Genomic DNA, 56,443 nt, shown 5'->3' on the forward strand with positions numbered 1-56,443 from the left:
CGCCTCGTGCCCCGCCCCCGCCCCCGCGCTCCGGCCTCGGCGCCCCGGTTCCGCCGCCCGGCCGCTGCGGCGGCACGACCGGCTTCCCGTACTCCTCGCCCGGATCCCGCACCGGCACCCGCAGCACCGCCCCGCACGCGCAGCCCACCTCGGGATGCGGCCAGTCGGAGCGGCGGGTGCAGTCGGGGCACTGGACGGTGACCCACTCGTCGGACCAGTTGCGGTGGGTGACGGGCACCGCCTCGGCGCCGGCGATCACCTGGGGCGCGAGCGGCCTGCCGCAGGAGCAGGGGAAGGCGGGCGCCGCGTACCGCAGCGCACGGAGGCATTCCGGACAGCGCACCTCTACCGACTCGGCCACGGACGTACCCCCTCTGCGACGTGCGCCCCCATCGTCCACCAATTCGGCCGTCCGGGGGAGCAACTTCGGCCATCGCGCGCCAGGACGTCTCTTGACGCCCCTCCACCCCCCGACCTACATTGCTTCCGTATAGCAGAACAGTACTTCCGCATTATGGAAACAAGCCGCTGGCGCTCCTGCCGGAGCCGCCGCGCCTGTGTCCCCTGGCCGAAGCAGGAGCACTCCCATGCCTCGTATGACCGCCGCCGCAGCGGCCGTTGAGATCCTCAAGCGCGAAGGCGTCACCAACGCGTTCGGCGTGCCCGGCGCGGCGATCAACCCCTTCTACCGCGAGCTCAAGAACGTCGGCGGGATCAGCCACACGCTGGCCCGCCACGTCGAGGGCGCCTCCCACATGGCCGAGGGCTACACCCGCGCCAAGGCCGGCAACATCGGTGTCTGCATCGGTACCTCCGGCCCCGCCGGCACCGACATGATCACCGGCCTGTACTCGGCGATCGCCGACTCCATCCCGATCCTGTGCATCACCGGCCAGGCCCCGGTCTCGAAGCTCCACAAGGAGGACTTCCAGGCCGTCGACATCGCCACGATCGCCAAGCCCGTCACCAAGGCCGCGACGACCGTCCTGGAGGCCGCGCAGGTCCCCGGCGTCTTCCAGCAGGCCTTCCACCTGATGCGCTCCGGCCGCCCCGGCCCGGTCCTCATCGACCTGCCGATCGACGTCCAGCTGACCGAGATCGAGTTCGACCCGGAGACGTACGAGCCGCTGCCGGTCTACAAGCCGTCCGCGACCCGCGCCCAGGCCGAGAAGGCGCTGACGTTCCTCCTGGAGTCCGAGCGCCCGCTGATCGTCGCCGGCGGCGGCATCATCAACGCCGACGCCACCGACCTGCTGGTCGAGTTCGCCGAGCTGACGAACATCCCGGTCATCTCCACCCTCATGGGCTGGGGCACCATCCCGGACGACCACGAGCTCGCGGCCGGCATGGTCGGCGTCCAGACCGCGCACCGCTACGGCAACACGACCTTCCTGGAGTCGGACCTCGTCCTCGGCATCGGCAACCGCTGGGCCAACCGCCACACCGGCTACAACCTCGACGCCTACACCAAGGGCCGGAAGTTCGTCCACGTCGACATCGAGCCCACCCAGCTGGGCAAGATCTTCGCCCCGGACTACGGCATCGCCTCCGACGCCAAGGTCGCCCTGGAGCTCTTCGTCGAGATCGCCAGGGAGTGGAAGGCCGCGGGCACCCTCCCGGACTTCTCCGCCTGGGCCGCCTCCGCGCAGGAGCGCAAGGCCACCCTGCAGCGCCGCACGCACTTCGACAACATCCCGATGAAGCCGCAGCGCGTCTACGAGGAGATGAACAAGGCCTTCGGCAAGGAGACGCGCTACGTCACCACCATCGGCCTCTCCCAGATCGCGGCCGCGCAGTTCCTGCACGTCTACAAGCCGCGCCACTGGATCAACTGCGGCCAGGCCGGCCCGCTCGGCTGGACCATCCCGGCCGCCATCGGCGCCGCCACCGCCGACCCGGAGACCCCGGTCGTCGCGCTCTCCGGCGACTACGACTTCCAGTTCATGATCGAGGAGCTGGCGGTCGCCGCCCAGCACAAGGTCCCCTACGTCCACGTCCTCGTGAACAACGCCTACCTCGGTCTGATCCGGCAGGCGCAGGGCGGCCTCGGCATCAACTTCGAGGTCAACCTCGAGTTCGAGAACATCAACACCCCGGAGATCGGCGTCTACGGCGTCGACCACGTCAAGGTCGCCGAGGGCCTGGGCGTCAAGGCCATCCGCGTCACCGACCCCGACAAGCTGGGCGAGGCGCTGGAGGAGGCCAAGAAGCTGGCCGTCGAGTTCCAGGTCCCGGTCGTCGTCGAGGCCATCCTGGAGCGCATCACCAACATCGCGATGAGCAAGACGGTCGACATGAGCGACGTCACCGAGTTCGAGGACCTGGCCACCGAGCCGGGCCACGCGCCCACCGCGATCAAGGCCCTGAAGGTCTGACCCTCAAGGTCCGACGCGAGGTCCGACCCTGAAGGTCCGACCGGGCTGCCGTGACAAGGCCCCCGTCCCGCTGAGCACCGGGACGGGGGCCTCACGGCGTCTGCGCCCGTACGAGGGCGGCGCCCGCTTCCGTCCAGTCGTAGAGCACCGAGCGGCCCGCCCGCCGCCGCCGTACCAGACCGGCGTCGAGCAGCACCTTCAGATGCCGCCCCACCGACCCCAGCCCCTGCCCGGTCAGCGCCACCAACTGCGTGGTGGACGCCGGGGATCCGAGGCGCACGAGGACCCCGGCGCGGGCCCGGCCGAGCAGGACGCCGAGGGCCTCCGGCACGGCCGGCCCGGACACGTCCGCCAGAGCGCCGGAGCACGCGTACGTCACCGCGTACCGCTCCGTGCCCTCCCACGACGACCAGCCCTTGGCCGGCGTCACCGGCACGAAGAGCAGCCGGGCCCCCTCCAGTGAACGCGGCGGATAGTCACGGGTGTTGATCTGCAGCCGCCCGTCGCCCAGCCAGCGCATCTTCCCCGGACACAGCTCGTTGAGCGCCGCCGCCCAGCCGCCCCGGCCCAACAGGGCCGTCCGCGCGACCACATCGGCCTCCAAGACCCGCCGGCGCCGCGGCCACTCCGGCAGCACCGTCTCGCGCCACACCCACTCCAGGATCCCCGCCATCCGCCGCGGCAGATCGGGCGCCCGGCGCAGCGGCTCCGGCACCGGTCCGCCCACTGCCACCGCCAACTGCGGTACGGCGTCGCCCGGTTCGGTGTCCCGGACGGCCGCGAGCTCCTCCTCGAAGGACGGCTCTCCCTCGCCCAGCGGCGTCGGCGTGAGGAAGTCCGCGTTCCAGGTGGGACCGATCGCGGCCCGGACGAGCAGCGCGTCCACCGGATCGGCGGCGAGCCGCGCGCGGTACGCCGGCAACCGGGCCGCCAGCCAGGCCCGCTCGCCCGGGTGCGCGCCCCCGCCGGAGTGCAGGGTCATCAGCGCCGCGACCGTCTCGGCCAGCGGAGACACCACGAACCGGCTGCTCGCGAGCGCGTCCGTACCGAGGTGCCACCAGCCCATGTTTCGCCTCCCCGCGAAACAATAACGGCGCCGCGCCGCACTCCCCGAGACTCCGCGGCATGCCCCGCTACCGCGACGTCTTCCGCGTTCCCGAGTTCACCCCGCTCTTCCTCAGCGGCTCCGCGCAGTCCGCCGCCCAGACCCTGGCCGGCCTCGGCCTCGCCACCCTCGTCTACCGGGCCACCGGCTCGCCGCTGCTCTCCGCCCTCGCCATGTTCGGCCCGGCGCTCGCCCAGCTCGTCGGCGCCACGACCCTGCTGTCCGCCGCCGACCGGCTGCCGCCGCGCGCGGCCCTGAGCGGCGTCGCCCTGCTCTTCGCGGCCGGCACCGCCGCCCAGGCGCTGCCCGGCCTGCCGGTCGCGGCCGCCTTCGCGCTGCTCTTCCTGCAGGGCCTGGCCGGCTCCGTCACCGGCGGCGTGCGCTACGGACTCCTGAACGAGATCCTGCCCCGGGACCGCTTCCTGCTCGGCCGGTCCGTCCTCAACATGTCCGTCGGCGTCTGCCAGATCGCCGGCTTCGCCACCGGCGGCGTCCTGCTCGCGCTGCTCTCGCCGCGCGGGGCGCTGCTTGCCGGCGCCGCGCTCTATCTGGCCGGGGCGCTGCTCGCCCATCGGGGCCTGTCCGCGCGGGCCCCGCGTGCCGCCGGGCGGCCCTCGCCGGGGGAGACCTGGCGGACCAACGCCCTGCTGTGGTCCTCGCCCGCCCGGCGGCGGATCTATCTCGCCCTGTGGGTGCCCAACGGGCTGATCGTCGGCTGCGAGTCGCTGTTCGTGCCGTACGCTCCCGAGCGCGCCGGACTCCTCTTCGTCTGCGCCGCCGTGGGCATGCTGGCCGGGGACACCGCCGTCGGCCGCTTCGTACCGCCGTCGTGGCGGGCCCGGCTCGCGGCGCCCCTGCAGATCCTGCTCGCCGCCCCGTACCTCGCCTTCGTCCTCCGGCCGGCGCTGCCGCTCGCGGTGCTCGCCGTCACGGTCTCGGCCGTCGGGTACGCGGCGAGCCTGCTGTACCAGGAGCGGCTCACGGCGCTCGTGCCGGACGAACTGAGCGGGCACGCCCTCGGGTTGCACGCCTCCGGGATGCTCGCCCTTCAGGGCCTGAGCGCGGCCCTGGCCGGCGGGCTCGCCCAACTCGCCTCGCCCGCGGCCGCGATGACGATGCTGGCGGCCGCCTCGCTCGCGGTGACGGCTGCCCTGTCCGTCCAGGCCTCACGGATGCGGAGGGCGGAGCAACGCAAGAGCGCGGAACCAGGGACCGTAAACCTGGTTCCGCGCTCTCGTTGGTGACCGCCCGACGGTGCGAGGCTGGCGCGACAGGACGTTCGCGCCGCCGGGCGGAGTCTGTGAAGTCTGACCCCCTTCTGTGCGAGAAGGGGGTGCGTCGGACCGCGGTGGTGCCGACGGGTGCTGCGGCCGGTCCCTTCCTTCAGGTCAGAAAGGGGAGGCGACAGTCCCTTACCACCGCACTGGCTCGGCGCCACCGCGGTCCTCACGCTGTCCGGTCCACCGACCACCCCTCATCCGGGCCGGTGATCCGGACCGCGTACGGCCCCTGACCTCCCGTCAGAAACCGTACGCAGCCTGGGTGTCGGAGGCTCAGTCCTCGCGCAGGGCGCGGACGGCCTCCTCGACGCGCCGGCCGTACTCGGCGTCGGCGGCGGCGAAGTGGGCGAGGTTCTTCTCGATGACGTCCTCGCGGGCGACCTGGGAGAGGCTGCCGGCGATGTTGGACACCAGACGGGACTTCTCGTCCTCGGACATCAGCCGGTAGAGCTCACCGGCCTGGAAGAAGTCGTCGTCCTTGACGTGCGCCGGGGCGGCGTGGGTGCCGGTCCAGCCGTGGATCGCGAGCGGCGCGGAGAGCGCGGCGTCGGTCTGCGCCGGGCCCTGGTGCGAGTTGGGCTCGTAGTTCTTGTCGTGGCGCGAGCCGTTGCGGGTGGCCATCAGGCCGTCACGGCCGTAGTTGTCGGCCGTGGTCGCCTTGGGGGCGTTGACCGGCAGCTGGGTGTGGTTGACGCCGAGGCGGTAGCGGTGGGCGTCCGCGTAGGCGAAGAGGCGGCCCTGGAGCATCTTGTCCGGCGAAGGACCGATGCCCGGCACGAAGTTGTTCGGGGAGAACGCGGCCTGCTCGACCTCGGCGAAGACGTTGTCCGGGTTGCGGTCGAGGACCAGCCGGCCCACGCGCTGCAGCGGGTAGTCGCTGTGCGGCCACACCTTGGTGAGGTCGAACGGGTTGAAGCGGTAGTCCGCGGCCTCGGCGGCCGGCATGACCTGCACGTAGAGGGTCCAGGACGGGCTCACGCCGCGCTCGATGGACTGCAGCAGGTCGGTCTGGTGCGAGTTGGCGTCCTTGCCGACCAGCTCGGCGGCCTGCTCGGCGGAGAGGCTGCGGACACCCTGGTTCGTCTTGAAGTGGTACTTGACGAAGAAGGCCTCGCCGGCCTCGTTGGTCCACTGGTAGGTGTGCGAGCCGTAGCCGTTCATGTGGCGGTACGAGGCAGGGATGCCGCGGTCGCCGAACAGCCAGGTCACCTGGTGGGTCGCCTCGGGGGCGTGGGCCCAGAAGTCCCAGACGTTGTCCGCCTCCTGCTTGCCCGTGAAGGGGTCGCGCTTCTGGGAGTGGATGAAGTCGGGGAACTTGATCGGGTCCTTGATGAAGAACACCGGGGTGTTGTTGCCGACGAGGTCGTAGTTGCCCTCCTCGGTGTAGAACTTCAGCGCGAAGCCGCGCGGGTCGCGGACCGCGTCCGCGCCGCCGAGCGAGTCGGCCACCGTGGAGAAGCGCAGGAACAGCTCGGTCTTCTTGCCGACCTCGGAGAGGAAGGCGGCCTTGGTCCAGGCGGTGACGTCGTCGGTCACCTCGAAGTAGCCGTACGCGCCGGAGCCGCGGGCGTGCACCACGCGCTCCGGGATCCGCTCACGGTTGAAGCGCGCGAGCTTCTCCAGGAGGTGCTGGTCCTGGAGGAGGATGGGGCCACCGACGCCGGCGGTGGCGGAGTTCTGGTTGTCGGCGACGGGGGCGCCGGACTCGGTCGTAAGCACGCGCTTCGACATGGTGACCTTCCGTACGGGAGCTGCACTGTTGAGTGGTCTGAGCAGACTGAAGTGCCTGGAGCGTAGGTACGCCCGGCAAAAAACGTCAACAGTTTGTTGAAAAAGAAGGGTGGTGTTCCGGACGGCGGCGGCGCCTGGGCGCGACAGGACAGGTTGTCAGCGCCGCCACCGCCCGGAAATCTGGGCCCCGTCGGAACGGGGGACCGGGTCAGACCTGCTGGCCGGAGAGGCGCTCGACGGCGCGCAGCAGGGCCGAGTGGTCCAGGCCGCCGTCGCCCTGCGCACGCAGGGAGGCGACGAGCTGGGCGACCACGGCGCCGACCGGGAGGGCCGCGCCGACGTTGCGGGCGGCGTCGGTGACGATGCCCATGTCCTTGTGGTGCAGGTCGATCCGGAAACCGGGCTTGAAGTCGCGGTTCAGGAAGTTGTCCTTCTTGCGGGTCAGGACCGTGGAGCCGGCCAGACCGCCGTTGAGGACGTCCAGCGCGGCGTTGAGGTCCACGCCGGACTTCTCCAGGAAGACCACGGCCTCGGCGCACGCCTGGATGTTGACGGCGACGATGAGCTGGTTGGCCGCCTTGACCGTCTGGCCGGAGCCGTGCGGGCCGCAGAGGACGATGGTCTTGCCGAGGGCCTCCAGGATCGGGAGGGCCGCGTCGAAGTCGGCCTGCTCGCCGCCCACCATGATCGACAGAACGGCCTCGATGGCGCCGGCCTCGCCGCCGGAGACGGGGGCGTCGATGACGCGGATGCCCTTCTCCTTGGCGTTCTTGGCCAGGTCGACCGAGGTCTGCGGAGTGATCGAGGACATGTCCACGATCAGGGCGCCCTGCCTGGCGTTCTCCAGGATGCCCTCGGGGCCGTAGGAGATGGCCTCGACCTGCGGGGAGGCGGGCACCATCGTGATGATCACGTCGGCGTCCTTGACCGCCTCGGCGATCGAGCCGGCCGCGGTGCCGCCGGCGGCGGCCAGGCGGTCAAGCTTGTCCTGCTCCAGGGTGAAGCCGGTGACGGAGTAGCCGGCCTTGATCAGGTTCTCGGACATGGGGGAGCCCATGATGCCGAGACCGATCCACGCGATCTTGGGGAGGTTGCTCATGAGGGTGCCTCTCGAAAACAAGGTGGTACGGGGAGGGGGACGCCGGGCTGCGGCGCCGGGCGTCAGCGGGCCGGGCGGGCCTCGGCCGGCAGCCACTCGAAGGACGCGGCGGCGTCGACGGCCTTGTACTCCAGGCCGACCCAGCCGTCGTAACCGGCCTTCTTCAGCTCGTCGAGCAGCTGCTCGAGCGGGAGCTCGCCGGTGCCCGGGGCGCCACGGCCCGGCATGTCGGCGATCTGTACGTGGCCGGTCTTGTCCGCGTAGGCGGCGATGACCGCGCTGACGTCCTCGCCGTTCATCGCCAGGTGGTAGATGTCGAGGAGGAACTTGGTGTTGCCGAGGCCGGTGGCCGCGTTCACCTTGTCGACGACCTCGATCGCGGCGGGGGCGCTCACCAGCGGGTAGAGCGGCGACTCCGGCTTGTTGAGGGTCTCGATCAGCAGGATCGCACCGACCCGGTCGGCCGCGCGGGCGGCCAGCACCAGGTTCTCCAGGGCGAGCTCGTCCTGGACGGCGGGGTCGACGCCCTCGACGCGGTTGCCGTACAGCGCGTTGAGCGCCTTGCAGCCGACCGAGGCCGCGAAGTCCGCGGCGATGTCGATGTTGGCCTTGAACCGGTCCGACTCCTGGCCGGGCACCGAGACCGCGCCGCGGTCCGGGCCGGGCAGCTGTCCGGCGTAGAAGTTCAGGCCCACCAGCTGGGTGCCGGCGTCGTCGAGCGCCTTCTTCAGGGCGTCGAGCTCACTCTGCTCGGGGGTGGCGGTGTCGATCCAGGGCCACCACAGCTCGACCGCCGTGAAGCCCGCCGCGGCGGCGGCCGCGGGGCGCTCCAGGAGCGGGAGTTCCGTGAAGAGGATCGACAGGTTCACATCGAAGCGCTGGTCCGGGTATCCCATGAGGGGTCGGCGCTCCTTCCGTATTGCGGAAGTAACTTTCTGTCTGGTGGAAGGTTGCAGGGCGGGCGCCCCACTTGTCAAGAGGTCCCCGCAGGTCCGGGACTCCCCGAGGGCCGGGGGCGGGCCTTAGCGTGGGGGCATGGTGCGTTTGAGAGTGGAGTTCACGACCGAGCCGTTCGACCTCGACGAGGCGCCGGCGCACGCGGTCGTGGCACGTGAGGTCATCCAGTCGGCCGAACTGGACGCGGTGGACGTGGGGCCCTTCGGCAACACGGCCGAGGGCGGCGCGGACGCCGTGCTCACCGCAGTGGACGCGCTGCTGCGCAAGTCCCTGGCGGCCGGTGCGACCCGTGTGTCGCTCCAGGTCAATGTGATCGACGGGGCCGCTGGGGCGGACGGGACGGGTGGGGGCGACAGATGAGCGAGCATCCCCTGGTGTCGGCGGTGAAGCCGCTGGTGGACGCGATGGGCGGCGAGCTGCTCGTGCCCGAGCAGGCGCAGCCGGACGACGTGGTCCTCGCCTGGGAGGGCGAGGACGTGCTCGCCGTACGGCTGCCGCAGCTGTCCGAATCCCTGGACCACATTCTCGCCGCCATGGAAAGAAGGCACGGGGTGCCGCTCTCCGAGCTCGACCGCAAGGCCAAGCAGGAGATCGTGCGGATCCTTGAGGCACGCGGTGCCTTCTCGGTGCGCCACGGTGTGGAGACGGTGGCCGGCGCCCTCGGCGTCAGCCGCTTCACCGTGTACAACTACCTGAACCGGGAGACCGCCCTGAACAGGGAAAAGGCGCCCAAGAACGGCTAGTTGATCATTCCGTACCGGAAGCCGTCGTCCAGATGTCGGGACGACGGCTTTTGTGTGGCCGAGTTTTCAACAAAGTGTTGACGTGGTGTTGCGGAGGGCGTTAGCTATCCGCAGCCCGTCCGACGCACAGCGAAAAACAGCCACGGAGGCATTCCCGTGACTTCTGGTACGACTCCGGGTCTCACCCGGTTCAACACTTCGGCGGAGGGCGACGCGCTCGCCGCGCTGCACGAGGTGTGCACGAGTTCGGCGTGGGCGAGCAAGCTCCTCGCCCAGCGCCCCTACGCCACGGTCGAAGCCCTCTTCCAGGCCAGCGACGCCGCCATGGCCGAGCTGACCGCCGAGGACCTCGCCGAGGCGATGGCGGGCCACCCGCCGATCGGTCGTCCCAAGGAAGGGGACCCGACCTCCTCCCGCGAGCAGAGCGGGATGGCCGGCGCCTCCGCGGACCTCAAGGCCGAGATGCTCGAACTGAACCTGGCCTACCAGGACACGTTCGGACATGTCTTCCTCATCTGCGCCACCGGGAAGACCGGCGAGCAGATGCGCGACGCGATCCGCGAACGGATCGGTAACTCGCCCGAGCGGGAGCGGGAGATCGTCCGCACCGAACTGGGCAAGATCAACCGCATCCGTCTGAACCGTCTCGCCGAGACCACCGAGGAAGAGAACCGATGAGCACCGACACCACCGCATCGGTGTCCACCCACATCCTGGACACCAGCATCGGCCGGCCGGCCGAGGGCGTGGCCATCACGCTCACGGCCCGGGCCGGCTCCGACGCCGCGTGGGTGGCCCTGGGCGGCTCCGCCACCGACGCGGACGGGCGCTGCAAGGACCTCCCGGCCCTGCCGGAGGGCACCACCCACGTGCGGCTCGATTTCCGGACCGAGTCGTACTTCCTGACACAGCAGAACAAGCAAGCCGAGGCGCAGCAGGACGCCCCCGCGAATCGGGACAGCGGTGCGACCGGTGTGTTCTTCCCGGAGGTGGCGATCACGTTCGCCGTCGTCCCGGGCGAGCACTACCACGTACCGCTGCTGCTCAACCCGTTCGGCTACTCCGTTTACCGAGGGAGCTAGCAGACATGCCCACGATTCTCGGCCAGAACCAGTACGGCAAAGCAGAGAACCGCGTCGTCAAGATCACGCGCGACGGCGGCACGCACCACATCAAGGACCTGAACGTCTCCGTCGCCCTCTCCGGCGACCTCGACGACGTCCACCTCACCGGCTCCAACGCCCACTGCCTCCCCACCGACACGACGAAGAACACCGTCTTCGCGTTCGCCAAGGAGTACGGCATCGAGTCCGCCGAGCAGTTCGGCATCCACCTCGCCCGCCACTTCGTGTCGAGCCAGGAGCCGATCAAGAAGGCCCGGATCCGGATCGAGGAGTACGCCTGGGAGCGGATCGCCAGCTCCGACGCCAACTCCAAGTTCATCGGCGCCGACGAGGTCAACCACTCCTTCGCCCGCAAGGGCCAGGAGACCCGCGTCACGCAGATCACCTACGACGGCGAGAAGTGGGAGGTCATCTCCGGCCTCAAGGACCTCGTCGTCATGAACTCCACCAACTCGGAGTTCTGGGGCTACATCAAGGACAAGTACACCACCCTCCAGGAGGCGTACGACCGGATCCTCGCCACCCAGGTGTCGGGCCGCTGGCGGTTCAACTGGACCGACGACGACCAGCGCATGCCCAACTGGGAGCGGTCCTACGAGCAGACCAGGAAGCACATGCTCGAGGCCTTCGCGGAGACCTACTCGTACTCCCTGCAGCAGACGCTGTACCAGATGGCCACGCGGATCATCAACAACCGCGCGGAGATCGACGAGGTGCGGTTCTCGCTCCCGAACAAGCACCACTTCCTGGTCGACCTCGAGCCCTTCGGCCTGAAGAACGACAACGAGGTCTACTACGCCGCCGACCGCATGTACGGCCTGATCGAGGCCACGGTCCTGCGGGACGGCGCCACGGCGCAGATCCCGGTCGACATGACCAATCTCTGAGCGGCCCTGAGTGACCCGGTCCCCGCCCGCCCGCAGTCGGGCGGGGACCGGCGCCAGACCGGAGGGAACCCAGCATGGCACTGCCCGCAAAGGGGCCGGCATCCGCCGAAGGCCCGTGTTCCACCCCGTCCACCCCGGCACCGTCGTCGGCCCCGTCCGCGGCCGGCTGCCACCCCGTGGACGAGAAGCTCCCCGCCTCGCGGCTCGTCCCCGCGGCTCTCCAGCACATCGCCGCCATGTACGCCGGCGTGGTCACCCCTCCGCTCATCATCGGCCAGGCCGTCGGCCTGGACGCCGCCGGAATGACCCGGCTCATCGCCGCCGGCCTGCTGATCGCCGGCTGCGCCACCATCCTGCAGACCATCGGCCTCGGCGGCTTCGCCGGAAACCGGCTCCCGTTCGTCAACGCGGCCTCCTCGGCCGGCATCGCCCCGATGCTCGCCATCGCCGAGACCAGCGCCAAGGGCCACCAACTCCCCGCCATCTACGGCGCGGTGATGGTCGCCGGAGTCTTCTGCCTCGCCGTCGGACCCTTCTTCGGCCGGCTGCTCCGCTTCTTCCCGCCCCTCGTCACGGGTGTCGTGATCACCCTCATCGGGGTCACCCTGATGCCCGTCCCGGTGGGCTGGGCCCAGGGCGGCGACAAGAACGCCGCCGACTTCGGCGCCATGAAGTACCTGGCGCTCGCCGCCTTCACGCTGGTCGTCATCCTGCTCTTCCAGCGCTTCGGCAAGGGCTTCGTCAAGCAGATCGCCCTGCTCCTCGGGCTCTTCATCGGCACCCTCGCCGCGATCCCCTTCGGCCTGGCGGACTTCACCGCCCTCCGCGAGGCGCCGGTCGCCGCACTGCCCTCGCCCTTCGCCTTCGGCACCCCCGAGTTCCAGCCCGCCGCGATCCTCTCGCTCTGCATCGTCATGCTGGTCCTGATGACCGAGTCCAGCGCCGGCATGCTCGCCCTCGGCGAGATCTGCGAGCGTCGCAGCGACGGGCGGACCATCACCCGGGGCCTGCGCACCGACGGCATCGCCACCCTGATCGGCCCGGTCTTCGGCTCCTTCCCCACCTCGGCCTTCGCACAGAACGTCGGCGTCGTCTCGCTGACCCGGGTGCGCAGCCGCTATGTGGTCGCCGTCGCCGGCGGCGCCCTGCTCGTCCTCGGCGCCTTCCCGGTGCTCGGCGCGGTGGTCTCGCTGGTCCCCATGCCGGTCCTCGGCGGCGCGGGCATCGTCCTCTTCGGCTCGATCGCGGTCAGCGGCATCCGTACGCTGTCCGAGGCCGGCCTGGACGACAGCTCCAACATCATCCTGGTGGCGGTCGCGCTCGGCGCGGGCATCATCCCGCTCGCCGCCCCCACCTTCTACGCCGGATTCCCCGCCTGGGCACAGACCGTGCTCGGCTCCGGCATCAGCGCCGGCGCGCTCGTCGCCGTCCTGCTGAACCTGTTCTTCCATCATCTCGGCACCCGGAGCCGTCACCCGGCCCCGGCACTCAAATCCTCCTAGGGTCCTGCCGTGCCCTCCCCCTACGACGTCGTCATGGGGGACCCCCACCCCCTGGAATGAAGGAAGCACCGCCATGGCAGCACCTTCGGCAGCCCCCCAGCGCATCGTCATCGAGAACGCGGCGATCGCGACCGTGGACGCGAACGACACCGAGTACGCCACCGGCTACCTCGTCGTCGCCGACAACAAGATCGAGTCCCTGGGAGCCGGCCGGGCCCCCGAGGGCCTGGAGAACGTGGTCCGGCGGATCGACGCCACCGGGCATCTGATCACGCCGGGTCTGATCAACACCCACCACCACTTCTACCAGTGGATCACCCGCGGCCTCGCGACCGACCACAACCTCTTCAACTGGCTGGTGGCGCTCTACCCGACGTGGGCGCGGATCGACGAGTCGATGGTCCGCACCGCCGCGCAGGGCTCGCTCGCCATGATGGCCCGCGGCGGTGTCACCACCGCGATGGACCACCACTACGTGTACCCGCAGGGCTCCGGCGACCTGTCCGGCGCCATCATCGGCGCCGCCGCCGACATGGGCGTCCGCTTCACCCTCGCCCGCGGCTCCATGGACCGCAGCGAGAAGGACGGCGGCCTGCCGCCGGACTTCGCCGTCGAGACCACCGAGGGCGCGCTCGCCGCGACCGAGGAGACGGTGAAGCAGTACCACGACGCCTCCTTCGACGCGATGACCCAGGTCGCCGTCGCCCCCTGTTCGCCCTTCTCCATCTCCACCGAGCTGCTGCGCGAGGGCGCGGCCCTCGGCCGCCGGCTCGGCGTGCGCATGCACACCCACGGCTCGGAGACCGTGGAGGAGGAGAAGTTCTGCCACGAGCTGTTCGGCATGGGCCCGACCGACTACTTCGAGTCCACCGGCTTCCTCGGCGAGGACGTGTGGATGGCGCACTGCGTCCACATGAACGACTCCGACATCGCCGCCTTCGCCCGCACGAAGACCGGTGTCGCCCACTGCCCGTCCTCCAACGCGCGGCTCGCCGCCGGCATCGCCCGCGTCCCCGACATGCTGAAGGCGGGCGTCCCGGTCGGCCTCGGCGTCGACGGCACCGCCTCCAACGAGTCGGGCGAACTGCACACCGAGCTGCGCAACGCGCTCCTCATCAACCGCCTCGGCGCCCACCGCGAGGCCGCGCTCAACGCCCGCCAGGCCCTGCGCCTCGGCACCTTCGGCGGCGCGCAGGTGCTCGGCCGCGCCGACAGCATCGGCTCCCTGGAGCCGGGCAAGCTCGCCGACTTCGTCCTCTGGAAGATCGACGGCCTCGGCCACTCGTCGATCGCCGACCCGGTCACCGCCATCGTCTTCGGCGCGGCGGCCCCGGTCACCGCCTCCTTCGTCAACGGCCGGCAGATCGTGGAGAACAACCGACTGCTCACCGCCGACGAGGACGCCATCGCGCGTGACGCGCGCGCGGAGGCGCAGCGCCTGGCCCGCATCGCGGCCCGGGCCTGACCCCTCCCCAAGGAGTCCGACCGAGGGGGACGGCCCTCGGTCGGTCACCGCGGACCCGAGCGGGGTCCGCGGCTGCCGGACCGGGGGGTGTGCGTACGCACCAGTCGTACCGCACCCCCCGGGTCGGTGAACCCGTGTCCGCACCCCCACCGGACGCCCGTCCCGCGCGGCAACCCCTCCGCCGGCGCACCGCACCACCTCGCAACGAGCCGCACCTCCTGCACCTCGCACCGCATCGCACCACCTCCCTGACACCCGCGTCACCGCCGACGTGTACCCGACCGGAGGAACCGCCGTGGCCGCCAAGCCCCAGGTTCGCAATGCACAAGACGCAGGCAGCGCCCTCGACGGCGACCGGAGCAAGCATCCGGTCGACGAGACCCTGCCCCCACTGAGAATGCTCACCAGCGGTCTGCAGCACGTGGCCGCCATGTACGCGGGCGTCGTCGCCCCGCCCCTGATCGTCGGAGCGGCCGTCGGCCTCTCCGGGACCGAACTGACCTTCCTCACCGGCGCCAGCCTCTTCACCGCCGGCCTCGCCACCTTCCTCCAGACCCTCGGCGTCTGGAAGATCGGTGCCAAGCTCCCGTTCGTCAACGGCGTCACCTTCGCCGGCGTCGCCCCGATGCTCGCCATCGTCGACACCACGAAGGACAAGGCCGACGCCCTCCCCGTGATCTTCGGCGCGATCATCGTCGCCGGACTCCTCGGCTTCATAGCCGCCCCCTGGTTCTCCCGCCTCGTGCGGTTCTTCCCGCCGGTCGTGACCGGCTCCGTCATCACCCTGATCGGCGTCTCGCTGCTGCCGGTCGCCTTCGGCTGGGCCCAGGGCCCCAACCCCGCGGCGCCCGACTACGGTTCGACCACCTATCTCTCGCTCGCCGGCATCACCCTGGCGATCGTGCTGCTGCTCCGCCGCTTCACCACCGGCTTCCTCAAGCAGATCGCCGTCCTGGTGGGTCTGGTGCTGGGCACGCTCGTCGCGATCCCGTTCGGCGCCACCGACTTCAGCCCGGTGACGGAGGCCGACGTCGTCGGCTTCCCGGCCCCCTTCCACTTCGGCGCCCCGCAGTTCGCGCTCGCCGCGATCATCTCGATGTGCGTCGTCATGCTGGTCTCCATGACCGAGTCGACCGCCGACATGCTCGCCCTCGGCGAGATCGTCGACCGGCCGGCCGACGAGAAGACCATCGCGGCCGGACTGCGCGCCGACACCCTCGGCTCGGCGCTCAGCCCCCTCTTCAACGGCTTCATGTGCAGCGCCTTCGCGCAGAACATCGGCCTGGTCGCGATGACCCGGATCCGCAGCCGCTTCGTGGTCGCCTGCGGCGGCGGCTTCCTGCTCCTGATGGGCCTCTCGCCGGTGGCCGCCTCGCTGATCTCGGTCGTGCCGCGGCCGGTGCTCGGCGGCGCGGGCGTCGTCCTCTTCGGCTCGGTCGCCGCGAGCGGCATCCAGACCCTGGTCAAGGCCGGCCTGGAGAAGGACAACAACGTGCTGATCGTCGCCGTCTCGCTGGCGGTCGGCATCATCCCGATCACCAAGCCGGAGTTCTACCACGCCTTCCCCGAGACGGCGCAGATCATCCTGGACTCCGGCATCTCCACCGGCTGTGTGGCCGCCGTGCTGCTCAACCTGGTCTTCAACCACCTCGGCAGGAGCCGGGACGCCGACACCGTGACCGCGCCGATGGAGCCGGGCGAGGAGATCTCCGAGACCGCCTCCGCGAAGGCGGCCCACGTCCACTGAACCGCCGCCCGCACCACCCCCACGCCGCCCCGGTCCCCGCGCACGCCGCGGGGCCCGGGGCGCCGGGCGTGCGCCCGCCCGCCGTGGTCCTGGTCAACCCCAACACCTCGGCGGCCACCACCCGGATGATGACCGGCATCGCCCGCCGCGCCCTCGCCGGCACGGGCCTCCGGGTCCGGGGCGTCACGGTCGCCGCGGGCCCGCCGATGCTCACCGACCCCGCCGCCCTGCGCGCCGCCGCCCCGCACGTCGTGGCGGCCGCGCACGAGGCCCTGGCCTCGGGCGACTGCGCGGCCCTGATCGTCGCGGCCTTCGGCGACCCGGGTGTGCCGGAACTCCGCGCGCTGCCGTGGCCCGTGACGGATGCCCCGACACCGCCGCACCGCCCCGGGCCAAGCCCCGGCCCCCTCGGACCGTGCGCCGCGCCCGGACTCGCGCCCGGACTCGCGCCGGCACCCGCACCCGTACCTCTGGTCGGCATCGGCGAGGCGGCCCTCGCCGAGGCCGCGGCGGGCGGGCGGCGCTTCGGCGTCGCGACGACCACACCGCTCCTGGCCGGCTCGATCGACGCCCAGGTCGCCCGACTCGGCCTCGCCCCCTCGTACACGGGCGCCCGCTTCACCACGGGCGACCCCGAACTGCTCGCCGCCCGCCCCGAGTCGCTGCTCGCCGCCCTGGAGACCGCCGCCCGCGCCTGCGCCGTACGGGACGGGGCCGAGGCGGTCGTCATCGGCGGCGGCCCGCTCGGCGAGGCCGCCGACGCCCTCAGCTCGCGTCTCGCGGTCCCGGTCGTCGCCCCGATCCCGGCCGCCTGCCGCCGGATCGCCCGCGCCCTGGGTGTCTCCGGTCCCTGACACCCCCTCACCGCTCCACCTCCATCCGCCGCCCGCACTCGCGGGCCAGATGCGGATAGGCCGCCGCGATCGCCTCGTACACCCGGCGGCGCAGCAGCCGCTCGGCCTCGGCGCGGCCGGTGTCGCCGTACAGGCCGTCGAGCAGGGTGTCGTAACGGGAGAGGGCGTGCCGCAAGTAGCCGACCTGCCAGCGGACCATCGCGCCCGCCGTCGCCCCGCCGGGACTGCGGGCGCCGAGCAGATGCCGGTGCCGCACCGCGCGCCGCTCCAGCTCGGCGGCGGGGAGCCGGGGGACCTCGATGGGTTCGGCGCGGATCGACGCGAGGACCGCGAGGCGCCGCCGCTCGGCGCCCGCGCCGGCCGCCGCCGAGCCGCGCCCCGCCACGGCGGAGGCGCCCAGGAACTCCGGGGTGCGCTCCACCGCCTCGACCCGCGCGAGGAGATAGAGCAGCACCGGGGCGAGCGACCACCGCCGCGGGTCGCGCCCCTGCACATCGGCCTGGCCGAGCAGCTCGCCGATCATCGCGTCGCTCCAGCCGCGCCCGCGCAGCCCGGCCAGCGTCACATACGTCGTACGGTCCGTCACGATTCCCCCAGATTCGACTACGGAGAGTGATGAATCCAGTGAAGCGCACCCCACTGACAACGCCCTCTTGTCCCCGCCCCGCCTGCCGTGGGATATAGGTCCAGACCTTTCACCGGACCCGCCGGACGGAGGCACCCCCCATGCGCCGCCCCTGCACCGCACTCGCCCTCACAGCCGCAGCCCTGACCGCCCTGACCGCCCTCACCGCCTGCTCCGGCGCCTCCGCGGCCCCCCAGGACACCCGCGCCCCCACCACCCCCACCGGCGTCACCGCCACCGCCGGCAGCGCCACCACCGTCCACGTCATGTGGAGCGCCGCCACCGACGACCGGGCCGTCACCGGCTACGCCGTCTACCGCCAGGGCCAGAAGGTCAAGGACCTGCCCGCCGGCACCCTGATGACCGACGTCACCGGCCTCGCCCCCGCCACCCCGTACACCTTCACCGTCCGCGCCCACGACGCCGCCGGCAACGTCTCCCCGGACAGCGCCGCCGTCACCGCCACCACCCCCGCCGCGAGCGCCGAGGACCGCACCGCCCCCACCCGCCCCACCGCCCTGCGCCTCACCCCCGCCGGACCCGAGGCCGCGACTCTCGCCTGGCGCCCCGCTCGCGACGACACCCGCGTCACCGCCTACGACGTCTACCAGTCCGGCTCCCGCGTCCACACCGTCCCCGGCACCGCCACCGAGGCCCGCGTCACCGGCCTGCGCCCCGCCACCGCCTACTCCTTCACCGTCCGCGCCCGGGACGCCGCCGAGAACTCCTCACCCGACAGCGACGCGGTCCCGCTCACCACCCCCGCCGTCCCCGGCCACCGCCCCGCCACCGCCCCCACCGGCGTCACCGTCCGCGCCGCCGAGGGCACCCTCACCGTCACCTGGACCCCGCCCCGCACCGCCACCCCCGTCAAGGAGCACCAGCTCCACCTGAACGGCCGCTTCGCCACCACCATCGTCTGGGGCGCCGACCCCGGCCCCGGCCCGGTCGCCTACACCCTCACCGTCCCCGCCACCCCGGGCGTCCGCTACGCCCTCACCCTGCGCGCCAAGCTCCCCGACGGCACCTGGGGCGACTTCTCGACGCCGGTCACGGTGGTGACGGTCTGACGGTCGCGGTGGTGACGTTCTTACGGACGTCGCCGACCCGGCACACCGCCCCGCCCCGAACTACGCTGGGAAGCGTGGCCGAGATCGTTCTCACCAACACCGGTCTTGACGCGTTCCTGGCAGCGCACCCCGAGTTCCGGGGACCCGGCGCGGCCCGGGCCGCCGACGCCGTCCTGGGCCTGCTCGCGCTGCGCGGGGCGGACCGGACGAGCGGGCTGCCGGAGCCCACGCCCGCGCTGGTCAGACGGCTCCTGGTGGAGGACCTGCCGGCCTTCGTGGGCGCCGCGCCCGCCGAGCTCGACGTCTACCCGGCCGTCCTGCGGGCCCTGGTCGCCGGGCTCGACGGAGACCGCCGCCGGCGCGTCGAAGGGGCCATCGGCGAGGCCGAGCCCGACTTCGCCCGCGCCATGGGCGACCCCGGCAACCTCACCTGGCCCCGCTGGTACGCCCAGCTGCTGCGCGCCGACGGCACCGACCCCGGCGACCCCGGAGCCGTACGCGACTGGCTCGCCCGGCTCGACGGGCCGCCGCTGCCCGACGGCATGCGCAGGGCCGACCTCATGGGCCGCACCGCGCTCGCCGACGTCCTCCTCGCCGAGGTCCTGACCAGGGCCTACGTCCGCGACGCCGAGCATCCGCCGGCCGCCGGGCCGCTGCTCGGCGACCACGACGTGGCCCAGGGCATCGGCACCGTCGCCGCCGCACTGCTCGACCGGTGGACCGCCGCCGGGCTCGCCGAGGAACTGGCCGGTCCCTACGCCCACCTCGCGCCCGGACCCGACGACTTCCCCCACCTCGTCCTCGCCGACGCGCTCCTCGACGAGCACCTGGACTACTACGGCGACCCCGCCGTGCCGCTCCCGCCGCCCGAGGGCGCGATCGGGGCCGGAGGCGGGGACGTCGAGGCCGACGCCGACCTCCTCGCCGGCGCCGTCGACGCCCTCCAAGGCGCGGACGGGGAGGACTCCGGGCCGTACGGCGGCGAGGCCGCGCACCTGCTCTACACGCTCTACCAGCGCGGCTGCTCCGCCGAGTCGGTCGCCCGCCGCGCCGCCGAGTTCGAGGACTGGACCGTCGACCCGGCCCTGGAGGACGCGCCGGTACCCGTACCGCCGCCCGCGTCCCCCGGCTACACCACCCCGACCGCCGGCGAACTCGCCCGACTGCTCGGCACGCCCGGTCTCACCGACACCGACCGCGCCCGGCTCGACAAACCCGCCCGCGAGCTCGCCGCCGTCGTCGACCGGCTCGCCGCCACCGGACTCGTCTTCCGCAACGGCGACGCCTTCGGGCTCACCCCGCGCGGCTGCGCCGCGGTCCGCTATCTGCTCGCCGTGCGCCGGGTCGAGGTCCCCGACGCCGCCGAGACGGCCGGCTGGGACGCCGCCCGGCTGGTGGCCGCCGCCGAGGGCTGGCCGCAGGCCGCCGCGAGCCCGGTTCTCGGCGCCTGGCTGACCGCCCGGGACGGCGCCGAACAGGCCTGGGGCGAACTCTTCGACGCGGTCGGCACGGTCAACGCCGGCACCCCCGACGCCGCCTCGACCCGCGCGCTGCTCGGCCTCCTCGACTGGTCCGCCGTGCCGTCGGGCGCCCTCCGTGCCGCCCTCGCCGACCCGGTGGCCGGCGCCCGTGCCGCGGCCGAACTGACCGTCCGCGGCGAGCCGGTCGACCCGGCCGCGGTGCCCGCCTCCGCCCGCGCGCTCGCCGTCCTGGACGCCCTCCCGGCGAAGAAGGGGCCCCTGGAGTTCCGCCGCACCGCCTTCGACACCGCCGCCGCCCACTGGCCCGGCGGATCGGCCGCCCTGGTCGCCACCATGACGGCCGCGGACCCGCACGAGACCGCGCGGGTCCTGAAGCCGCTGGGCGTCAGCGTGCCCTGAGCGGCCTGCGTCCGCCGGGCTCCCGGCGATCAGGTTCAGCCGGTGGTCAGGTACATCCCCGACGCGCCCGTGCCGGCCGTGTTGCGGCAGCCGAAGTTCCCGGTCGGCCGGGCGTTGATCAGGGCCAGGCAGCGGCCGAGCGCCAGCTGGCCGTAGTAGTTGGGGTGCATGTCCTCCTGGAGGGGGCCCTGGGTCTCGTTCTGGTCGATCCAGCGGGCCCATTCGCTGGTGGTCGCCGAGGCCGGAGTGGTCGACGTCACCTGCTTGCTGGCCTTCGCGCACACCTCGCGGCCCTGGAGCATGTCGCGGAGGTCGAGGAACTGCGCGCCCTTCGCCGTCGCCACCGCCTTCAGGCGGTTCGCGATCTGCGGGACGAGGGAGTCGCGGGCCCAGTCGGAGTCGAGGTTCCAGAAGGGACAGCCGCCCGTGTTCGTACGGGTCCAGCCGCTCTCGCCATAGCGGTTCTCGGCGGCCCGGGGGATGGGGGAGGGGTACGACTGGAGCACGATCCGGTAGTCGGAGGACGCGTAGCCGGCGCCGGACATCACGGCGCGGATCTCGTCGACCGCCTTGCCGACGTTCGCCATCACGCCGTCGATCTTCGCGTCGACGACTGCCTGCTGGTCGTCGTGGCAGTAGGAGTACCAGACGATGTAGTCGGTGGCGCAGGTGGTGATGATGTCGGCGAAGCCCAGGTCGTTGCCGCCGATGGAGAGCGCGATCAGCTTCACGTCACGGGTGGCGGCGACGGCCGCGAGCTGGTCGGCCTGCGGGGCCTCGCCCTTGTAGGACACGCCGCCGGAGACGGTCCGGAAGACGTTCTTCGTCGTGGCGCCGGAGCAGGCGAGATTGATCTGCTCGGTGGTGAGCGCGCCCGCGCTGTTCACCTCGGCCGAGTCGGAGCGGTGACAGCCGTTGGCCTCGGAGCTGCCGTAGACCCGGCTGGGGTCGTACGTGCTGCCGGTCCAGGCCCGGTCGGTGCCGGTGCGGCTGCCGCTGGTGGTCAGGCTGTTGCCCTGCCAGCGGCCGGCCTCGCCGGAGATGTAGCTGTCGCCCATGGTGACGACGGCGGTGGGACCGCTGCCGGGGGAGGCCAGGGCGGGGGTGGGCGCCAGGGTGACGAGGCCGGCGGCCAGGCACAGGGGGAGCAGTCCGCGCAGCGCGCGGTGGCGGAACGAAGGCATGGCTGTGCTCCTGCGGGATGCGGTGCGCAGTGAGTGGGGGACAGCCGCCGGCCGGTGGCATGGCGGAATTTCGCATGCGCCGGCTTGTTACCGCTAGGTAGTTGCATATTTCGGTTGCGTTACGTGACTTGTGAAACGCCATGGATCGAAAAACGTGCAAACGGCAAAAAGCCCCGCCCCCGGCGCTGCGTGCGCCGGGGGCGGGGTCGGTCCTACGGCCCGTCAGGGCGAGCTGTTCGGCCGCTGTGCGGTCAGCCGACCAGCTGGTCGTACGCGGGGAGGGTCAGGAAGTCCGCGTAGTCGGCGTCCAGCGAGACATGCAGCAGGAGGTCGTGCGCCTGCTGCCACTTTCCGGCCGCGAAGGCCTCCTCGCCGATCTCCTCGCGGATCGCGGCCAGCTCCTCGGCCGCCACCCGGCGGGCCAGCTCCGGCGTCGCCTTCACGGATTCCCCGCCGTGCTCGAACTCGACACCCGCGTTGATCCACTGCCAGATCTGCGAGCGCGAGATCTCGGCGGTGGCCGCGTCCTCCATCAGGTTGAAGATCGCGACGGCGCCCAGGCCGCGCAGCCAGGCCTCGATGTAGCGGATGCCGACCTGGACCGCGTTGCGCAGGCCCTCGTACGTCGGGTGGGCGTCCAGCGAGGCGATGTCGATCAGCTCGGGGCCGGCCACGTGCACGTCCTCGCGCAGCCGGTCCTTCTGGTTCGGCTTCTCGCCGAGGACCGCGTCGAAGGAGGCCATGGCGATCGGCACCAGGTCGGGGTGGGCGACCCAGGAGCCGTCGAAGCCGTCGCCGGCCTCGCGGTCCTTGTCGGCCTTGACCTTCTCGAAGGCGACCTTGTTGACCTCGGCGTCCCGGCGGGACGGGATGAAGGCCGCCATGCCGCCGATCGCGTGCGCGCCGCGCTTGTGGCAGGTGCGCACGAGCAGCTCGGTGTAGGCGCGCATGAACGGGGCGGTCATCGTCACGGCGTTGCGGTCCGGCAGGACGAACTTGGCGCCGCCGTCCCGGAAGTTCTTGACGATGGAGAAGAGGTAGTCCCAGCGACCGGCGTTCAGACCGGCGGCGTGGTCGCGGAGCTCATAGAGGATCTCCTCCATCTCGTACGCGGCCGTGATGGTCTCGATGAGGACCGTGGCGCGGACGGTGCCCTGCGGGATGCCGACGTAGTCCTGGGCGAAGACGAAGATCTCGTTCCAGAGGCGGGCCTCCAGGTGCGACTCCGTCTTCGGCAGGTAGAAGTACGGGCCCTTGCCGAGGTCGATGAGCCGCTGCGCGTTGTGGAAGAAGTAGAGGCCGAAGTCGACCAGCGCACCCGGGACCGGGCGGCCGTCGACCGTCAGGTGGCGCTCCTCCAGGTGCCAGCCGCGCGGGCGCATGACGACCGTGGCCAGCTCGCCGGCCGGCTTCAGGGCGTAGGACTTGCCCGACTTCGGGTCGGTGAAGTCGATGTTCCGGGTGTAGGCGTCGATCAGGTTGACCTGACCGAGGACCACGTTCTCCCAGGTCGGCGCCGAGGCGTCCTCGAAGTCCGCGAGCCAGACCTTCGCACCCGAGTTCAGCGCGTTGATCGTCATCTTGCGGTCGGTCGGGCCGGTGATCTCCACACGCCGGTCGTTCAGCGCCGCCGGGGCGGGCGCGACCTTCCACGAGTCGTCGGCGCGGATCGCCGCGGTCTCGGGCAGGAAGTCCAGGGAGGACGTACGGGCGATCTCGGCGCGGCGCTCGGCGCGGCGGGCGAGCAGCTCGTCCCGGCGCGGGGTGAACCGACGGTGCAGCTCGGCCACGAAGGCGAGGGCCGCGTCGGTGAGCACCTCCTCCTGGCGCAGCAGGGGCTCGGCTTCGACGACGACCAGGGAGGACGGCGCTGGTGCGGACATGAACTGTCACTTCCTTCAGCGGACTTCACGGGCGGTGCCAGCCCGGCCGCCGGGCGTCGTCGTGTGGCACGCGGTGCCACAGGCGCCGGGATACGGCCGGGAGCGCCGTCTCGGGGGATCAGGCGCTTCTGAACAGTGGATACTAGTTTCCTCATGGTGGAAGTTCAATGGTTTGTTGATGTCGAGATTCTTTGGGTCGACAGAACGTGGCGCTCGGTGCCACCGCCCTCACTCCCGGTGTCCCGGCCCGCCCGTGCCCCGCGCCCCTCGCTCCCGTCACCCCCTCACTCCAGGCGTGCCAGATCCGCCTCCGTGTCGATGTCGTACGGCTCGGCCACATCCGAACAGTCCACCAGGGTGATCGCATCCCGGTGCGCCGCCAGATAGTCCCGCGCCCCCCGGTCGCCCACCGCCCCCGCCGCGATCCCCGCCCAGCGGTCCGCGCCGAACAGCACCGGATGGCCCCGCTTCCCGTGGTATGAGGCGGCCGCCAGCGCGTCCCGCCCGCCGTACGCGCCGCGCACCCGGGCCACCGCCGCCGCGCCGATCCCCGGCTGGTCCACCAGCGACACCAGCGCCGCGTCCACCGGGACCGGCGCCGCCGCCCGCAGCGAGTCGAGCCCCACCCGCAGCGAGGACCCCATGCCCTCCGCCCACTCCGGGTTGTCCACGAGCACGCACCCCGGCAGCTCCGCCTCCGCCCGCACCCGTTCGGCCGCAGCCCCGAGCACCACGTGCACCACCTCGCAGCCGCCCTCGCGCAGCATCCGCACCGCGTGCTCCACCAGCGGACGGCCGCGATGCGGGAGCAGCGCCTTCGGCCGGCCGCCGAGCCGGCGCCCGCCGCCGGCGGCCAGCAGAAGCCCGGCGACCAGGGGTTCGTGTGTCTCATGCGTCATGAGGACTGCATACCGCATCGCACCTCGCCACACGGACGCCTGAAATCGCGTCATGCCGCTGGCGCGGCGGGCGCGCGGAGGTGTTGACTGACCGCGACCCCGGCGCCTGACCACCGCTCGACGGGTCGGTACGAAGTCGTGCGAGGGGGAGCATGTCGCGGAGCGTGGGGCAGAGGCGAGTGACCGGGCGAGTGACCGCGGACGGCGTGGACCCGAGAGTGGCCGAACTGCGCGCCGCCGTGTCCCGGCTCCGTCGCGAACTCGCCGGACATCGCCCGGAGTTCACCGACCGGGGGATCGCCGAGGACGAACTCGCCGCCCTCGACGCGATGGCCGCCGGCGGCGCCCCCGAGGTGTGGCGCCTGCGCCGCTCCCTGCTCCTCGTCGCCGGCGCCCTCGGCTCGGTCAGCGCGCTCGCCGAAGGCCTCACCGCCGTCCGCCGCGCCGTCGACCTCTTCGGCCCGCCGACCGTCCCCCCGGCCCGCGACGGCCACCACCACCCGGACGCCTGACTTGCCCCCCGATCCGCCCGCCCGGAACCGGCCGGCTGGGACCTTCGGGTACCCCGGAGGGGTTTGTCCGGCTCTGCCGGTACGCCCATACGCCGTCAGACTGAAGAGGACCAGGGCCCCGGGGCCCGTCCGACGGAAGGGCGGTGGCGAGCATGCCGGCAGCGCGCGGCACCCGTCCGCAGGGGGCGGCGGGTGCGCCCGGCGGACCGGCGGGGGCCGGGGAAGCGGCCGTACCCGGAGGCCCGGCCGCCTCCGGCGGCGGGCCGGCCGTTCCGGGCGGGCCCGTGGCGGCCAGGGGCCCGGCTGCGCCGGGTGACCCGGCCGTGCCTGATGGATCGGCGGCGGTCGGTGGACCGGCCGTTCCGGGCGGCCCCGCCCTGTCGGGCGGCCCCGCCCTGTCGGGCGGACCCGCCCTGTCGGGCGGACCCGCCCTGTCGGGCGGACCCGCCCTGTCGGGCGGACCCGCCCTGTCGGGCGGACCCGTCGTGTCGGGCGGACCCGTCGTGTCGGGCGCACCCGTCGTGTCCGGCGGGCCGGCGGGGGCCGGGGGATCGGCGAGGCCCGGAGGTTCCGCCCGGTCGGGCCGACCCGCCGTGCCCAGCTCACCCGCCGGGTCCGGCCCACCGGCCGGCCCCGGCGTCGACCCGCTCGGTGACCCCTTCCTCCGGACCCGGTTCGTGCCGCCGGCGATCCCCACCACCTTCCTGCGGCGGCCGCGCCTCGTGGAGCGGCTGGGCGGCGAGGGGCGGGTGCCGGGGACTCCGCTCACCGTGGTCGAGGGCTGCGCGGGGGCGGGGAAGACGCTGCTGGCCGCGGACTGGGCCGCGGGCCTGGACCGGCCGGTCGCCTGGCTCACGCTCGACCCGGCTATCCAGGGGCCCGGGATGTTCTGGGCGCACTTCCTGCAGGCGCTGCGCGCCGCCGGGACGCCGGTCGGGGCCGAGGCCGGGCCGGCCGCCGGGCCCGGGCGGGGGGATCCGGCGCTGCCGGCCCGGCTCGCCGCGGAGCTCGCCGGACTCGACCGGCCGGTGACGGTGGTCATCGACGAGTTCGACCGGATGACCGCGCCCGAGACGGCGCGGCAGCTGGAGTTCGTCCTGCACCACGCCGGCCCGGGACTGCGCCTCGTCCTGGTCACCCGTACCGAACCGCTGCTCCCGCTGCACCGCTACCGGGTGGCCGGGGAGATCACCGAGATCCGGGACGCCGACCTGGCCTTCACCACCGAGGAGGCCGTCACGCTGCTCGCGCGGCACGGGCTCGATCTGTCCGCCGCCGCGGCAGCGGCACTGGTGGAGCGCACCCGCGGCTGGGCGGCGGGCCTCCGGCTGAGCGCCCTGGCCGCCCGGCTCAGCCCGGACCCGGAGCTCTACCTCAAGGAGTTCGAGGCCGACCGCGGCACGATCGCCGACTTCCTGCTCGCCGAGGTGCTCGAACGGCAGCCGCAGCAGACCCAGGACCTGCTGCTCCGCGTCAGCGTCCTGGACCGCTTCCACCCGGAGCTCGCCGACGCCCTGACCGGCCGCCGCGACGCCGCGCCGATCCTCGCCGGACTGCTCCGCGACAACGCGTTCGTGGAGGACTTCGACCACGGCTGGTACGCGCTCCACCCGCTGTTCCGGGAGATCCTCCGGGCCCATCTGCGGCGCCGCTCGCCCGGACTGGAACGCCAACTGCACCGGCGCGCGGCCCGCTGGCTGCGCGGCTCCGGCGCACTGCCGGAGACCCTGGCCCAGGGGGCCGCCGCCGGGGACTGGACCTTCGCCGCCGGCGCCCTGGTCGACGACCTGGCGATCGGACAGCTCTTCACCGGCCCCCGCTCGGACGAACTGGAGGCGCTGTTCGCCGGCCTCGACGCCCGGACCCCCGGCCCGGCCGCGGACCTCGTCCGCGCCGCCCGTGCCCTGACCCGCCACGACCTCGATCGCGGCCTCGCCCACCTCCACCACGCCGAGGAACAGCTGACCGCCGGTGCCGATGCTGGTGACGCGGCGGCCCGGCTCGGCTGCGCCCTGCTCACCGCCCTCGCGGGCCGCCTCGCCGGCTCCGCGCGTACGGCGGAGCGGGCCGCCGCGACCGCCTCGGACCTGCTCCTTCAGGTGCCCGCCCGGCTGCTGGACGAGCACCCCGAGTTCCTCGCCCTGCTCCAGACCCATCTGGGCTCCTCCCTGCTCTGGGCCGGCCGCTTCGACGAGGCACGGGCCGCCCTCGCCGCCGTGACCGCCGGGCCCGGCGTCGCCGCCACGGCGCTGCCGCTGCGGGACTCCCTGGAGCACCTGGCCCTCATCGACTACCTCGACGGCTGGCCGGCCCGGGCGGAGCGCCGGATCCGCGCGGCGACCGCCGCCGCCGAGCGCTGCGGTGCCCCCGTACCGGCCGGCACCGGACTCGGCAGGCTCGTCCTCGCCGCGGTCGCCGTGGAGCGCGGCGACACCCGCCGGGCCGAGGCCCTGCTGCGGCGCCCGCCCGACGCCCCGGACCCGGACGCCGTCCCGTACCCCGGCGCGTACAAGGGCCGGTACCCCGGCGCGTACCCGGGCCCGCACCTCGGCCCGTACCCGGACGCGCGCCCGACCCCGGACCTGCCCTTCGGCCCGCACCTCGGCCCCTACCCCGACCCTGACACGCACCCGGCACCGGATCCGACCCTCGACCCGACCCCGTACCCGGACCGCGACCCGGATGACGTGCGCCCGACGCCGACCCTGACCCCGTACCCGACCCCGTACTCGCACCCCGACCCCGTGACGGCAGCGGGCCGTCGCCTCGCCACCACCCGGCTGCTCCTCGCCCGGGGGCACACCCGGGCCGCCCTCACCGCCGCGGCGCGGCGCATTCCCGCCGCCGAGGACTCCCCGTGGGACCGGGGCCACGCCGCCCTGACCGCCTCGGCCGCCCACCTGGCGGCAGGCAGCGCCGAAGCCGCCGCCGAGGTCCTGCGGGCGGTGGCCGACGACCAGCCGCTGTGCCGGATCGCCGCCGCCCGGGCGTACCTCGCGGCCGGCGACCGCGCCACCGCCCTCAGCCTCCTCGACGGCCTGCCCGGACCGGGGCGCAGCGGCCCGGCGGTGTCCGTGCGCGCCGCGCTGGTGCGCGCCCGGGTCGCCCGGCTGGAGGGCGACCTCGCCTCCGTGCACCGGCTGCTCGGCCGGGCCCTCCGGGAGGCCGGGCCGGAGGAACTGCGGCGCCCATTCCTGGAGGCCGGGCCCTGGATCGCCCCGTTTCTGACGGCTCCGTCCCTGCGCCCGCTCGCCGCGGGCTGGCTCGCCCCCGGCCCCGCCCCTGTGTCCGCGCCCGGCCCCGCGCCCGGCTCCGGCCCCGCCCCCACCCCCGTGCCCGAGGCACCCGTCGAGCCGCTGAGCGCCCGCGAGCGGGACGTCCTGAGCCGGCTCGCCCGGACGATGTCCACCGAGGAGATCGCCGCCGATCTGTACGTGTCGGTCAACACGGTCAAGACCCACCTCAAGAGCGTCTACCGGAAGCTGTCGGTCCACCGGCGCAACGAAGCCGTGCGCCGCGCCCGCGACCTCGGCCTCCTCTGACGCACCCGGCCCGCCTCACCCGCCGCGGGTGAGGCACCGGACCGGCGCGTCGGGTGTGATGGCAGCGTGGGGGCGCCCGACCCGGGTGGACACGAAGAGGTGGACACGGTGAGACAGTGGCGCGCGCTGATCGTCCTGGGCACGGCCCAGTTCCTGATGGTCCTGGACACCTCCGTCATGAACGTGTCCATCAGTCAGCTCGTCGAGGACTTCGACACCGAGGTGACCGCCATCCAGGCCGTCATCACCCTGTACGCCCTGGTCATGGCCGCCTTCATGATCATCGGTGGCCGGATCGGGGACATCCTGGGCCGCCGCCGGGTCTTCCTGATCGGCATGGCCGTGTACGGCGTGGGCTCGGCCCTGACCGCCGCCGCGCCCACCCTGTGGGTCCTGGCCGTCGGCTGGTCGGTCGTCGAGGGGCTCGGCGCCGCGCTGGTGCTGCCGTCGATGGCGGCCCTCGTCGCCGAGTCGTACCGCGGCAAGGACCGCTCCGTCGCGTACGGCGTCATCGGCGGCCTCGCCGGCGCCGGCATCGCGGTCGGGCCGCTGCTCGGCGGCTGGGTGACGACGTACCTCACCTGGCGGCTCGTCTTCGCCGGCGAGGTCGTGGTGGTCCTCGCCGTCCTGCTCTTCCGGCGGGCGATCGAGGAGCACCCCGCGCCGGGCCGGCGCCCCGGCCTGGACGTCGTCGGCGCCGTGCTGTCGGCGGCCGGCCTGGCCGTCGGCGTCCTCGGGGTGCTGCAGAGCACCACCTGGGGCTGGGTGGCGCCGCGCGATCCGCCCTTCACGGTGTTCGGCTTCGCCCCCACCCTGTTCGTGATCGCGGCCGGGGTGGCGCTCCTCGCCCTGTTCCGGGCCTGGGAGCGACGGCGGGAGGAGGGTGGCCGCGACCCCCTGGTCCACCTCACCCTGCTCCGCAGACCCGTCCTGCGGTCCGGCCTGATGACCCTGCTGAGCCAGAACCTGATCCTGCTCGGCCTGTTCTTCACCATTCCGCTGTATCTGCAGGTCGTGCAGGGCTTCGACGCCTTCGAGACCGGACTGCGGCTGCTGCCGGTCTCCGTGACCATGCTCGTCGCCTCCCTCGGCGGCGCCCGGCTCGGGCGCCGGGCGGGCCCGCGCCGGGTCGTGCGGGTGGCCCTGGTGCTGCTCGTGGCGGCCATCGTCTGGCTCCTCGCCACCATCGACCCGGTCATCGACGACGCCCAGTTCTTCGGGGCGATGGCGCTCCTCGGCCTGGGCATGGGGATGCTGGCCTCGCAGCTGGGCAACGTCGTCCAGTCCAGCGCGGGGGAGGAGGAGCGCAGCGAGGTCGGCGGCCTGCAGTTCACCGCGCAGAACCTCGGATCGGCGCTCGGCACGGCCCTGATCGGCTCGATCCTGATCGGCGCCCTGGTCCAGGCGTTCACCACGAAGGTCGAGGACAACCCGCGCCTGTCGGAGGAGGCCCGGCAGCAGACGAGCATCGCCCTGGAGTCCGGGGTCAGCTTCGTCTCGACCGACCAGGTGCGCACCGCCGCCGAGCAGGCCGGGCTGCCCCCGCGCGAGGTGGACGCCGTCACGGAGTCCTACGCCTCCGCGCAGCTGAACGGCCTGAAGGCGGCGATCTTCGCGACCGGCGGCATCACGCTCGCGAGCTTCCTGGTGACCCGCGGACTCCCCACCGGGAGCCGGACCACGAGGACCCGGGACTCCGGCCGGGACTCCCAGGTCACCCCTGAAGGGTGAGGCGGATGACACCTCCCACGGCGCACGATCGCCGTATGCAGTACGAGATCCGCGTCGACGGGCACATGTCGGAGCCGCTGATCAGCGCGTTCCCCGAACTGGAGCACGTGGTGATCTCGCACGAGTCGGTGCTGTACGGCCCCGTCCTGGACGAGGCGCACCTCTACGGACTGCTGGCCCGCTTCCAGTCGCTCGGACTGCACGTGGTGGAACTGCGCCGCCTGCCCGAGTGACGGGGAGACGATTCGGAACGGAGCAAGAGATGGGCACGTATCTCGCCTACGACTATCCGCTGCTGGGCGCCTTCTGGACCATGCTGTGGCTCTTCCTGTGGATCCTCTGGTTCATCCTGCTCTTCCGGATCATCGTCGACATCTTCCGCGACGACGACATGGGCGGCTGGGGCAAGGCCGGCTGGCTGGCGTTCGTGATCCTGCTGCCCTTCCTGGGCGTGCTCGTGTACGTCATCGCCCGCGGCAAGTCCATGGGCGGCCGGGAGCTCCGGCACGCCCGCGCGCAGCAGAAGGCGTTCGACGACTACGTCCGTGAGACCGCCTCCGGTGGTGGCGCCGGCGGAGGCGCCGGCCGCAGCCACGCCGACGAACTCGCCAGGCTCTCCGAACTCCGGACCCGCGGCGACATCACCGAAGAGGAGTTCCGCCGGGCCAAGGCACTGGTCCTGGGCGACGACGCCCCGTCGGGGTCCGCGTCCACGACCGCGGCAGACACCGGCGGCGCCTCCCGTAGCTGAGTCACGGGAGGACGGAAAGGAGAACCGAGATGGCCACCGCACACGCCTCCACCCACACGTCACGGAAGAGTTCGGCCAGCTACGCCTGGGCCGAGGGGCTGACGGCCTTCGCCGCCGTCATGCTCGGCCTGGCAGGGCTGCTCGCCATCTTCCGCGGCATCATGGCGATCGCCGAGGACGAGGTCTTCGTCACCACACCCAACTACGTCTTCCAGTTCGACCTGACCGGGTGGGGCTGGGTCCATCTCGGGCTCGGCATCGTCGCCGTGCTCGTGAGCGCCGGACTGTTCATGACCCAGACCTGGGCACGCGTCCTCGGCGTGGCCATCGCCGGGCTCGTCATCATCGCCAACTTCCTCTCGCTGCCGTACTACCCGGTGTGGTCCGTCATCATGATCGCGATGTCCGGATTCGTCATCTGGGCCCTGTGCGTCAGCCGCAAGGACGACACCGGCGCCGCCTCCGGCGGGAGCACGTCGTGAACGACCTGAAGTTCGAGCAGAAGCGTTCGCTGAGCCACGAGGAGGCGGCGGACCTGCTGGCCTCGCTCGCCAAGGCGTTCAGGAAGGGCGAGGAGGCCGAGCTGGCCTTCGGCGGGGGAACGCTGAGCCTCAAGGTCCCCGACGGTTTCCGCACCGAGGTGGAGATCGAGGTCGACGGCGACGAGATCGAGATGGAGCTCGAACTGAAATGGCGTACGGGCGGCGAACCCGCCGCCCCCGCGCCCCCGCCGGCCGAGCCGAAGGCCGCGGCGAAGGCCGAGGCCGCCAAGCCGGACAAGCCGGCGAAGCCCGCCAAGCCCGCCAAGCCCAAGGACAAGGCCCCGAAGCCGAAGGCCACGTCCGCCAGGCCCAAGAGCAGCTCCGCGAAACCGAGGGGCAAGCGCGCCAAGCGCCGGGCCAGGCGCGCCCGCGCCAAGCAGTGACCCCGCGGGCCCACGGCCCGGCGGCCCGATCCGGAAGGCGCGTGCGCTAGCGCCGGATCAGCCGCCGGGCCGTCGCCGTCGCCACCGCCGCCGTGCGCGAGTCCACGCCCAGCTTGGCGAAGATGTGCACCAGATGGGACTTCACCGTCGCCTGGCTCAGGAACAGCGCCTTGCTGATCTGCTGGTTCGACAGGCCCTCGCCGACCAGCTGGAGCACCTCCAGCTCGCGCCGGGTCAGCGCCTCCGCCGGGGTGCGCATCCGGTCCATCAGCCGGTGCGCCACCGCCGGGGCGAGCGCCGACTGGCCGGCCGCCGCCGTCCGTACCGCCGCCGCCAGCTCCTCCGGCGGGGCGTCCTTCAGGAGATAGCCCGAGGCCCCCGCCTCCACCGCCGCCAGGATGTCCGCGTCCGAGTCGTACGTGGTGAGCACCAGGACCCGCGGCCCGCCCGGTACGGCGGTGATCGCCGCCGTCGCCTCCGAGCCGTGCATCCCCGCGCCGAACTGCAGGTCCATCAGGACCACGTCCACACCCCCGGCGGCGGCCAGCTCGACCGCACGCTCGGCGGTCGCCGCCTCCGCGACCACGGCGAAGTCGGGCTCCGTGTCGAGGACGGCGCGCAGCCCGGCCCGTACCACCGGGTGGTCGTCGGCGAGCAGCAGTCGGACGGTCATGCGTCGGCTCCAGCGGGGAGGGTGAGGGGCAGGGGGAGGGAGACGGCAACGGCGGCGCCCTGGCCGGGGGCGGACTCGACGGTGAAGGACCCGCCGAGCGACTCCGCCCGCGAGCGCATCGCCGGCAGCCCGAAGCCGCCCTCGGAGGAGGGGCACACGGCCCGCAGCGCGCCCGGATCGAACCCCTTGCCGTCGTCCACCACGTCCAGGGTCACCGACCCGCCCATGAAGGACAGCGTGATCTCCGCCCGCGAGGCGGCGGCGTGCCGGACGGTGTTCGCGAGCGCCGACTGCGCGATCCGCAGCAGCGCCACCTCGTACGGGGTGGGCAGCTCCACCGGCGTGCCGCTCACGGAGAACCGCACGCGCGGACCGTCCGGACCGGCCGTCCCGCACAGCCGCTCAAGCGCCCCGGCCAGCGAACCGTGCTCCAGATCGGGCGGGGCGAGCGCGCGGACGAACCGGCGCGCCTCCGCCAGGTTGTCCTGGGCGGCCCGCCGCGCCGCCTCGATGTGCCCGGCGGCCGGCGAGCCCTCCGGCAGCGCCCGCTCGGCGGCCCGCAGCAGCAGCTGGATCGAGGACAGGCCCTGGGCCAGGGTGTCGTGGATCTCCCGGGCGAGCCGCTCCCGCTCGGCGAGGGTTCCCGCGTGCCGCTCGGCCGCCGCGAGCTCGGCCCGGGTGGCGATCAGCTCCTCGACCATCCGCCGGCGCCGTTCGCTCTCCCGGTACAGGGCCTGGTAGCCGAGCACCGTCGCCACCGCGACCGCCGCGCCGAGCAGCGGCCCGATGAAGACGCCCGGGTTCAGCGCGGCGCCGTGCCGCACGTACGAGAGGATCGCGGCGCCCGCCGTCAGGCCGACGGCCGGCAGCGACCAGCGCACCGGCAGCAGGTGCAGCTGGAGGAAGTACAGCGGGAAGGCGATCCACAGCCCCTCCGGTGTCACCCAGAGCAGCACCAGCCACGCCAGGCACAGCGTGCCCAGCCACACCGCGGCGGCCCGCTGCGATTCCCGTACGGCGGGCAGGAACGATCCGGCCGCGTACACGACGCCGGTGACGACGGCCGCCGCCACTCCGGCGGCGGTGTGCGCGCGCAGCGCGGCGAGCACGAGCAGGCCCGCCATCAGCAGGTGGAGGCAGAGCCGCAGGGCGCGGAGGGCGGGGGTGAGGTGACGCGGATCCATGACCCGTCCAGCGTAGGCGGGCCGGGGAGCCGGTCCGGACAATCCAGACTCAACCGAAAGTTTGATTACGGAGCCATCCGTGGCGCGATGCCCGCGGCGGCCCCCGCCGAGCAGTCTGGGTCCCATGTTCGTGGCATGGAGAGACCTGAGATTCGCCAAGGGGCGTTTCACCCTGATGGGCACCGTGATCGTGCTGATCACGCTGCTCGTCGGACTTCTTTCGGGACTGACCGCCGGGCTCGCTCGCGAGAACATCTCGGCGATCACCGGCCTCCCGGCGGACCGGCTGGCCTTCGCCGCCCCGCCCGCCGGCCAGTCGGTCTCCTTCACCAATTCGACCGTCACCGAGTCCCAGTGGCGTGCCTGGGCCGCCCGCCCCGGCGTCGACGCCGCCGCGCCGCTCGGCATCCGCACCCTCAACGCGGCGGCCGGCGACCGCACCGCCGCCCTCTCCGCCTTCGGTACGGAGCCGGGCTCGGGCCTCGCGCCGGAGACCGGCGCCGGGGCGAAGCTCGGCCCGGGCCGGGTGATCCTTTCCGAGTCGGCGGCCGAGGAGCTGGGCGTCGGGGCCGGGGACGCGGTGCGGCTCGGCACCCTGGACGCCACCGTCGCGGCGGTCGCCGGAGACGCCTCGTACAGCCACACCCCCGTCGTCTGGACCTCCCTCACCGACTGGCAGAAGCTCGGCCACAGCGGCACGACGCCCGAGGAACAGGCCACCGTCATCGCCCTGACCGCTTCCGGCACTGCCGTGGATTGGGCGGCCGGGGACACGGCCCTGAAGACCTCGGCGAAGACGCCCGACGAGGCCCTCGGCGCCATAGGGTCCTACCAGGCCGAGAACGGCTCGCTCCAGCTCATGCGCGGCTTCCTCTTCGTGATCTCCGCGCTCGTCATAGGAGCCTTCTTCACCGTCTGGACCATCCAGCGCAGCGCCGACGTGGCCGTCCTCAAGGCGCTCGGCGCCTCCACCCCGTACCTCCTGAAGGACGCCCTCGGGCAGGCCCTGGTCATGCTCACCGCCGGCACCCTGCTCGGTACCGGGCTCGCCGTCGGCATCGGCGCGCTCATCAGCGGCGGCGACGTGCCCTTCGTGCTCCAGCCGCTGACCGTGCTCGGCCCGGCCGCCGTGATGATCGTGCTCGGTGCGCTCGGCGCGGCCCTGTCCATCCGGCGGATCACCGCCGTCGACCCCCTGACCGCCCTCGGGAGTGCCCGATGAGCCTGCTGCTCGCAGACGTGACCCTGACCTATCCCGACGGCGACGGGCGGCTCACCGCCCTCGACGCGGTCTCCCTCGACGTGCCGGCCGGCACCCTGACCGCCGTCGTCGGCCCCTCCGGCTCCGGCAAGTCCAGCCTGCTCGCCGTGGCCGCCACCCTGGTCACCCCGGACAGCGGCCGGGTCGTCGTGGCCGGCACCGAGACCGGCCCGCTCGGCCCGGCGGCCCGCGCCGAGCTGCGCCGCGACCGCATCGGCATCGTCTTCCAGCAGCCCAATCTGCTGCCCTCGCTCACCGCGCTCGAACAGCTCCAGGTCATGGGGCACCTGTCCGGCCGGACGAGCCGGGCGGTACGGGACCGGGCCGCCGGGCTCCTCGACGCCGTGGGCCTCGCCGAGCAGGCGCACCGGCGCCCGCACCAGCTCTCCGGCGGCCAGCGCCAGCGCGTCAACATCGCCCGGGCGCTGATGAACGAGCCCTCCGTGCTCCTCGTCGACGAGCCCACCAGCGCCCTGGACCACGAGCGGGGCGCGGCCGTCATGGAGCTCCTCGCCGGTCTGACGGCGGAGCGCGGCACCGCCACGGTGCTCGTCACCCACGACCGGGCGCACCTGGGGCGCGCGGACCGGGTGGTGACGGTGCAGGACGGGCGGCTGACGGAGGAGACGGCGCCCGCGGCCGTGTGACCGAGCCGCGGTACGAAGAAGGGCGCCCGGAGCAGAGATGCTCCGGGCGCCCTTCTTCGTGCCCCCTAGGCCTGGCCGTTGCCCGCCGTGTTCACCAGTGCCGCCGACAGCTCCTGGGCGACCTGCTGCAGGATCGGGACGATCTTCTCGGTGGCGGCCTCGGTGACGCGGCCCGCCGGGCCCGAGATGGAGATGGCCGCCGCGGTGGGGGAGTTGGGCACCGGCACCGCGAGGCAGCGGACTCCTATCTCCTGCTCGTTGTCGTCGACCGCGTAGCCCGTCTCGCGGACCGCCGCCAGGGCCTCCAGGAAGCCCTCGGGCGTGGTGATGGTCTTCTCGGTGGCGGCGGGCATGCCGGTACGGGCGAGCAGCGCGCGCACCTCGTCGGCCGGGGTGTCGGCGAGCAGCGCCTTGCCCACGCCGGTGGAGTGCGGCAGCACCCGGCGGCCGACCTCGGTGAACATGCGCATCGAGTGCTTGGAGGGCACCTGGGCGACGTAGACGATCTCGTCGCCGTCGAGCAGCGCCATGTTCGCCGTCTCGCCGGTCTCCTCCACGAGCCGCGCCAGGTACGGGCGGGCCCAGGTGCCGAGCAGCCGGGAGGCGGACTCACCGAGCCGGATCAGGCGCGGGCCCAGGGCGTACCGGCGGTTGGGCTGCTGGCGGACGTAGCCGCAGGCGACCAGGGTGCGCATGAGGCGGTGGATGGTGGGCAGCGGCAGGCCGCTGCTGGCGGAGAGCTCGCTGAGCCCGACCTCGCCGCCGGCGTCGGCCATCCGCTCGAGGAGATCGAAGGCACGCTCGAGGGACTGGACGCCACCGCTCGCGGCGGCGGGTTTCGCGGCGTCGGTGGTGCTGGCGCTGGACGTCGGCACGGCAACGGTCCTTTCGGGGCAGGCGGGCAAGGCAGCAGCCTACCGGGCCGCCGAGCCGGACACACGGCACAGGTCTCGGCGTCCGGGCCGGTCAGGGGGGTGTTTGTCCCAGGTCGGCGGCCGCCTCGCGGGCTCCTGGTGCGCCCCGCATGTACGGAGCTACGTTCTACTGTACGAAATTTCCATTCCACTTCATGGAAACGTCCAATCGGCCCTCGCGGGGGCGGGTCGCGCCGGGCGATCCTGGAAACGTGCTCTTGACGGCATGTCGTCACGCACGCAGACTCCTTCAACAGTTCGTTGAATTTTCGGTTCCGCGGAAGCGGATGCGAGGAGAAGGGGTACGGGTGGACGTCAATCTGGTCCTGCGTTCGACGCGGGTGATCACGCCCGAGGGGACGCGCGCGGCGTCGATCGCCGTCGCGGGCGGGACGATCGCGGCCGTGTGGCCCCACGACGCCGAGGTCCCGGCCGGCGCCCGGCTGGAGGACGTCGGCGACGACGTGATCCTGCCCGGCCTGGTCGACACCCACGTCCACGTCAACGACCCCGGGCGGACGGAGTGGGAGGGCTTCCACACCGCGACGCGTGCCGCCGCGGCCGGCGGCATCACCACCCTCCTCGACATGCCCCTCAACTCCCTCCCGCCGACCACGACCGTCGAGCACCTGCGGATCAAGCGGGAGGTCGCGGCGCCGAAGGCCCACGTCGACACCGGGTTCTGGGGCGGGGCGGTGCCGGACAACGTCAAGGACCTGCGGCCCCTGCACGACGCCGGCGTCTTCGGCTTCAAGTGCTTCCTGTCCCCCTCCGGGGTGGAGGAGTTCCCGCAGCTCGACCAGGAACAGCTCGCCGCCTCGCTGGCCGAGATCGCCGGGTTCGACGGGCTGATGATCGTCCACGCCGAGGACCCCCACGAGCTGGACGCCGCCCCGCAGAAGCCCGGCCCCGCCTACGCCGACTTCCTCGCCTCCCGGCCCCGTATCGCGGAGAACACCGCGATCCAGAACCTCATCGACCAGGCCCGCCGCCTGGCCGCCCGCGTCCACGTCCTGCATCTGTCGTCCTCGGACGCGCTGCCGCTGATCGCCGCCGCCAAGGCCGAGGGCGTGAAGATCACCGTCGAGTCCTGCCCGCACTTCCTCACCCTGACCGCCGAGGAGATCCCCGACGGCGCGACCGAGTTCAAGTGCTGCCCGCCCATCCGCGAGGCGGTCAACCAGGACGCCCTCTGGGAGGGGCTCGCGGACGGCACGATCGACTGCATCGTCTCCGACCACTCCCCCTCCACGGCCGATCTGAAGACCGGGGACTTCGCCTCCGCCTGGGGCGGGATCTCCTCGCTCCAGCTCGGGCTGCCCGCGATCTGGACCGAGGCCCGCCGCCGCGGCCACGACCTCACCGACCTCGCCCGCTGGATGTCCACCAACCCCGCCCGCCTCGCCGGCCTGGACCGGAAGGGCGCGATCGAGCCCGGCCGGGACGCCGACTTCGCCGTCCTCGACCCCGACGCCACCTTCACCGTCGACCCCGCCCGGCTCCAGCACCGCAACCGCGTCACCGCCTACGCCGGCAAGACCCTCCACGGCGTCGTCACCTCCACCTGGCTCCACGGCGAACGCATCAACCACCGCGGCACCCTCACCGACCCCGCCGGCCGCCTCCTCGAAAGGACCAACTGACGTGTCCGCCATACCCTCCTTCACCGGCGACGCCAGCCCCTACGGCGGCGGTGACCCCTACGCCGACTACCGCACGGCCGACTTCCCCTTCACGCAGTACGCCGACCTCGCCGACCGGCGCCTCGGTGCCGGCGTCGTCGCCGCGAACGACGAGTTCTTCGCCGAGCGCGAGAACCTGCTCAAGCCCGAGGCCGCCGAGTTCGACCCCGAGCACTTCGGCCACAAGGGCAAGATCATGGACGGCTGGGAGACCCGCCGCCGTCGCGGCGTCTCCGCCGCGCAGCCCCACCCCACCGAGGACGACCACGACTGGGCGCTCGTGCGCCTCGGCGCCCCTGGCGTCATCCGCGGCCTCGTCGTCGACACCGCCCACTTCCGCGGCAACTACCCGCAGGCCGTGTCGGTCGAGGCCGCCTCCGTCGCCGGCTCGCCCTCGCCCGAGGAGCTGCTCGCCGACGACGTCAAGTGGACGACCCTCGTGCCGCGCACCGCCATCGGCGGCCACGCCGCCAACGGCTTCGCCGTCGACGTCGAGCAGCGCTTCACCCACCTCCGCGTCAACCAGCACCCCGACGGCGGCATCGCCCGCCTCCGCGTGTACGGCGAGGTCGCCCCCGACCCCGAGTGGCTCGGCGTGCTCGGCACCTTCGACCTCGCGGCCCTGGAGAACGGCGGCCAGGTCGAGGACGCCTCCGACCGCTTCTACTCCCCGGCCACCAACACCATCCAGCCCGGCCGCTCCCGCAAGATGGACGACGGCTGGGAGACCCGCCGCCGCCGCGACAAGGGCAACGACTGGATCCGCTACAGCCTCGCCGCCGAGGCCGAGATCCGCGCCGTCGAGATCGACACCGCGTACCTCAAGGGCAACAGCGCCGGCTGGGCCGCGCTCTCCGTCGCCGCCGAGGGCTCCGAGGACTGGACCGAGATCCTGCCCAGGACCCGCCTCCAGCCCGACACCAACCACCGCTTCGTCCTCGGCGTGCCGGCCGTCGGCTCCCGGGTCCGGATCGACATCTACCCCGACGGCGGCATCTCCCGCCTCCGTCTCTTCGGCTCGCTCACCGATGCGGGCACGGCGCGGCTGACCGCCCGCCACCAGGAACTGGGCGGCTGACGCCACCCGGTCACACGATCTGGGCGGGCACGACACCCCGCCCGGCACGAGGGCGCACCGACCCGACAGCACCGGTGCGCCCTCGCGCGCCCTCCTTTTTTACGGCTCGGGTCGCCTCCGGGCGCTTTGAGCCGGGCTCACAGCCCCGACCGTGCTCGACTTCTCGTTCCTCGCAGCCTCCGCGCGCTCGCGACTGTTCCCCCGGCGCGCCCTTCGGCTCACTCGCCGGTCCATGGGGTGCCGGGTCAGGCCGCGTGGCCGCCGTCCACCGAGAACTCGGCGCCCGTCACGTACGCCGCGCCCGGGCCGGCCAGGAAGGCGACCGTCGCCGCGACCTCGGCGGGCGTGCCGAAGCGGCCCAGGGCCGTCATCGCCGCCTGGCCCGCCGCGTACGGGCCGTCCGCCGGGTTCATGTCGGTGTCGACCGGGCCCGGGTGGACCAGGTTCGCCGTGATGCCCCGGTCGCCGAGCTCGCGCGCCAGCGCCTTCGTCAGGCCGACGAGGGCCGACTTGCTGGTCGCGTACAGCGTGCCGCCTGGCCCCGGCACCCGCTGCGTCATGCAGGTGCCGATGGTGATGATCCGGCCGCCGTCCGTCATCCGCGCGGCCGCCGCCTGGGAGGCCAGGAAGGTCGCGCGGACGTTCACCGCGAGGACCCGGTCCACCTCGGCGAGCGACAGCGACTCCAGCGGGCCGAGGACCCCGACGCCCACGTTGTTCACCAGCACGTCGAGCCGGCCGAGCGCGTCCGCCGCCCATTCCACCGCCCCCGCCGCGTCCCCGGCGTCGGCCGCGTCCGCGCGCAGCGGCAGCGCCTTGCCGCCCGCCGCCTCGATCCGGGCCGCGACCGCCCGCGCCCGCTCCTCCTCCCGTACGTACGTGAAGGCGACGTGCGCGCCCTCCTCGGCCAGCCGGACGGCGGTCGCCGCGCCGATGCCCCGGCTGCCGCCGGTGACCAGGACCGCCTTGCCGTTCAACGTGGACATCTCGAACTCCTCGTACCTCGGTGACGCGGTGTCGTACCGCATCTCGTTGCGAGTTCAATCAAAGATGGGCGGGGGCGGAGGTGCTGGCGGGAATCGGACGCCGAGCCGAGGGGGGAGCGGTCGGGGGAAACGTGTAGCCACCACCGGCCGCGCGCCGGTACGGTGATCCCCCCCGCCCCGTGTGCGAGCCGCCGAAGTCTCCACCGCACCCCCTGAGTTGGAGACCGGATGTCGTCCCTCGCCGCCCCGCTGCCCCTCGGCGCCCCGCGCCGCGCCTGGCTCACCGACCTGCCCGTCCTGCTCGTCGCGGTGGTCTGGGGCGCCAGCTATCTCGCGGCGAAGGGCATCACCACCGCCCACACCGTGCTCGCCGTGCTCGTGCTGCGCTTCGCCGTGGTGCTGCCGGTGCTGGTCGCGGCGGGTTGGCGCCGGCTGCGGGCGCTGAACGCCGCGCAGTGGCGCGGGGCCGGCGTGCTCGGCCTGATCCTCGCCGGGATCTTCCTCCTGGAGACCTACGGAGTCGTCCACACCTCCGCCACCAACGCGGGCCTGATCATCAGCCTCACCATGATCCTCACACCGCTCGCCGAGGCGGCCGTCACCCGCACCCGGCCGTCCCGCGCCTTCCTGGCCGCCGCCGCGCTCTCGGTGACCGGCGTGATCCTGCTGACCCAGGGCGGAGGCTTCACCGCACCCAGCACCGGCGACCTGCTGATGCTGCTCGCGGCCCTCGCCCGTACCGTGCACGTGCTCGCGATGTCCCGGATCAAGGCCGTACGCAGCGCCGACTCGCTCTCCCTCACCACGGTCCAACTGGGTGCCGCCGTCGCCGTCTTCGCGCTCCTCGCCGCCGCGCCCGGCACCGGAGCCTCGCCGTGGGCGGCCGCCGCGGACTTCGGCTCCGGCGAGTGGGCGGGCCTGCTCTTCCTCTCCGTCTTCTGCACGCTCTTCGCCTTCTTCGTGCAGATGTGGGCCGTCCGCCGCACCTCCCCGTCCCGGGTCAGCCTGCTCCTGGGCACCGAACCCCTGTGGGCCGCGGCCGCCGGCATCGCGCTCGCGGGCGACCGGCCCGGCGTGGTGGGCCTGCTGGGCGCCGTCCTCGTCCTGGCCGGAACGGCGTGGGGCCGCCGGGCCGCCGACGGCGCCGCCCACTAGGCGACGGTCAGCTTCTGACCCGGTCCGACATCACCATCAGCGCGAAGCCCAGCGCCGCTATCACGATGTTCGCGAACAGCGCGTGGTCCGCCAGGAACCACACGTTGTCGGTCAGGAAACGGGTCACCCCCAACAGCCGGAACCAGCCGTCGGTCAGCTCGCGGAGCACCCCGCAGACGCCGAAGACCGTCAACAGAAAGCCCGTGATCTCCAGAAACCTCTTCATGTCCCGAGCATGATCCACCGGCGGCCCCGCTCGCGTCGGCCGTCGGTATCGGACCCGGGACCCGCCGTACCGCCTTTCGTACGACCGAAGTCCCGAGCCGTGCGACTTTGGTATCGCGCGGCGGCTTCCGTGCCGCGCCCCGGCCCCCACCTGCGTACATTTCCGGTATGACACGCACGGCCCGCCCGGAGCGGCACACCTGGCTGCTCCCCTCCCATCTGGTCCAGGCCGCCCGCGACGGCGGCGACCGGCCGGAGGGGCCGCGGCCGCGCCGCACCGTGCGCGACTGGATCGTCGACACCATCCTGTTCCTGCTCGCCGCGCTCGTCGGACTGCTCGCCGCCGAGACCAGCGCGCAGTACAACAGCGCGGCCGTCGCCCTCGCCGACCAGGTCGTCGGCGGTCTCGCCTGCGTCGCGCTCTGGCTGCGCCGCCGCTGGCCGGTCGGCCTCGCCGTCGCGCTGTCCCTGGTCAGCGTCGTCGCGCCGACCGCGGGCGGCGCGCTGCTCGCGAGCCTGTTCAGCGTCGCCGTGCGCCGCCCGTTCCGGCAGGTCGCCTGGATCGGGCTGCTCGCCATGGCCGCCTCCACCGCGCAGGTCTTCGCCCGCCCCGACCCCGGCACCGCCACCCTCCTCAACATCGGCGTCGGCGTCGTCCTGGTGCTGCTCGTCACCGCCTGGGGCATGCTGGTGCGCTCCCGCCGCCTGCTCGTCGAGGCGCTGCGCGACCGCGCCGTACGGGCCGAGGCCGAGGCCGAACTGCGCGCCCAGCAGGCCCAGCAGCTGGCCCGCGAGGCCATCGCCCGCGAGATGCACGACGTGCTCGCGCACCGGCTCACCCTGCTCAGCGTGCACGCCGGCGCCCTGGAGTTCCGGCCCGACGCCCCGCCCGAGCAGGTCGCCCGCGCCGCCGGCGTCATCCGGGACAGCGCCCACGAGGCCCTGCAGGACCTGCGCGAGATCATCGGCGTGCTCCGCTCCCCGGACGAGGGCGCCGAGGACCGGCCGCAGCCCACCCTCGCCACCCTCGACACCCTGGTCGACGAGGTCCGCGAGGCCGGCATGAAGGTCGTCCTCGACTCCACCGTCACCGACCCGGACCGGGTGCCCGCCGCCACCGGCCGCACCGTCTACCGGATCGCCCAGGAAGCCCTCACCAACGCCCGCAAGCACGCCCCCGGCACCGAGGTCACCCTCACCCTGCGCGGCCGCCCCGGCGACGGACTCACCGTCGAGGTCCGCAACCCCGCCCCCACCGGACCCGTCCCGCCCGTCCCCGGCTCGGGCCAGGGCCTCATCGGCCTCACCGAACGCGCCACCCTCGCCGGTGGCCGGATGGAGCACGGACCCGCCCCCGACGGCGGCTTCGCGCTGCACGCCTGGCTACCGTGGCCCGCATGACCTCCACCCCGCCGCCCGCCGGGCCGGCCGACCCGCCGTCCGAGCCGACCCCGGTCCGACTGCTCGTCGTCGACGACGACCCCCTCGTCCGCGCCGGCCTCGCCCTCATGCTCGGCGGCGCCGACGACGTCGAGATCGTCGGCGAGGGCGCCGACGGCGCCGAGGTGCCCGAGCTCGTCGACCGGCTCGCACCCGACGTCGTCCTCATGGACATCCGCATGCCCGGCGTCGACGGCCTCACCGCCACCGAGCGGCTGCGCGCCCGGCCCGGCGCGCCCGAGGTCGTCGTGCTCACCACCTTCCACGCCGACGAGCAGGTGCTGCGCGCCCTGCGGGCCGGCGCCGCCGGGTTCCTCCTCAAGGACACCCCGCCCGGCGAGATCGTCACCGCCGTTCGCCGGGTCGCCGCCGGCGACCCCGTCCTGTCCCCGGCCGTCACCCGTCAGCTGATGAGCCAGGTCGCCCGACGCACACCGGCCCCTGCACCGGACGCCCCCGCCCCGGAAACCCCCGCCGCCGAGCGGCCGCCGTCCCGCCGCGCCCTCGCCCGCGAGCGCCTCGCCACGCTCGCCGAGCGCGAACGCGAGGTCGCCGTCTGCGTCGGCCAGGGACGCTCCAACGCCGAGATCGCCGGCACCCTGTACATGAGCGTGCCGACCGTCAAGACCCACGTCTCACGCATTCTGGCCAAACTCGGCCTCAACAACCGTGTCCAGATCGCGCTGTTGGTCCACGACGCAGGCCTGCTCGACCTCCCCGACGGCGAGCAAGCGGACTAGCCTGACCCGATGTCGGTCACCGATCTGCGGGAGTACGGCGCGGAGTTCACCGCGAACCCGTACCCCTACTACGCGAAGCTCCGCGCCTCAGGCCCGGTCCACGAGATCCTCACCCCCGAGGGCATCCCCGCCTGGCTGATCGTCGGCTACGACGAGGCCCGCGCCGCCCTCGCCGACCAGAGACTCATCAAGGACCCCTCCGTCGTCATGGACTTCGTGCCGCTGGAGTTCGAGGTCATCGGCCCCAACCTGCTCGGCATCGACCCGCCCGACCACACGCGGCTGCGCAAGCTCGTCGCGGGCGAGTTCACCGGCCGCCGGGTGGAGGCCCTGCGCCCCAGGATCCAGCAGCTCACCGACGAACTCCTCGACGCGATGGCCCCGGCGGGCCGCGCAGACCTCGTCGACTCCTTCGCCTTCCCGCTGCCCATCACCGTCATCTGCGAACTCCTCGGCGTCCCCGCCGCCGACCGCGACTCCTTCCGCGCCTGGTCGAACGAGCTCGTCGCCCCCACCGGCGCGATGACCGAACGCGAGGCCGTCGAGGGCTTCGGCGGCTACCTCGACGAACTCATCGAGGACAAGCGCGCCGCCGGCCCCCGGGACGACCTGCTCTCCGCGCTCATCGCCACCCGCGCCGAGGACGGCGACCGACTCTCGCTGCCCGAACTGCGCGCCCTCGCCTATCTGTTGCTGATCGCGGGCCACGAGACCACGGTCAACCTCATCGCCGGCACCGTACGGCTGCTGCTCACCCACCCCGACCAGCTGGCCGCGCTGCGCGCCGACCCCGGACTCGTCGACGCGGCGATCGAGGAGGGCCTGCGCTTCGACGGACCGGTCGAGGCCGCCACGTACCGCTTCTCCAGCGAGGACGTGGAGATCGCCGGGACGGTGATACCCGCCGGTTCCGTGGTCCTCGTCGGTCTCGCCGCGAGCGCCCGCGACGCCGCCCGCTTCCCGGACCCGGACCGCTTCGACGTCCACCGCGACCCGCGCGGCCACCTCGCCTTCGGCCACGGCATCCACTACTGCCTGGGCGCCCCGCTGGCCCGCCTGGAGGGCAAGATCGCCATCCGGTCGCTTCTGGAGCGCTTCCCGCGGCTGGAACTCGACCCCGACGCGGGCTCGTTGGAGTGGCTGCCGGGTCTGCTGATCCGCGGCACCCGCCGGCTCCCGGTCGTATGGTGACGCCCATGACCTCCCTGCCCTCCGAACTCGACGCCGACCTCGCCCGCAAGGTCCTGGACGCCCAGCCCTTCAGCCGTCTCCTCGGCGCCCGGATCGCCGCCTTCGGCGACGGTGCGGCGACGCTGGAGCTCGACATCCGCGACGAGCACCGCCAGCAGAACGGCTTCGTGCACGGCGGCGTGCTCTCCTACGCGGCCGACAACGCGATCACCTTCGCGGCGGGCTCGGCCCTCGGCCCCGCGGTGCTGACCGCCGGCTTCTCCATCCAGTACATGCGCCCGGCCGTCGGCACGGTGCTGCGCGCCCGCGCGACCGTGGTGCACGCCGGGCGCCGGCAGGCGGTGGTGCGCTGCGACCTGTTCTGCGTGGACACGGAGGGCACGGACGGCACGGAGGGCACGGAGACCCTGTGCGCGGTCGCGCAGGGGACCGTACTGAACTCCGCCTGAGGCCCGGTCAGGACCCCCGGTCAGCGCCTGGTCAGGACGCCGGGATCTCCGCCAGGCGCACCGGCCGGTGCTCGCGGCGGGACAGCTCGCAGGTCTCGGCGATGCGCAGGGCCTTCAGGGCCTCCGCGCCGTCGCACGGGTTGTCCCGCTCGCCGCGCACCAGGCGTACGAAGGCGTCCAGCTCCGCCTCGTACGCCGGGGCGAACCGCTCCAGGAAGCCGGGCCAGGGCTTGCCGGGCGGCGGCGGGCCCATCGGCTCGACCGACTCGAGCGGGGTGCGCTCGTCCAGGCCCACCGCGAGCTGCGCCAACTCCCCGGCCAGCTCCATCCGTACGTCGTAACCGGCGCCGTTGCAGCGGGTCGCGGTCGCCGTCACCAGCGTGCCGTCGTCCAGGGTGAGCAGCGCCGCCGCCGTGTCCACGTCGTGCGCCGCGCGGAACATCGCGGGTCCGGCGTCCGAGCCCCGCGCGTACACCTCCACGACCTCCCGACCGGTCACCCAGCGCACCATGTCGAAGTCGTGCACCATGCAGTCCCGGAAGAGACCGCCGGACAGCGGCAGATACGCGGCGGGCGGCGGCGCCGGGTCGGAGGACGCCGTCCGTACGGTGTGCAGCCGGCCGAGCCGGCCCTCCGCGACGGCCTCCCGGGCCGCCCCGTACCCGGCGTCGAAGCGCCGCATGAAGCCCAGCTGCAGCTCGGTCCCGGCCTCCGCGACGGCCCGCAGCGCCCCGAGCGTCCCCGGTATCCCCAGCGCGATCGGCTTCTCGCAGAACGCCGGAAGCCCGGCCGCCGCGGCCCGCCCGATCAGCTCCGCGTGCGCCGCCGTCGCCGAGGCGATCACCACCGCGTCCAGCGCGTGATGCCCGAACAGCGCCTCGACGTCCGGGGCCGCCTCGGCCCCGAGCGCCCCGGCCACCCGCGCGGCCCGCGCCGGGTCGGCGTCCGCGAGGACCAGACCGTCGACCTCCGGGTGCCGCGCGAGCACTCCCGCGTGGAATCCGCCGATCCGTCCCGTCCCGACCAGTCCGATCCGCATGGCCCCAAGGTCGTTCGGATCGCGGCGGGTGTCAAGGAAGGGTCAGGACAACCGGACCGGCGCGCCCCTTCGCGTTCGGATCGCTCGTCCGTGGGTAGGCCGTCTGTTTCGGATCAGGTGCGGATCGGGTGCGGATCAGGCCCCGCTGAAGATCGGCGCGACCCCCATGACCGATACTGCAATGCACGCAGAAGGACACAAAGGAGGGCACGGTCTCGTGACCAGGGTTCGCACAGGAGGGGTACGCGCGGCGGTCGGCGCCGTGCTCGCGGTGGCGCTGACCGCCGCGCTCGCCGGATGCAGCAGCACCGGCGGCAAGCGCGCGGAGGACGCCCGCAAGGCGGCCGCGGCCCAGGGCAGGGCGGCCGTGAACACCCCCCGCTGGACCTTCGCCATGGTCACCCACTCGGGCGACGGCGACACCTTCTGGGACATCGTCCAGAACGGCGCCAAGCAGGCCGCCGTCAAGGACAACATCAACTTCCTCTACGCCCACAGCGACGAGGCGCAGCAGCAGGCCCAGCTCATCGACTCGTACGTGGCGAAGAAGGTCGACGGCATCATCGTCACCCTCGCCAAGCCCGACGCGATGAAGGCCTCCGTCGAGAAGGCCGTGAAGGCCGGCATCCCGGTGATCACGGTGAACTCCGGCGCCGACCAGTCCAAGGCCTTCGGCGCCCTCACCCACATCGGCCAGGACGAGACCGTGGCCGGCGAGGCCGTCGGCGACGAGCTGGATCAGAGGGGCCGCAAGAAGGCCCTGTGCGTCCTGCACGAGCAGGGCAACGTCGGACACGAGCAGCGCTGCGCCGGCGCGAAGAAGACCTTCGGCGGCGAGCTGCAGAACCTGTACGTGGACGGCACCAACATGCCCGACGTCCAGGCCTCCATCCTCGCCAAGCTCCAGTCCGACCCGTCGATCGACGCCGTCGTGACCCTCGGCGCGCCGTTCGCGGACGCCGCCGTGCAGGCGAAGAAGAGCGCGGGCAGCAAGGCCGAGGTCGACACCTTCGACCTCAACGCCAAGGTCGCCACGGCCCTGGAGGCCGGCACCCTCGGCTTCGCCGTCGACCAGCAGCCCTACCTCCAGGGCTACGAGGCCGTCGACCTGCTCTGGCTCTACCGCTACAACGCCGACGTCCTCGGCGGCGGCAAGCCGGTCCTCACCGGCCCGCAGATCATCACCAAGGACCAGGCGGGCGCGCTGAAGGAGTACACCGAGCGGGGCACCCGATGAGCGCCGCCTCCCCGCCCTCGGACGGCCTCGACCACGTCGACGAACGCCTGATCCGCACCTCCCCGCTGAAGAAGCTGCTCGCCCGGCCCGAGCTCGGCTCGGTGGTCGGCGCCGTCGCCGTCTTCGCCTTCTTCTCGATCGTCGCGGACAGCTTCCTGCGCGCCTCCAGCCTCGGCACGGTGCTGTACGCGGCCTCCACCATCGGCATCATGGCCGTGCCGGTCGCGCTGCTCATGATCGGCGGCGAGTTCGACCTGTCGGCGGGCGTCATGGTCACCAGCTCGGCGCTGATCTCCTCGATGTTCAGCTACCAGATGACCGCCAACGTCTGGGTCGGCGTCGGCGTCTCGCTGCTCGCCACCCTCGCCATCGGCGCGTTCAACGGCTTCATGCTGACCCGCACCAAACTGCCGAGCTTCATCATCACGCTCGGCACCTTCCTGATGCTGACCGGTCTGAACCTCGGCTTCACCAAGCTGATCAGCGGCACCGTCTCCACCAAGTCGATCGCCGACATGGAGGGCTTCCCCTCCGCCCGCAAGCTCTTCGCCTCCACCTGGACGGTCGGCGGGGTCGAGCTGAAGGTCACCATCCTGTGGTGGTTCGCGCTCGTCGCCCTGGCCACCTGGATCCTGCTGCGCACCCGCTTCGGCAACTGGATCTTCGCGGTCGGCGGCGGCGCCGACGCCGCCCGCGCGGTCGGCGTCCCGGTCTACAAGACCAAGATCGGCCTCTACATGGGCGTGGCCTTCTGCGCCTGGATCTCCGGCCAGCACCTGCTGTTCTCGTTCGACGTCGTCCAGTCCGGCGAGGGCGTCGGCAACGAGCTGATCTACATCATCGCGGCCGTCATCGGCGGCTGTCTGATCACCGGCGGCTACGGCTCCGCCATCGGCTCGGCGGTCGGCGCCTTCATCTTCGGCATGACCGGCAAGGGCATCGTCTACGCCGAGTGGAACCCGGACTGGTTCAAGTTCTTCCTGGGCGCGATGCTGCTGCTCGCGACGCTCCTGAACGCCTGGATCCGCAAGCGCGTGGAGGCGACCAAGTGACGACGACAGCCAACCCGCCCACCGCCACCCCGCTCGTCGAGCTCGACGACGTCAGCAAGTACTACGGCAACATCCGCGCCCTCGAAGGGGTCTCCCTGGAGGTGAAGGCGGGGGAGATCTCCTGCGTCCTCGGCGACAACGGAGCCGGCAAGTCCACCCTCATCAAGATCGTCGCCGGTCTGCACCGGCACGACGCCGGCAGCTTCCGCATCGAGGGCGAGGAGGTCACCCTCGCCAACCCGCGCGACGCCCTGGACCGCGGCATCGCCACCGTCTACCAGGACCTCGCCGTCGTCCCCCTGATGCCCGTCTGGCGCAACTTCTTCCTCGGCTCCGAGCCCACCCGCGGCAAGGGCCCGTTCAAGCGCCTCGACGTCGCCACGATGCGGGAGACCACCCGTACGGCGCTGCTGCGCATGGGCATCGACCTGCGCGACGTCGACCAGCCCATCGGCACCCTGTCCGGCGGCGAGCGCCAGTGCGTGGCCATCGCCCGCGCCGTGCACTTCGGCGCCAAGGTCCTCGTCCTCGACGAGCCGACCGCCGCGCTCGGCGTCAAGCAGTCCGGGGTCGTCCTGAAGTATGTGGCGGCCGCACGTGACCAGGGCCTCGGCGTGGTTCTCATCACCCACAACCCGCACCACGCCTATCTCGTCGGCGACCGATTCGTGCTCCTGAAGCGCGGTGTCATGGCCGGCAGCCACACCAAGGGCTCCATCACCCTGGACGAGTTGACCCGCCAGATGGCCGGCGGCAGCGAGCTGGAGGACCTCCGCCACGAACTGGAACGCCCCTCCGGAACGTAATCCCTTCATCACGCGGACCTCACATCCCACCTGGCAGAATCGAGCCGATGAGTACCTACCGTGACCTCACCCACCGCGGCTCGGCTCGCGGCACGGTCCTGCGGACCGTCGGCACCCGGGAGCGGCGCTCGCATCTGACCGCGCCCCGCGTGCCGACCGTCGGCATCGACATCGGCGGTACGAAGGTGATGGCCGGGGTCGTCGACGCCGACGGCAACATCCTGGAGAAGGTCCGCACCGAGACCCCCGACAAGTCCAAGAGCCCCAAGGTCGTCGAGGACACCATCGTCGAACTGGTCCTGGACCTCTCCGACCGGCACGACGTGCACGCCGTCGGCATCGGCGCGGCCGGCTGGGTCGACGCCGACCGGGCCCGGGTGCTCTTCGCCCCCCACCTCGCCTGGCGCAACGAGCCGCTGCGGGACGCGCTCCAGGACCGGCTCGCCGTCCCCGTCATGGTGGACAACGACGCCAACACCGCCGCCTGGGCCGAGTGGCGCTTCGGCGCCGGCCGCGGCGAGGACCACCTCGTCATGATCACCCTCGGCACCGGCATCGGCGGCGCCATCCTGGAGGACGGCCAGGTCAAGCGCGGCAAGTACGGGGTGGCCGGCGAGTTCGGCCACATGCAGGTCGTCCCCGGCGGCCACCGCTGCCCCTGCGGCAACCGCGGCTGCTGGGAGCAGTACAGCTCCGGCAACGCGCTGGTCCGCGAGGCCCGCGAGCTGGCCGCCGCCGACTCCCCGGTCGCGTACAACATCATCGAGCGGGTCAAGGGCAGCGTGCCCGACATCACCGGCCCGCTCATCACCGAGCTCGCCCGCGAGGGCGACGCCATGTGCGTCGAGCTGCTCCAGGACATCGGCCAGTGGCTCGGCGTCGGCCTCGCCAACCTGGCCGCCGCGCTCGACCCCTCCTGCTTCGTCATCGGCGGCGGCGTCTCCGCCGCCGACGACCTGCTCATCGGCCCCGCCCGGGACGCCTTCCGGCGCCACCTCACCGGCCGCGGCTACCGCCCCGAGGCGCGGATCGCCCGCGCCCAGCTCGGCCCCGAGGCCGGCATGGTCGGCGCCGCCGACCTCGCCCGGCTCGTCGCCCGCCGGTTCCGCCGCGCCAACCGCCGGCGGGTCGAGCGCTACGAGCGGTACGGCCGCTACGCGCAGGTGCTGCGCGGCGCGACCACCGAACGCGGCTCCCGCCCCACCCAGGACCCCCAGCCATGACCGTGCCCCACCCGACCCTGCCGCCCGAGCACTCCGAGCGTCCGCCCGAGCCGCCCGAGGGCCGGCTCCCCGAGGACCGCGGCCACATGCTGCGCCGGCGCGTGCTCACACTGCTGATCATCGTGCTGCTCATCGGCGTGCCGGCCGGCTATCTGGCGATCTCCGCCGGGCAGAGCCGCGACAGCGGCCGCGACAAGGAACGCGAGTCCTCCGCCGTCGGCCTCCAGGACAACTGGCCCTCGCTGATGAAGCGCCGGGTCTTCGAGATCCCGGTCCCGTCCGACGCCTGGCACGTCGCCTACTACGAGACCAGCAACTGGAAGACCAGCCGCCTCTACGTCCAGTTCACGACCTCCGCCGCCGGTCTTGACGCCTTCCTCGCGGACAGCGGCGCCGGCCGCGCCGCCCTGAAGCCGGGCGAGGTGACGGTCAGCACCCGCGACGCCGACATCGTCGGCTGGCGGTTCACCCCCGACCGGGCCTGGTCCGGTGCCACGATCACCCGCGAGCAGCCCCGCCCGCACACCACCATCACGGCCGACCTGACGGATCCGGCCTTCCCGCGCGTGTACGTGGTGTCGGCGACCTCTCCCTGATGGGTACGGTGCGGGGCGCGGCTGAGTAGCGCGACTCAGGACGCCCAAGCCCGCCCCGGCCGAGCATGGCGTCAGGAACGTCGCCGACCTCGGGGGGACCCCATGCTGAGCCGCCTTTCCGGACACCTGCTGCCGACCGTGGCCCGCCTGGGCGTCACCGCCGACCCGCGGGCGGCCCTCGCGCCCGGCAGCATCCTGGTCGCCAACCACACCTCGCTCGCCGACCCGGCGGTCGTCCTCGCCGCCCTGCGCCGGCTCGGCGTCGAACCCGTCGTCGCCGCCACCGCCGGTCTCTGGCGCGTGCCCGGGCTGGGCCATGCGCTGGCCCGCGAGGGCCACATCCCGGTGCACCGGGGCAGCGCCCGCGCCGCCGAGGCCCTCGACCTCGCCGCCGAGGCACTCGCCGCGGGACGCCTGGTCCTGCTCTACCCGGAGGGCGGACTGCCGCGCCGCAAGGACGCCGCCGAGGCGCCCCCGGAGGCCTTCCGCAGCGGCATCGCCCGGCTCTCCCTGAGCACCGGAGCCCCGCTCGTCCCCATCGGCCAGGCCGGCGCCCGCCGGCTGCTCTCCGGCGGTACGGCGAAGCAGCTCGCCGGCCTCGCGACCGCACCGCTGCGCCGCCCGGACCTCCACGTCCACATAGGCCGCCCGCTCGTGCTCACCGGCGACACCCCGACCCGTACCGCCCAGGCGCACCGCGCGGTCACCGCCGCCTGGCGGGAGGCCGCCGCGCGGCTCGGCGAGCCGGCCGCCGCGGTGCTCCCGCTGCCCTCGCCCGCGAGCGGGGAGGACCGGCGTGAAGCCGCCGCCTGAGATCTTCACGGAGCCGCCACAACGCGGGACGGGTCGCGTGGGGTGACGACCCGGGCACGGCGGACGGCGGAGGATGTGAGAGCGTGCAGGGCGTGAGTGAGAATCCGACGAACACCCTGCAGTACCGCATCGACGGGCGGGACGACGCACCGGTCCTGGTGCTCGGTCCCTCGCTCGGCACCACCTGGCACATGTGGGACCGCCAGATCCCCGAACTGACCCGTTCCTGGCGGGTCGTGCGCTTCGACCTGCCCGGACACGGCGGCGCCCCCGCGCACCCGGCGAGCTCCGTCGCCGAGCTCGGCGACCGGCTGCTCGCCACCCTCGACGAGCTCGGCATCCAGCGCTTCGGCTACGCGGGCTGCGCCCTCGCCGGAGCCATCGGCCTCGACCTCGCGCTGCGCGCCCCGCACCGGGTGGCCTCCCTCGCCCTGGTCTCCACCTCGCCCCGCTTCGGCACCCCGGACGAGTTCCGCCAGCGCGGCGTGATCGTCCGCACCAACGGCCTCGAACCGATGGCCCGCACCGCCCCCGAGCAGTGGTTCACCCCCGCGTTCGCCGGCGCCCAGCCCGCCATCGTCGACTGGGCCGTGCAGATGGTCCGCACCACCGACCCCGGCTGCTACATCGCCGCCTGCGAGGCGCTCGCCGTCTTCGACGTCCGCGACGCCCTGGAGCGGATCGGCGTCCCCGCGCTCGTCCTGGTCGGCGCCGACGACCGGGTCACCGGACCCGCCGAGGCCCGCACCCTCGTCGCCGGCATAGCCGACGCCCGGCTCGCCGTCGTCCCCGGCGCCTCCCACCTCGCGCCCGTCGAGCAGCCCGCCGCCGTCACCGAACTGCTCACCGGCCACTTCGCCCCGCTCGCCCAGGAGTCCACCGGCTCCCTCGCCGCGCCCGGCATGCCGCCGGTCTCCGCGCCCGTCGTCCCGGCCGGCGAGCTCGGCCCCGCGGCCCCCGCCGAGGACGAGGACACCCGCCCCGACCCGTACGAGAGCGGGCTCAAGCTGCGCCGCGAGGTGCTCGGCGACGCGCACGTCGACGAGGCCCTCGCCGACCCCTTCGGCACCGACTTCCAGCACCTCGTCACCCGCTTCGCCTGGGGCGAGGTGTGGAGCCGCGAGGGCCTCGACCGGCGCACCCGCAGCGCCGTCACCCTCGCCGCCCTGATCTCCGGCCGCCACCACGAGGCCCTGGCCGACCACACCCGCGCCGCCCTGCGCAACGGCCTGACCCCCGACGAGCTCCGCGAGATCCTCCTCCAGACCGCCGTCTACTGCGGCCTCCCGGCCGCCGAGAGCGCCCTCCGGGTGGTCCGCCGGGTGATCGAGGAGGACACCACGCCCCGGTAGCCGCTCCGGCCGTAGGCTCGGTGCGTGAAGCTGACGAAGAACACCCACGCCTGCGTCCGGCTGGAGAAGGACGGGCGCACGCTCGTCATCGACCCCGGGATGTTCACCGAGGAGGACGCCGCGCTCGGCGCGGACGTCCTCCTCGTCACCCACGAGCACCCCGACCACTTCGACGAGGCCCGGCTGCGCGCCGCGCTCGACGGCAATCCGGCCGCCGAGGTGTGGACGCTGCGCAGCGTCGCCGAACAGCTGTCCGCGGCCTTCCCCGGCCGGGTGCACACCGTGGGGCACGGGGACACGTTCAGCGCCGCCGGCTTCGACGTCCAGGTGCACGGCGAGCTGCACGCGGTGATCCACCCCGACATCCCGCGCATCACCAACGTCGGCTTCCTCGTCGACGGCGCCGTCTTCCACCCCGGCGACGCCCTCACCGTGCCCGACCGGCCGGTGGAGACCCTGTTCCTGCCGGTCATGGCGCCGTGGAACAAGATCTCCGAGGTGATCGAGTACGTCCGCGAGGTCAAGCCGGTGCGCGCGTACGACATCCACGACGCGCTCCTCACCGACCTGGCGCGCCCCATCTACGACCGCCAGATCGGCGCCCTGGGCGGCACCGACCACCGCCGCCTCGCCCCGGGAGACTCGGCCGAGCTCTGAGCGACCCCGGCTTGTCAGAGGTCGCCGTTAGGCTTGCGCTCATGCGCATCGCCACCTGGAACGTCAATTCGATCACCGCCCGGCTGCCCCGGCTCCTGGCCTGGCTGGAGAGCAGCGGCACCGACGTGCTGTGCATCCAGGAGACCAAGTGCACCGCCGAGCAGTTCCCCGCCGCCGAGCTGCGCGAGCTGGGGTACGAGTCGGTGGTCAACGCCACCGGACGGTGGAACGGGGTCGCCCTGGTCTCCCGGGTCGGCCTGGACGACGTGGTCACCGGGCTGCCCGGCGGCCCCGACTACGACGGCGTGCAGGAGCCGCGGGCGATCTCCGCGACCTGCGGCCCGGTCCGCCTCTGGTCGGTCTACGTGCCGAACGGCCGGGAGGTCGCCCACGACCACTACGCGTACAAGCTGCGCTGGCTGGAGGCCCTGAAGGCGGCCGTCGCCGACGACGCGGCGGGGGAGCGCCCCTTCGCGGTGCTCGGCGACTACAACATCGCGCCGACCGACGACGACGTCTGGGACATCGCCGAGTTCGAGGGCCTCACCCATGTCACCGAGCCGGAGCGGGCCGCGCTCGCCGCGCTGCGCGAGGCCGGCCTCGGCGACGTGGTGCCGCGCCCGCTGAAGTACGAGCACCCCTACACGTACTGGGACTATCGCCAGCTGCGCTTCCCCAAGAACAAGGGCATGCGCATCGACCTGGTCTACGGCAACAAGCCGTTCGCGGACGCCGTCAAGGACAGCTACGTGGACCGCGAGGAGCGCAAGGGCAAGGGCGCCTCCGACCACGCCCCGGTCGTCGTCGACCTCGACGTCTGACCGGCGTCCGACTGTCGTGCGGCCGTCCCGCGCGCCGGGTGCCCGCGTGCCGGGTGCCCGCGTGCCGGGTGGTGCCCCCCAGGGGTGCGGTGCGACGCTGTTCGGATGAACATTCCTTTCCTGGACAACTGGCGCAAGAAGCACGACACGGCACGCTCCCCCCTGGTCTCCGTCTTCGACCGGGACCCGGAGGGGGCGGCCGAGCTGCTCGCCGAGTGCGAGCTGCTGCGCGCCCGTGCCCAGGAGGCCGGGGTGGCGCTCGACGACACCCCGCGCTCGCTCGCCGCGCTCGACCAGCTGCCACCGCGCTGGCGGGACGACCCGGAGGAGCTGCCCTGGGTCGGCAACGACGCGGGCCTCTATCTGGGCACGGTGATCGTCCGGACCGTGCCGGGCGCCGGCTGGCGGCTGCGGCCCGACGGACAGCCGGTGGTCCTGCTGCCCTCCGGGCGCGAGGTCAACGTGGTCGAGGCGGGCCTCGACTGGGCCACGACCGGGATCCCCGAGCTGTCCCAGATCTACGCCGAATCGGCGGAGTTCTGACCCCTTTGCAGTAAATACGGCTTATCCCGGTTTCATGCGTGTCGGGTGTGAAGTCCCTTTTCTCGGCGGATAGTTTGCGCTGACCTCGACAGCAGCTGAGAGACCAGGGGGCAGGGCAGCAGATGGCGGTCGTCGATCCGTTGATCGAACTGCGTGGCGTGAACAAGCATTACGGCGCCCTGCACGTTCTCCAGGACATCCACCTCACCGTCGGGCGCGGCGAGGTGGTCGTGGTCATCGGACCCTCCGGCTCCGGCAAGTCCACCCTCTGCCGGGCGATGAACCGCCTGGAGGCGGTCGAGTCGGGCGAGATCCGCATCGGCGGACAGCCGCTCCCCGAGGAGGGCAAGGCGCTCGCCCGGCTGCGCGCCGAGGTCGGCATGGTCTTCCAGTCCTTCAACCTCTTCGCCCACAAGTCCGTGCTCGCCAATGTCTCCCTGGCGCAGGTGAAGGTCCGCAAGCGCAGGAAGAACGAGGCGGACCGGCGCTCCCGCGAACTCCTCGACCGGGTCGGACTCGCCGCCCACGCCGACAAGTTCCCCGCCCAGCTCTCCGGCGGCCAGCAGCAGCGCGTGGCCATCGCCCGTGCCCTCGCCATGGACCCCAAGGCCCTCCTCTTCGACGAGCCGACCTCCGCCCTCGACCCCGAGATGATCAACGAGGTCCTGGAGGTCATGCGGCAACTGGCCCAGGAGGGCATGACGATGGTGGTCGTCACCCACGAGATGGGCTTCGCCCGCTCCGCCGCCAACCGCGTCGTCTTCATGGCCGACGGCCGGATCGTCGAGGACCGCGACCCCGAGGCCTT

At 73.1% G+C, this 56,443-nt stretch carries 54 protein-coding genes and 1 pseudogene (1 of these 55 cut by a window edge); 40 read left to right on the top strand and 15 right to left on the bottom strand.

Features of this window, described 5'->3' with window-relative positions:
• A pseudogene (locus tag KV205_RS29480) lies at positions 1-361 on the bottom strand (hypothetical protein); the annotation flags it as partial.
• Positions 362-587: 226 nt separating this feature from the next.
• On the opposite strand from KV205_RS29480, the gene gcl reads away from it, so the two are divergent.
• Positions 588-2,375 carry a glyoxylate carboligase gene (gene gcl, locus KV205_RS29485; protein ID WP_265867775.1) on the top strand — a complete coding sequence of 596 codons (1,788 nt, stop codon included), beginning with the start codon at positions 588-590 and terminating at the stop codon, positions 2,373-2,375.
• Between the two features lie 91 nt (positions 2,376-2,466).
• Here gcl and KV205_RS29490 read toward each other — a convergent pair whose 3' ends face one another.
• The gene (locus KV205_RS29490) at positions 2,467-3,441 is read right to left on the bottom strand and encodes an ArsR family transcriptional regulator (protein ID WP_265867776.1); all 975 of its coding nucleotides are present in this window, start codon (positions 3,439-3,441) and stop codon (positions 2,467-2,469) included.
• Positions 3,442-3,500: 59 nt separating this feature from the next.
• On the opposite strand from KV205_RS29490, the gene KV205_RS29495 reads away from it, so the two are divergent.
• Positions 3,501-4,724: an MFS transporter gene (locus tag KV205_RS29495; protein ID WP_265867777.1), complete on the top strand. Its 1,224-nt coding sequence runs from the start codon at positions 3,501-3,503 to the stop codon at positions 4,722-4,724.
• A 309-nt stretch (positions 4,725-5,033) separates the two neighbouring features.
• Here KV205_RS29495 and KV205_RS29500 read toward each other — a convergent pair whose 3' ends face one another.
• The 3 genes from KV205_RS29500 to KV205_RS29510 form a co-directional block, all read right to left on the bottom strand.
• Positions 5,034-6,491, bottom strand: a complete 1,458-nt coding sequence (locus KV205_RS29500; RefSeq protein ID WP_265867778.1) for a catalase — start codon at positions 6,489-6,491, stop codon at positions 5,034-5,036.
• A 208-nt stretch (positions 6,492-6,699) separates the two neighbouring features.
• On the bottom strand, positions 6,700-7,590 hold the full coding sequence (locus KV205_RS29505; protein ID WP_265867779.1) for a 2-hydroxy-3-oxopropionate reductase: 891 nt from the start codon (positions 7,588-7,590) through the stop codon (positions 6,700-6,702).
• Positions 7,591-7,652: 62 nt separating this feature from the next.
• Positions 7,653-8,486, bottom strand: coding sequence for a TIM barrel protein (locus KV205_RS29510; RefSeq protein WP_265867780.1), 834 nt, complete (start codon positions 8,484-8,486; stop codon positions 7,653-7,655).
• Positions 8,487-8,628: 142 nt separating this feature from the next.
• On the opposite strand from KV205_RS29510, the gene KV205_RS29515 reads away from it, so the two are divergent.
• The 9 genes from KV205_RS29515 (at position 8,629) to KV205_RS29555 (ending at position 16,869) form a co-directional block, all read left to right on the top strand.
• Positions 8,629-8,907, top strand: coding sequence for a hypothetical protein (locus KV205_RS29515; protein WP_265867895.1), 279 nt, complete (start codon positions 8,629-8,631; stop codon positions 8,905-8,907).
• A complete protein-coding gene (locus tag KV205_RS29520; RefSeq protein WP_265867781.1) occupies positions 8,904-9,290 on the top strand; it encodes a helix-turn-helix domain-containing protein in 387 nt (128 codons plus the stop codon). The genes KV205_RS29515 and KV205_RS29520 overlap by 4 nt, the downstream gene beginning before the upstream one ends.
• Before the next feature lie 156 nt (positions 9,291-9,446).
• Positions 9,447-9,968 (top strand): 2-oxo-4-hydroxy-4-carboxy-5-ureidoimidazoline decarboxylase, encoded by a 522-nt coding sequence (uraD, locus tag KV205_RS29525; RefSeq protein WP_265867782.1) that lies wholly within the window; start codon positions 9,447-9,449, stop codon positions 9,966-9,968.
• Entirely contained in the window at positions 9,965-10,372 is a 408-nt protein-coding gene (gene uraH, locus KV205_RS29530; protein WP_265867783.1) for a hydroxyisourate hydrolase, read from the top strand. Before uraD ends, uraH begins: the two co-directional genes overlap by 4 nt.
• 5 nt (positions 10,373-10,377) lie before the next feature.
• Complete coding sequence (gene pucL / locus KV205_RS29535) at positions 10,378-11,301, top strand: factor-independent urate hydroxylase (RefSeq protein ID WP_265867784.1); 924 nt, start codon at positions 10,378-10,380, stop codon at positions 11,299-11,301.
• 74 nt (positions 11,302-11,375) lie between these two features.
• A complete protein-coding gene (locus KV205_RS29540; protein ID WP_265867786.1) occupies positions 11,376-12,803 on the top strand; it encodes a nucleobase:cation symporter-2 family protein in 1,428 nt (475 codons plus the stop codon).
• 73 nt (positions 12,804-12,876) lie between these two features.
• Positions 12,877-14,268 carry an 8-oxoguanine deaminase gene (locus KV205_RS29545; protein WP_265867787.1) on the top strand — a complete coding sequence of 464 codons (1,392 nt, stop codon included), beginning with the start codon at positions 12,877-12,879 and terminating at the stop codon, positions 14,266-14,268.
• A gap of 397 nt (positions 14,269-14,665) precedes the next feature.
• A complete protein-coding gene (locus KV205_RS29550) occupies positions 14,666-16,015 on the top strand; it encodes a nucleobase:cation symporter-2 family protein (protein WP_265867896.1) in 1,350 nt (449 codons plus the stop codon).
• 68 nt (positions 16,016-16,083) lie between these two features.
• Positions 16,084-16,869, top strand: a complete 786-nt coding sequence (locus tag KV205_RS29555; RefSeq protein WP_265867788.1) for an aspartate/glutamate racemase family protein — start codon at positions 16,084-16,086, stop codon at positions 16,867-16,869.
• Positions 16,870-16,876: 7 nt separating this feature from the next.
• Here KV205_RS29555 and KV205_RS29560 read toward each other — a convergent pair whose 3' ends face one another.
• Complete coding sequence (locus tag KV205_RS29560; protein ID WP_265867789.1) at positions 16,877-17,455, bottom strand: hypothetical protein; 579 nt, start codon at positions 17,453-17,455, stop codon at positions 16,877-16,879.
• Between the two features lie 140 nt (positions 17,456-17,595).
• Here KV205_RS29560 and KV205_RS29565 point away from each other — a divergent pair, with 140 nt between their 5' ends.
• Complete coding sequence (locus KV205_RS29565; protein ID WP_265867790.1) at positions 17,596-18,564, top strand: fibronectin type III domain-containing protein; 969 nt, start codon at positions 17,596-17,598, stop codon at positions 18,562-18,564.
• 74 nt (positions 18,565-18,638) lie between these two features.
• Complete coding sequence (locus tag KV205_RS29570; RefSeq protein WP_265867792.1) at positions 18,639-20,444, top strand: hypothetical protein; 1,806 nt, start codon at positions 18,639-18,641, stop codon at positions 20,442-20,444.
• A 35-nt stretch (positions 20,445-20,479) separates the two neighbouring features.
• On the opposite strand, the gene KV205_RS29575 is transcribed toward KV205_RS29570, so the two are convergent.
• The 3 genes from KV205_RS29575 to KV205_RS29585 all read right to left on the bottom strand — a co-directional run bounded on the left by KV205_RS29575 (position 20,480) and on the right by KV205_RS29585 (position 24,410).
• Entirely contained in the window at positions 20,480-21,628 is a 1,149-nt protein-coding gene (locus KV205_RS29575; RefSeq protein WP_265867793.1) for a GDSL-type esterase/lipase family protein, read from the bottom strand.
• A gap of 251 nt (positions 21,629-21,879) precedes the next feature.
• Positions 21,880-23,511 (bottom strand): malate synthase A, encoded by a 1,632-nt coding sequence (aceB, locus tag KV205_RS29580; RefSeq protein WP_265867794.1) that lies wholly within the window; start codon positions 23,509-23,511, stop codon positions 21,880-21,882.
• 284 nt (positions 23,512-23,795) lie between these two features.
• Positions 23,796-24,410: an NTP transferase domain-containing protein gene (locus tag KV205_RS29585; RefSeq protein ID WP_265867795.1), complete on the bottom strand. Its 615-nt coding sequence runs from the start codon at positions 24,408-24,410 to the stop codon at positions 23,796-23,798.
• Between the two features lie 152 nt (positions 24,411-24,562).
• On the opposite strand from KV205_RS29585, the gene KV205_RS29590 reads away from it, so the two are divergent.
• From KV205_RS29590 to KV205_RS29620, 7 genes are all read left to right on the top strand, one after another.
• Complete coding sequence (locus KV205_RS29590; RefSeq protein WP_265867796.1) at positions 24,563-24,922, top strand: DUF5955 family protein; 360 nt, start codon at positions 24,563-24,565, stop codon at positions 24,920-24,922.
• A 593-nt stretch (positions 24,923-25,515) separates the two neighbouring features.
• Positions 25,516-28,464 (top strand): LuxR C-terminal-related transcriptional regulator, encoded by a 2,949-nt coding sequence (locus KV205_RS29595; protein ID WP_265867798.1) that lies wholly within the window; start codon positions 25,516-25,518, stop codon positions 28,462-28,464.
• 108 nt (positions 28,465-28,572) lie between these two features.
• Positions 28,573-30,195 carry an MFS transporter gene (locus KV205_RS29600; RefSeq protein ID WP_265867799.1) on the top strand — a complete coding sequence of 541 codons (1,623 nt, stop codon included), beginning with the start codon at positions 28,573-28,575 and terminating at the stop codon, positions 30,193-30,195.
• A 35-nt stretch (positions 30,196-30,230) separates the two neighbouring features.
• The gene (locus KV205_RS29605) at positions 30,231-30,428 is read left to right on the top strand and encodes a hypothetical protein (RefSeq protein ID WP_265867800.1); all 198 of its coding nucleotides are present in this window, start codon (positions 30,231-30,233) and stop codon (positions 30,426-30,428) included.
• A gap of 29 nt (positions 30,429-30,457) precedes the next feature.
• Complete coding sequence (locus tag KV205_RS29610) at positions 30,458-30,946, top strand: SHOCT domain-containing protein (RefSeq protein ID WP_265867801.1); 489 nt, start codon at positions 30,458-30,460, stop codon at positions 30,944-30,946.
• 29 nt (positions 30,947-30,975) lie between these two features.
• Positions 30,976-31,428: a hypothetical protein gene (locus KV205_RS29615; protein WP_265867802.1), complete on the top strand. Its 453-nt coding sequence runs from the start codon at positions 30,976-30,978 to the stop codon at positions 31,426-31,428.
• Entirely contained in the window at positions 31,425-31,871 is a 447-nt protein-coding gene (locus tag KV205_RS29620; RefSeq protein WP_265867803.1) for an amphi-Trp domain-containing protein, read from the top strand. Before KV205_RS29615 ends, KV205_RS29620 begins: the two co-directional genes overlap by 4 nt.
• Before the next feature lie 46 nt (positions 31,872-31,917).
• Here KV205_RS29620 and KV205_RS29625 read toward each other — a convergent pair whose 3' ends face one another.
• Entirely contained in the window at positions 31,918-32,544 is a 627-nt protein-coding gene (locus tag KV205_RS29625) for a response regulator transcription factor (RefSeq protein ID WP_265867804.1), read from the bottom strand.
• A complete protein-coding gene (locus KV205_RS29630; RefSeq protein WP_265867806.1) occupies positions 32,541-33,728 on the bottom strand; it encodes a sensor histidine kinase in 1,188 nt (395 codons plus the stop codon). The genes KV205_RS29625 and KV205_RS29630 overlap by 4 nt, the downstream gene beginning before the upstream one ends.
• A 124-nt stretch (positions 33,729-33,852) precedes the next feature.
• Here KV205_RS29630 and KV205_RS29635 point away from each other — a divergent pair, with 124 nt between their 5' ends.
• Positions 33,853-34,950: an ABC transporter permease gene (locus KV205_RS29635; RefSeq protein WP_265867807.1), complete on the top strand. Its 1,098-nt coding sequence runs from the start codon at positions 33,853-33,855 to the stop codon at positions 34,948-34,950.
• Positions 34,947-35,636: an ABC transporter ATP-binding protein gene (locus KV205_RS29640; protein WP_265867808.1), complete on the top strand. Its 690-nt coding sequence runs from the start codon at positions 34,947-34,949 to the stop codon at positions 35,634-35,636. The genes KV205_RS29635 and KV205_RS29640 overlap by 4 nt, the downstream gene beginning before the upstream one ends.
• Before the next feature lie 65 nt (positions 35,637-35,701).
• On the opposite strand, the gene KV205_RS29645 is transcribed toward KV205_RS29640, so the two are convergent.
• On the bottom strand, positions 35,702-36,511 hold the full coding sequence (locus KV205_RS29645; protein WP_265867809.1) for an IclR family transcriptional regulator: 810 nt from the start codon (positions 36,509-36,511) through the stop codon (positions 35,702-35,704).
• A 326-nt stretch (positions 36,512-36,837) separates the two neighbouring features.
• On the opposite strand from KV205_RS29645, the gene allB reads away from it, so the two are divergent.
• Both allB and alc read left to right on the top strand, forming a co-directional pair.
• On the top strand, positions 36,838-38,193 hold the full coding sequence (allB, locus tag KV205_RS29650; protein WP_265867810.1) for an allantoinase AllB: 1,356 nt from the start codon (positions 36,838-36,840) through the stop codon (positions 38,191-38,193).
• Between the two features lies 1 nt (position 38,194).
• Positions 38,195-39,310 carry an allantoicase gene (gene alc / locus KV205_RS29655; protein WP_265867812.1) on the top strand — a complete coding sequence of 372 codons (1,116 nt, stop codon included), beginning with the start codon at positions 38,195-38,197 and terminating at the stop codon, positions 39,308-39,310.
• 245 nt (positions 39,311-39,555) lie between these two features.
• Here the strand turns inward: alc and KV205_RS29660 are convergent, their stop codons facing one another.
• Positions 39,556-40,296, bottom strand: a complete 741-nt coding sequence (locus KV205_RS29660) for an SDR family NAD(P)-dependent oxidoreductase (protein WP_265867813.1) — start codon at positions 40,294-40,296, stop codon at positions 39,556-39,558.
• Positions 40,297-40,524: 228 nt separating this feature from the next.
• Between KV205_RS29660 and KV205_RS29665 the strand changes: the two genes are divergently transcribed.
• Positions 40,525-41,451 (top strand): DMT family transporter, encoded by a 927-nt coding sequence (locus KV205_RS29665; protein ID WP_265867814.1) that lies wholly within the window; start codon positions 40,525-40,527, stop codon positions 41,449-41,451.
• 7 nt (positions 41,452-41,458) lie between these two features.
• Here the strand turns inward: KV205_RS29665 and KV205_RS29670 are convergent, their stop codons facing one another.
• Positions 41,459-41,677, bottom strand: a complete 219-nt coding sequence (locus tag KV205_RS29670) for a hypothetical protein (protein WP_265867815.1) — start codon at positions 41,675-41,677, stop codon at positions 41,459-41,461.
• Between the two features lie 167 nt (positions 41,678-41,844).
• On the opposite strand from KV205_RS29670, the gene KV205_RS29675 reads away from it, so the two are divergent.
• From KV205_RS29675 to KV205_RS29690, 4 genes are read left to right on the top strand one after another with little or no spacing between them, the layout of a single operon-like run.
• Complete coding sequence (locus KV205_RS29675; RefSeq protein WP_265867816.1) at positions 41,845-43,077, top strand: sensor histidine kinase; 1,233 nt, start codon at positions 41,845-41,847, stop codon at positions 43,075-43,077.
• Positions 43,074-43,856 carry a response regulator transcription factor gene (locus tag KV205_RS29680; protein WP_265867817.1) on the top strand — a complete coding sequence of 261 codons (783 nt, stop codon included), beginning with the start codon at positions 43,074-43,076 and terminating at the stop codon, positions 43,854-43,856. Before KV205_RS29675 ends, KV205_RS29680 begins: the two co-directional genes overlap by 4 nt.
• Positions 43,857-43,865: 9 nt before the next feature.
• Complete coding sequence (locus KV205_RS29685; protein WP_265867818.1) at positions 43,866-45,047, top strand: cytochrome P450; 1,182 nt, start codon at positions 43,866-43,868, stop codon at positions 45,045-45,047.
• 5 nt (positions 45,048-45,052) lie between these two features.
• Positions 45,053-45,496 carry a PaaI family thioesterase gene (locus tag KV205_RS29690; RefSeq protein ID WP_265867819.1) on the top strand — a complete coding sequence of 148 codons (444 nt, stop codon included), beginning with the start codon at positions 45,053-45,055 and terminating at the stop codon, positions 45,494-45,496.
• Positions 45,497-45,527: 31 nt separating this feature from the next.
• Here KV205_RS29690 and KV205_RS29695 read toward each other — a convergent pair whose 3' ends face one another.
• Positions 45,528-46,535, bottom strand: coding sequence for a Gfo/Idh/MocA family oxidoreductase (locus KV205_RS29695; RefSeq protein ID WP_265867820.1), 1,008 nt, complete (start codon positions 46,533-46,535; stop codon positions 45,528-45,530).
• Positions 46,536-46,752: 217 nt separating this feature from the next.
• Here KV205_RS29695 and KV205_RS29700 point away from each other — a divergent pair, with 217 nt between their 5' ends.
• The 11 genes from KV205_RS29700 to KV205_RS29750 form a co-directional block, all read left to right on the top strand.
• Positions 46,753-47,772 carry a sugar ABC transporter substrate-binding protein gene (locus tag KV205_RS29700; RefSeq protein WP_265867821.1) on the top strand — a complete coding sequence of 340 codons (1,020 nt, stop codon included), beginning with the start codon at positions 46,753-46,755 and terminating at the stop codon, positions 47,770-47,772.
• Positions 47,769-48,824, top strand: a complete 1,056-nt coding sequence (locus tag KV205_RS29705; RefSeq protein ID WP_265867822.1) for an ABC transporter permease — start codon at positions 47,769-47,771, stop codon at positions 48,822-48,824. Before KV205_RS29700 ends, KV205_RS29705 begins: the two co-directional genes overlap by 4 nt.
• Positions 48,821-49,630 carry an ATP-binding cassette domain-containing protein gene (locus KV205_RS29710; RefSeq protein WP_265867823.1) on the top strand — a complete coding sequence of 270 codons (810 nt, stop codon included), beginning with the start codon at positions 48,821-48,823 and terminating at the stop codon, positions 49,628-49,630. Before KV205_RS29705 ends, KV205_RS29710 begins: the two co-directional genes overlap by 4 nt.
• A gap of 47 nt (positions 49,631-49,677) precedes the next feature.
• Positions 49,678-50,853, top strand: coding sequence for an ROK family glucokinase (locus KV205_RS29715; protein ID WP_265867824.1), 1,176 nt, complete (start codon positions 49,678-49,680; stop codon positions 50,851-50,853).
• Positions 50,850-51,449 (top strand): hypothetical protein, encoded by a 600-nt coding sequence (locus KV205_RS29720; protein ID WP_265867825.1) that lies wholly within the window; start codon positions 50,850-50,852, stop codon positions 51,447-51,449. Before KV205_RS29715 ends, KV205_RS29720 begins: the two co-directional genes overlap by 4 nt.
• Before the next feature lie 102 nt (positions 51,450-51,551).
• Positions 51,552-52,262: a 1-acyl-sn-glycerol-3-phosphate acyltransferase gene (locus tag KV205_RS29725; RefSeq protein WP_265867827.1), complete on the top strand. Its 711-nt coding sequence runs from the start codon at positions 51,552-51,554 to the stop codon at positions 52,260-52,262.
• Between the two features lie 92 nt (positions 52,263-52,354).
• Positions 52,355-53,614 carry an alpha/beta fold hydrolase gene (locus tag KV205_RS29730; RefSeq protein ID WP_265867830.1) on the top strand — a complete coding sequence of 420 codons (1,260 nt, stop codon included), beginning with the start codon at positions 52,355-52,357 and terminating at the stop codon, positions 53,612-53,614.
• Positions 53,615-53,638: 24 nt separating this feature from the next.
• Positions 53,639-54,271: an MBL fold metallo-hydrolase gene (locus KV205_RS29735; RefSeq protein ID WP_265867831.1), complete on the top strand. Its 633-nt coding sequence runs from the start codon at positions 53,639-53,641 to the stop codon at positions 54,269-54,271.
• A 41-nt stretch (positions 54,272-54,312) separates the two neighbouring features.
• Entirely contained in the window at positions 54,313-55,092 is a 780-nt protein-coding gene (locus tag KV205_RS29740) for an exodeoxyribonuclease III (RefSeq protein WP_265867832.1), read from the top strand.
• Positions 55,093-55,197: 105 nt separating this feature from the next.
• Complete coding sequence (locus KV205_RS29745; protein ID WP_265867833.1) at positions 55,198-55,635, top strand: DUF6278 family protein; 438 nt, start codon at positions 55,198-55,200, stop codon at positions 55,633-55,635.
• Between the two features lie 122 nt (positions 55,636-55,757).
• Positions 55,758-56,443 carry the 5' portion of an amino acid ABC transporter ATP-binding protein gene (locus KV205_RS29750; RefSeq protein WP_274711013.1) on the top strand. It continues 61 nt past the right edge of the window, so only the first 686 of its 747 coding nucleotides appear in the window; the start codon lies at positions 55,758-55,760; its stop codon lies off the right edge, out of view.

This window comes from Streptomyces sp. SKN60 (assembly GCF_026236535.1).
Lineage (GTDB): Bacteria > Actinomycetota > Actinomycetes > Streptomycetales > Streptomycetaceae > Streptomyces.

Coding starts and splice junctions, on each gene's coding strand:
- gcl (WP_265867775.1), top strand. CDS start 588: ATGCCTCGTATGACCGCCGCCGCAGCGGCCGTTGAGATCCTCAAGCGC.
- KV205_RS29490 (WP_265867776.1), bottom strand. CDS start 3,441: ATGGGCTGGTGGCACCTCGGTACGGACGCGCTCGCGAGCAGCCGGTTC.
- KV205_RS29495 (WP_265867777.1), top strand. CDS start 3,501: ATGCCCCGCTACCGCGACGTCTTCCGCGTTCCCGAGTTCACCCCGCTC.
- KV205_RS29500 (WP_265867778.1), bottom strand. CDS start 6,491: ATGTCGAAGCGCGTGCTTACGACCGAGTCCGGCGCCCCCGTCGCCGAC.
- KV205_RS29505 (WP_265867779.1), bottom strand. CDS start 7,590: ATGAGCAACCTCCCCAAGATCGCGTGGATCGGTCTCGGCATCATGGGC.
- KV205_RS29510 (WP_265867780.1), bottom strand. CDS start 8,486: ATGGGATACCCGGACCAGCGCTTCGATGTGAACCTGTCGATCCTCTTC.
- KV205_RS29520 (WP_265867781.1), top strand. CDS start 8,904: ATGAGCGAGCATCCCCTGGTGTCGGCGGTGAAGCCGCTGGTGGACGCG.
- uraH (WP_265867783.1), top strand. CDS start 9,965: ATGAGCACCGACACCACCGCATCGGTGTCCACCCACATCCTGGACACC.
- pucL (WP_265867784.1), top strand. CDS start 10,378: ATGCCCACGATTCTCGGCCAGAACCAGTACGGCAAAGCAGAGAACCGC.
- KV205_RS29540 (WP_265867786.1), top strand. CDS start 11,376: ATGGCACTGCCCGCAAAGGGGCCGGCATCCGCCGAAGGCCCGTGTTCC.
- KV205_RS29545 (WP_265867787.1), top strand. CDS start 12,877: ATGGCAGCACCTTCGGCAGCCCCCCAGCGCATCGTCATCGAGAACGCG.
- KV205_RS29550 (WP_265867896.1), top strand. CDS start 14,666: ATGCTCACCAGCGGTCTGCAGCACGTGGCCGCCATGTACGCGGGCGTC.
- KV205_RS29565 (WP_265867790.1), top strand. CDS start 17,596: ATGCGCCGCCCCTGCACCGCACTCGCCCTCACAGCCGCAGCCCTGACC.
- KV205_RS29575 (WP_265867793.1), bottom strand. CDS start 21,628: ATGCCTTCGTTCCGCCACCGCGCGCTGCGCGGACTGCTCCCCCTGTGC.
- aceB (WP_265867794.1), bottom strand. CDS start 23,511: ATGTCCGCACCAGCGCCGTCCTCCCTGGTCGTCGTCGAAGCCGAGCCC.
- KV205_RS29585 (WP_265867795.1), bottom strand. CDS start 24,410: ATGACGCATGAGACACACGAACCCCTGGTCGCCGGGCTTCTGCTGGCC.
- KV205_RS29590 (WP_265867796.1), top strand. CDS start 24,563: ATGTCGCGGAGCGTGGGGCAGAGGCGAGTGACCGGGCGAGTGACCGCG.
- KV205_RS29605 (WP_265867800.1), top strand. CDS start 30,231: ATGCAGTACGAGATCCGCGTCGACGGGCACATGTCGGAGCCGCTGATC.
- KV205_RS29610 (WP_265867801.1), top strand. CDS start 30,458: ATGGGCACGTATCTCGCCTACGACTATCCGCTGCTGGGCGCCTTCTGG.
- KV205_RS29615 (WP_265867802.1), top strand. CDS start 30,976: ATGGCCACCGCACACGCCTCCACCCACACGTCACGGAAGAGTTCGGCC.
- KV205_RS29625 (WP_265867804.1), bottom strand. CDS start 32,544: ATGACCGTCCGACTGCTGCTCGCCGACGACCACCCGGTGGTACGGGCC.
- KV205_RS29630 (WP_265867806.1), bottom strand. CDS start 33,728: ATGGATCCGCGTCACCTCACCCCCGCCCTCCGCGCCCTGCGGCTCTGC.
- KV205_RS29635 (WP_265867807.1), top strand. CDS start 33,853: ATGTTCGTGGCATGGAGAGACCTGAGATTCGCCAAGGGGCGTTTCACC.
- KV205_RS29640 (WP_265867808.1), top strand. CDS start 34,947: ATGAGCCTGCTGCTCGCAGACGTGACCCTGACCTATCCCGACGGCGAC.
- allB (WP_265867810.1), top strand. CDS start 36,838: ATGCGAGGAGAAGGGGTACGGGTGGACGTCAATCTGGTCCTGCGTTCG.
- KV205_RS29660 (WP_265867813.1), bottom strand. CDS start 40,296: ATGTCCACGTTGAACGGCAAGGCGGTCCTGGTCACCGGCGGCAGCCGG.
- KV205_RS29665 (WP_265867814.1), top strand. CDS start 40,525: ATGTCGTCCCTCGCCGCCCCGCTGCCCCTCGGCGCCCCGCGCCGCGCC.
- KV205_RS29670 (WP_265867815.1), bottom strand. CDS start 41,677: ATGAAGAGGTTTCTGGAGATCACGGGCTTTCTGTTGACGGTCTTCGGC.
- KV205_RS29675 (WP_265867816.1), top strand. CDS start 41,845: ATGACACGCACGGCCCGCCCGGAGCGGCACACCTGGCTGCTCCCCTCC.
- KV205_RS29680 (WP_265867817.1), top strand. CDS start 43,074: ATGACCTCCACCCCGCCGCCCGCCGGGCCGGCCGACCCGCCGTCCGAG.
- KV205_RS29685 (WP_265867818.1), top strand. CDS start 43,866: ATGTCGGTCACCGATCTGCGGGAGTACGGCGCGGAGTTCACCGCGAAC.
- KV205_RS29690 (WP_265867819.1), top strand. CDS start 45,053: ATGACCTCCCTGCCCTCCGAACTCGACGCCGACCTCGCCCGCAAGGTC.
- KV205_RS29695 (WP_265867820.1), bottom strand. CDS start 46,535: ATGCGGATCGGACTGGTCGGGACGGGACGGATCGGCGGATTCCACGCG.
- KV205_RS29705 (WP_265867822.1), top strand. CDS start 47,769: ATGAGCGCCGCCTCCCCGCCCTCGGACGGCCTCGACCACGTCGACGAA.
- KV205_RS29715 (WP_265867824.1), top strand. CDS start 49,678: ATGAGTACCTACCGTGACCTCACCCACCGCGGCTCGGCTCGCGGCACG.
- KV205_RS29720 (WP_265867825.1), top strand. CDS start 50,850: ATGACCGTGCCCCACCCGACCCTGCCGCCCGAGCACTCCGAGCGTCCG.
- KV205_RS29725 (WP_265867827.1), top strand. CDS start 51,552: ATGCTGAGCCGCCTTTCCGGACACCTGCTGCCGACCGTGGCCCGCCTG.
- KV205_RS29740 (WP_265867832.1), top strand. CDS start 54,313: ATGCGCATCGCCACCTGGAACGTCAATTCGATCACCGCCCGGCTGCCC.
- KV205_RS29745 (WP_265867833.1), top strand. CDS start 55,198: ATGAACATTCCTTTCCTGGACAACTGGCGCAAGAAGCACGACACGGCA.